The 57,671-nt window shown below is 69.3% G+C and carries 37 protein-coding genes and 1 pseudogene (1 of these 38 only partly in view); 19 read left to right on the top strand and 19 right to left on the bottom strand.

The genetic code is table 11. The annotated features are described in order from the left end of the window. Positions 1 to 920: 920 nt before the first annotated feature. Entirely contained in the window at positions 921 to 2,942 is a 2,022-nt protein-coding gene (locus tag ACZ6BB_RS03420) for an ATP-dependent DNA helicase (protein WP_471613635.1), read from the bottom strand. Next, positions 2,896 to 4,626: a hypothetical protein gene (locus ACZ6BB_RS03425; RefSeq protein ID WP_471613636.1), complete on the bottom strand. Its 1,731-nt coding sequence runs from the start codon at positions 4,624 to 4,626 to the stop codon at positions 2,896 to 2,898. Before ACZ6BB_RS03425 ends, ACZ6BB_RS03420 begins: the two co-directional genes overlap by 47 nt. Positions 4,627 to 5,051: 425 nt before the next feature. On the opposite strand from ACZ6BB_RS03425, the gene ACZ6BB_RS03430 reads away from it, so the two are divergent. Further along, positions 5,052 to 5,441: a hypothetical protein gene (locus ACZ6BB_RS03430; RefSeq protein WP_471613637.1), complete on the top strand. Its 390-nt coding sequence runs from the start codon at positions 5,052 to 5,054 to the stop codon at positions 5,439 to 5,441. 651 nt (positions 5,442 to 6,092) lie between these two features. Next, positions 6,093 to 6,605 carry a hypothetical protein gene (locus ACZ6BB_RS03435; protein ID WP_471613638.1) on the top strand — a complete coding sequence of 171 codons (513 nt, stop codon included), beginning with the start codon at positions 6,093 to 6,095 and terminating at the stop codon, positions 6,603 to 6,605. A 73-nt stretch (positions 6,606 to 6,678) separates the two neighbouring features. Here the strand turns inward: ACZ6BB_RS03435 and ACZ6BB_RS03440 are convergent, their stop codons facing one another. Further along, positions 6,679 to 7,968, bottom strand: coding sequence for a PIN domain-containing protein (locus ACZ6BB_RS03440; RefSeq protein ID WP_471613639.1), 1,290 nt, complete (start codon positions 7,966 to 7,968; stop codon positions 6,679 to 6,681). 103 nt (positions 7,969 to 8,071) lie between these two features. Here ACZ6BB_RS03440 and ACZ6BB_RS03445 point away from each other — a divergent pair. Then, positions 8,072 to 8,227: pseudogene (locus ACZ6BB_RS03445) on the top strand (DUF397 domain-containing protein); the annotation flags it as partial. A gap of 261 nt (positions 8,228 to 8,488) precedes the next feature. Here ACZ6BB_RS03445 and ACZ6BB_RS03450 read toward each other — a convergent pair. The 9 genes from ACZ6BB_RS03450 to ACZ6BB_RS03490 all read right to left on the bottom strand — a co-directional run bounded on the left by ACZ6BB_RS03450 (position 8,489) and on the right by ACZ6BB_RS03490 (position 22,803). Then, the gene (locus ACZ6BB_RS03450) at positions 8,489 to 11,587 is read right to left on the bottom strand and encodes a restriction endonuclease (protein ID WP_471613640.1); all 3,099 of its coding nucleotides are present in this window, start codon (positions 11,585 to 11,587) and stop codon (positions 8,489 to 8,491) included. After that, complete coding sequence (locus ACZ6BB_RS03455; protein ID WP_471613641.1) at positions 11,588 to 13,582, bottom strand: site-specific DNA-methyltransferase; 1,995 nt, start codon at positions 13,580 to 13,582, stop codon at positions 11,588 to 11,590. A gap of 45 nt (positions 13,583 to 13,627) precedes the next feature. Then, complete coding sequence (locus ACZ6BB_RS03460; RefSeq protein WP_471614112.1) at positions 13,628 to 14,389, bottom strand: DUF4391 domain-containing protein; 762 nt, start codon at positions 14,387 to 14,389, stop codon at positions 13,628 to 13,630. Between the two features lie 5 nt (positions 14,390 to 14,394). Then, positions 14,395 to 17,571, bottom strand: a complete 3,177-nt coding sequence (locus tag ACZ6BB_RS03465; RefSeq protein ID WP_471613642.1) for a helicase-related protein — start codon at positions 17,569 to 17,571, stop codon at positions 14,395 to 14,397. A gap of 50 nt (positions 17,572 to 17,621) precedes the next feature. Next, a complete protein-coding gene (locus ACZ6BB_RS03470; RefSeq protein ID WP_471613643.1) occupies positions 17,622 to 17,771 on the bottom strand; it encodes a hypothetical protein in 150 nt (49 codons plus the stop codon). A 78-nt stretch (positions 17,772 to 17,849) separates the two neighbouring features. After that, the gene (locus ACZ6BB_RS03475; protein WP_471613644.1) at positions 17,850 to 19,214 is read right to left on the bottom strand and encodes an AAA family ATPase; all 1,365 of its coding nucleotides are present in this window, start codon (positions 19,212 to 19,214) and stop codon (positions 17,850 to 17,852) included. Then, positions 19,211 to 20,722 carry a hypothetical protein gene (locus ACZ6BB_RS03480; RefSeq protein WP_471613645.1) on the bottom strand — a complete coding sequence of 504 codons (1,512 nt, stop codon included), beginning with the start codon at positions 20,720 to 20,722 and terminating at the stop codon, positions 19,211 to 19,213. The genes ACZ6BB_RS03475 and ACZ6BB_RS03480 overlap by 4 nt, the downstream gene beginning before the upstream one ends. Then, a complete protein-coding gene (locus ACZ6BB_RS03485; protein ID WP_471613646.1) occupies positions 20,719 to 21,837 on the bottom strand; it encodes a hypothetical protein in 1,119 nt (372 codons plus the stop codon). The genes ACZ6BB_RS03480 and ACZ6BB_RS03485 overlap by 4 nt, the downstream gene beginning before the upstream one ends. Before the next feature lie 90 nt (positions 21,838 to 21,927). After that, the gene (locus ACZ6BB_RS03490; RefSeq protein WP_471613647.1) at positions 21,928 to 22,803 is read right to left on the bottom strand and encodes a hypothetical protein; all 876 of its coding nucleotides are present in this window, start codon (positions 22,801 to 22,803) and stop codon (positions 21,928 to 21,930) included. 136 nt (positions 22,804 to 22,939) lie between these two features. Between ACZ6BB_RS03490 and ACZ6BB_RS03495 the strand changes: the two genes are divergently transcribed. The 6 genes from ACZ6BB_RS03495 to fusA all read left to right on the top strand — a co-directional run bounded on the left by ACZ6BB_RS03495 (position 22,940) and on the right by fusA (position 37,017). After that, positions 22,940 to 24,580, top strand: a complete 1,641-nt coding sequence (locus tag ACZ6BB_RS03495) for a PD-(D/E)XK nuclease family protein (protein ID WP_471613648.1) — start codon at positions 22,940 to 22,942, stop codon at positions 24,578 to 24,580. Next, positions 24,577 to 25,752 (top strand): pPIWI_RE_Y domain-containing protein, encoded by a 1,176-nt coding sequence (locus tag ACZ6BB_RS03500; RefSeq protein WP_471613649.1) that lies wholly within the window; start codon positions 24,577 to 24,579, stop codon positions 25,750 to 25,752. Before ACZ6BB_RS03495 ends, ACZ6BB_RS03500 begins: the two co-directional genes overlap by 4 nt. Then, entirely contained in the window at positions 25,745 to 29,182 is a 3,438-nt protein-coding gene (locus tag ACZ6BB_RS03505) for a pPIWI_RE_Z domain-containing protein (RefSeq protein ID WP_471613650.1), read from the top strand. The genes ACZ6BB_RS03500 and ACZ6BB_RS03505 overlap by 8 nt, the downstream gene beginning before the upstream one ends. 105 nt (positions 29,183 to 29,287) lie before the next feature. Further along, on the top strand, positions 29,288 to 32,158 hold the full coding sequence (locus ACZ6BB_RS03510) for a pPIWI_RE module domain-containing protein (RefSeq protein WP_471613651.1): 2,871 nt from the start codon (positions 29,288 to 29,290) through the stop codon (positions 32,156 to 32,158). A 463-nt stretch (positions 32,159 to 32,621) separates the two neighbouring features. Next, on the top strand, positions 32,622 to 34,625 hold the full coding sequence (locus ACZ6BB_RS03515) for a glycosyl hydrolase (RefSeq protein WP_471613652.1): 2,004 nt from the start codon (positions 32,622 to 32,624) through the stop codon (positions 34,623 to 34,625). A 322-nt stretch (positions 34,626 to 34,947) separates the two neighbouring features. Beyond that, on the top strand, positions 34,948 to 37,017 hold the full coding sequence (gene fusA, locus ACZ6BB_RS03520) for an elongation factor G (protein ID WP_471613653.1): 2,070 nt from the start codon (positions 34,948 to 34,950) through the stop codon (positions 37,015 to 37,017). Between the two features lie 188 nt (positions 37,018 to 37,205). Here the strand turns inward: fusA and ACZ6BB_RS03525 are convergent, their stop codons facing one another. Continuing rightward, positions 37,206 to 38,576: a glycoside hydrolase family 43 protein gene (locus ACZ6BB_RS03525; RefSeq protein ID WP_471613654.1), complete on the bottom strand. Its 1,371-nt coding sequence runs from the start codon at positions 38,574 to 38,576 to the stop codon at positions 37,206 to 37,208. A gap of 443 nt (positions 38,577 to 39,019) precedes the next feature. Here ACZ6BB_RS03525 and ACZ6BB_RS03530 point away from each other — a divergent pair, with 443 nt between their 5' ends. From ACZ6BB_RS03530 to ACZ6BB_RS03560, 7 genes are all read left to right on the top strand, one after another. Next, positions 39,020 to 39,388: a hypothetical protein gene (locus ACZ6BB_RS03530; protein ID WP_471613655.1), complete on the top strand. Its 369-nt coding sequence runs from the start codon at positions 39,020 to 39,022 to the stop codon at positions 39,386 to 39,388. A 149-nt stretch (positions 39,389 to 39,537) separates the two neighbouring features. Continuing rightward, positions 39,538 to 43,446, top strand: coding sequence for an nSTAND1 domain-containing NTPase (locus tag ACZ6BB_RS03535; RefSeq protein WP_471613656.1), 3,909 nt, complete (start codon positions 39,538 to 39,540; stop codon positions 43,444 to 43,446). Positions 43,447 to 43,633: 187 nt separating this feature from the next. Next, the gene (locus tag ACZ6BB_RS03540) at positions 43,634 to 44,512 is read left to right on the top strand and encodes a C40 family peptidase (RefSeq protein ID WP_471613657.1); all 879 of its coding nucleotides are present in this window, start codon (positions 43,634 to 43,636) and stop codon (positions 44,510 to 44,512) included. 173 nt (positions 44,513 to 44,685) lie between these two features. After that, on the top strand, positions 44,686 to 45,576 hold the full coding sequence (locus ACZ6BB_RS03545) for a helix-turn-helix domain-containing protein (RefSeq protein ID WP_471613658.1): 891 nt from the start codon (positions 44,686 to 44,688) through the stop codon (positions 45,574 to 45,576). Then, positions 45,573 to 45,794, top strand: coding sequence for a DUF397 domain-containing protein (locus ACZ6BB_RS03550; protein ID WP_471613659.1), 222 nt, complete (start codon positions 45,573 to 45,575; stop codon positions 45,792 to 45,794). The genes ACZ6BB_RS03545 and ACZ6BB_RS03550 overlap by 4 nt, the downstream gene beginning before the upstream one ends. A gap of 131 nt (positions 45,795 to 45,925) precedes the next feature. Beyond that, on the top strand, positions 45,926 to 46,744 hold the full coding sequence (locus tag ACZ6BB_RS03555; RefSeq protein ID WP_471613660.1) for a phytanoyl-CoA dioxygenase family protein: 819 nt from the start codon (positions 45,926 to 45,928) through the stop codon (positions 46,742 to 46,744). Then, positions 46,741 to 47,016, top strand: a complete 276-nt coding sequence (locus ACZ6BB_RS03560) for a hypothetical protein (protein WP_471613661.1) — start codon at positions 46,741 to 46,743, stop codon at positions 47,014 to 47,016. The genes ACZ6BB_RS03555 and ACZ6BB_RS03560 overlap by 4 nt, the downstream gene beginning before the upstream one ends. Before the next feature lie 99 nt (positions 47,017 to 47,115). Here ACZ6BB_RS03560 and ACZ6BB_RS03565 read toward each other — a convergent pair whose 3' ends face one another. Continuing rightward, positions 47,116 to 48,081, bottom strand: coding sequence for a glycoside hydrolase family 6 protein (locus ACZ6BB_RS03565; RefSeq protein WP_471613662.1), 966 nt, complete (start codon positions 48,079 to 48,081; stop codon positions 47,116 to 47,118). Between the two features lie 296 nt (positions 48,082 to 48,377). Between ACZ6BB_RS03565 and ACZ6BB_RS03570 the strand changes: the two genes are divergently transcribed. Further along, a complete protein-coding gene (locus ACZ6BB_RS03570) occupies positions 48,378 to 49,391 on the top strand; it encodes a LacI family DNA-binding transcriptional regulator (protein WP_471613663.1) in 1,014 nt (337 codons plus the stop codon). A 94-nt stretch (positions 49,392 to 49,485) separates the two neighbouring features. Here the strand turns inward: ACZ6BB_RS03570 and ACZ6BB_RS03575 are convergent, their stop codons facing one another. The 3 genes from ACZ6BB_RS03575 to ACZ6BB_RS03585 all read right to left on the bottom strand — a co-directional run bounded on the left by ACZ6BB_RS03575 (position 49,486) and on the right by ACZ6BB_RS03585 (position 54,202). Next, a complete protein-coding gene (locus ACZ6BB_RS03575) occupies positions 49,486 to 51,939 on the bottom strand; it encodes a SpoIIE family protein phosphatase (protein ID WP_471613664.1) in 2,454 nt (817 codons plus the stop codon). A 441-nt stretch (positions 51,940 to 52,380) separates the two neighbouring features. Continuing rightward, the gene (locus tag ACZ6BB_RS03580; RefSeq protein WP_471613665.1) at positions 52,381 to 53,382 is read right to left on the bottom strand and encodes a Gfo/Idh/MocA family protein; all 1,002 of its coding nucleotides are present in this window, start codon (positions 53,380 to 53,382) and stop codon (positions 52,381 to 52,383) included. Between the two features lie 58 nt (positions 53,383 to 53,440). Beyond that, positions 53,441 to 54,202 (bottom strand): SDR family oxidoreductase, encoded by a 762-nt coding sequence (locus ACZ6BB_RS03585; protein ID WP_471613666.1) that lies wholly within the window; start codon positions 54,200 to 54,202, stop codon positions 53,441 to 53,443. Between the two features lie 246 nt (positions 54,203 to 54,448). On the opposite strand from ACZ6BB_RS03585, the gene ACZ6BB_RS03590 reads away from it, so the two are divergent. Beyond that, positions 54,449 to 55,492, top strand: a complete 1,044-nt coding sequence (locus ACZ6BB_RS03590) for a LacI family DNA-binding transcriptional regulator (RefSeq protein ID WP_471613667.1) — start codon at positions 54,449 to 54,451, stop codon at positions 55,490 to 55,492. 78 nt (positions 55,493 to 55,570) lie between these two features. Here the strand turns inward: ACZ6BB_RS03590 and ACZ6BB_RS03595 are convergent, their stop codons facing one another. Then, positions 55,571 to 56,443, bottom strand: a complete 873-nt coding sequence (locus ACZ6BB_RS03595) for an alpha/beta fold hydrolase (protein WP_471613668.1) — start codon at positions 56,441 to 56,443, stop codon at positions 55,571 to 55,573. A 124-nt stretch (positions 56,444 to 56,567) separates the two neighbouring features. Between ACZ6BB_RS03595 and ACZ6BB_RS03600 the strand changes: the two genes are divergently transcribed. After that, positions 56,568 to 56,987: a MarR family transcriptional regulator gene (locus ACZ6BB_RS03600; protein ID WP_471614113.1), complete on the top strand. Its 420-nt coding sequence runs from the start codon at positions 56,568 to 56,570 to the stop codon at positions 56,985 to 56,987. Positions 56,988 to 57,005: 18 nt separating this feature from the next. Here ACZ6BB_RS03600 and ACZ6BB_RS03605 read toward each other — a convergent pair whose 3' ends face one another. Next, positions 57,006 to 57,671: the 3' portion of an IS5 family transposase gene (locus ACZ6BB_RS03605; protein ID WP_471613669.1), read on the bottom strand. It continues 210 nt past the right edge of the window; the window shows 666 of its 876 coding nt (coding positions 211-876); the start codon falls outside the window, past its right edge; it ends in the stop codon at positions 57,006 to 57,008.

Consider the following 57,671-nt stretch of genomic DNA (forward strand, 5'->3'; position numbering starts at 1 on the left):
GAGGCGGCACGGCAGGGAGCCCCGAACTCTCGGCAGCGTGCAGGAAAACAGGCACGGTCCGATCCTGACATGCGGCCGCTTAACCGGCCACTCGTGTCCCGGATCGACGCGAGTTTCATCTCTGAGCTCAATGCGGTGAGTGTGATCCGCGCCTGGGCAGCCCACAAGCCGTACGGATACTGCAATGACCGCTGCCTGAGAATTGGGCAGCCGGCGTTCTTCTCCAGACGCTGGGCCCTGTCCCGCCGCACAGACCATTCCGATGCGGTGACTCTCGTACAGAGACGAACGAAGCCGCACTATCCGGGAAAGGTCTGCGCGGGCGAGCAACGCCGACTCGGATCGGTCTTGTGTCCCGGAATGCCGTTGAGGTGGGCAGGGGCGGCGAAGGTCGGATGGGGAAGACACTACGAGCCGACGTGATCACGAGCAGGGGCCTACTCGCCTGCCGGGTGCCGCGCGGCACCCGGCAGGGCGCGGCGGCTACGGCATGCGTGCGGTCCACTCCTCGGTGGCGAACTTCGTTAGCACCAGTTCCTCCGCGCGGGCCATCTCTTCCGCCGTGACTTCGCCGGCCAGTGGCGGGGCGGAAGCCCATGAGCAGCCTCACCGAGGCAAGCCTCAGAGCGCTGACCTTCACTCGGTCCTTCGAGCTTGAAATCCTCGTCTCCGTCATCCGACCAGCTATGGCGGCAGCCGTCGGCATGTTGACGAGAGGGATTATTTCTGGCTGAAGCGCGGAATTGTTTCCAGAGGAGCTCTTGTGGGCCATTGCGACAATGGAAATGCGTCGCGCGGGATCTCTACTGTCTGGTCATGATCAGAACAGAAGTCTGTAACAGCGACCCCACCCACCAGATGCCCCGATGAGAACTGCCCGGGTTCCGTGGAACCTGGGCAGTTCATGATGGGCCAGCAAGTCAAGGACGCTCGGGATTGCGGGGACGCGCGGCCGTCTTCTTCGAGGGAGCAGGCCGGGCTCGACGGATAGCTGCGGCACCGATGACACGTTGGGCGAGTGCCCGCCACTCCGGTTCGTCCACGCCGTGCTCGTCGCTCGTCCAGACCAGGATGCCGTTGGGGCCACCACCGTCTTCTTCGGGGAGCACGCCCTGCTGCGCGTACCACTTCAGGCGCCGCTGCCACCTGGCGGCGTACTCGGGGTTGTCGAGCATGCCGAGGTGTTCCCAGTAGATGGGAGGCCCGGACAGCGGCGTGATGGTGAAGTCCGGTAGCACTGTGCGGCCGTCGTTTCCCTTGAAGGGTTGCTCGTACGCCCAGGCTCCAGGGGCGAGTTGTTCGAGGATGCCGGCGACGATGACTTCGTTCTTGCTTCGGACCATGACGCCGTTGACTGCTACGTGGACGAGTCGCGCATCGACCCGCCCGCAGTCAGTACCGCTCGGTGTCATCACTGCGCGTGGGTCCGGTGTGTCGATGAGGTCGGTGAACCGGCGGGCGGTGTCGGATCCGGTGGCCCGCGTCAGTTCGATGAGGTCGTCGAGCGGCCCTTCATGGCAGAGGACCACTCTCTTGGTCTGGCGGGTGAGGGCGGTGTACAGCAGTTCCCGCGAGATGCTGCGGGCCGTGGCGGGCAGAACAACGATGACGGTGTCGAACTCGCTGCCCTGACTTTTGTGCACGGTAAGGGCCCACGCCAGCTCCAGGGGCGCGTCGTCTTCGCCGCCGATGCGCCCGTACTTGTAACGCAATCCGAGCTGGGACGAGAATTCGACCTCTGTAATCCAAGGCGGCCTCTTCATGCGCGGGGTCTTCACCTGACCGGTGACCACACCGAGTTCGCCGTTGGCGACATAGCCCTTCGCTGCCCGGCTGTCGGTCTGCGACCAGGCGGAGAGCGTGCCGTTGCGGGTATGGACGACCTTGTCGCCGAGCACGATCTGCTCCGCCCCCAGCGGCTTGGGCACCTTGCGATCCCAGCCCTTCTTCAGGGCATTCTCGAGGGAGGCTCCGCGGTAGCGCCGCTTGAGGTGGCGATTGAGTTCCACGGTTCCGTGAGCAGTCCCGCGGACAGGGCTGAGGATCTGCCAAGTGCCGCACTGAGCGGCGGCCTTGGAGAATTCAGGGTACGTTCTGGCTCCGCGCTGCGTGCTCCCCGCGCCGTAGGAGATCGCGAAGCTCAGGCCGTAGGCGTCGTCCACCACGCCGAACTCTTCTCGCAGCACGTCATCGACCACTTGCGCGGCCGTCCGGCCGTTCCAAGGAACTGCGCGGAGCGTCGGCATATTCTCGCCTTGGCGGAGACGTTGCCAGATTTCGTCGCTGCCCGGCCCGCGCTCGTCACCGCTGTACCAGCGCGCCAGCATCAGGTCGTGACGGACATCGCCCAGCTCGCGCTGTCGGCGCAGCACCGTGAGTTCGGCCCATCCCGGAGCGACGCGCGGCCATGAACCGCTATGGCCCTGCCGTGCAGAGCGTTCGAGGTCAACGAAAGGACGGCCCGCGCCGATGGGCGGGAGCTGGCGCGGATCACCGACCAAGATCAGGCGCTGCCGAGGCTCCAAGGCGTCGAGCAATGCGGCGAGCATGTTCTCCGTGAGCATCGAGGCCTCGTCGACGACCACTGTGCCGTACTGCCGCTCGCGGGGCAGTTGGCCGGTGATCAGATACCGGGCGGTGTCGCCCTCGTAGCGGCCCGACTTGCTCAGGAACTGCGCCAGCGTCTGGGCCTGATGGCCGACCTTGTTCTGCAACTGGACCCGTGCCTTGCCCGTCGGAGCGAGCAGCAGCACTCCCTCCGACATCACCTCCGGCCGTCGTACCAGTGCCTTGACCAGCATGGTCTTGCCTGTGCCCGCCGGACCGTTGAGCACGGTGAACCGGCTCTCGTACATCTCACGCAAGGCCGCGGCCTTCTCCTGTCGAGCCCGGGCCTCATCGAAACGGTCGGCCTCGGCGATCTTGCCCTGCTCGTCGAGCACGGAATCCAGGGTGACCGCGAGATCCTTCGGTGCCGTGTGCCGTGTGCCGGGCCGCGGAGCGGAGCTGATCGATGACCTCTCGAATTGCGTGCTTGCGCCATAGCGCGGAACGCAGCTTGTAGGCGGCCGTACCATCGGCGACGTGCGTCCGGCACAACTGCGGCCAGTTGAAGTCCAAGTCGTCGTCCAGGTCCTCGGCGCGCAACTGGTGAGCTGACAAAACCGCTTGGCTGGGGCGCAATGGCCTGACGGAGCTCAGCCTCTCCAGACCCTCCAGCATCTCTTCGAGCGGCAGCAGAGTGTGCCCCTCTGCCTGGGCGCGCAGCAGCACGGTCGCCATTGCGGCTTCGAGGCGCCGCTTGTCGTCGGGATCCGTGAGTGGCTCCGTGATCGGCAGCGGGTGCCGGTCCGTCAGCTGCAGGTCGGGGAAACAGCCCCGGTCCACGGCTTCGAAGCGGATCGGATCCGCGTCGTCCACGGTGCAGGTCACCAGGGTGTACGGGTCCGCGAGTAGCTCCTCCACGGACAATGGCATGGCGCTCTTCTGCTCACATACCAGGCGCACTTGGTCCGCAGTCAGGTCGAAGCGGGCCAGCAGTCGCAGAGCCTGGCGTTGATCGTGTCCAAGTGCCGCCCATACCTTCTGGCGGGTGGGCGTGGCCAGTGCGGTGACCGAGGCTGGACCGCCGCGTCCTTGCATGGCCCGTTCCAATACGGGCCAGGGGTCCTCCCTGTCGCTGACGGCAGATGTCACCTCCCGGGCCGCGAACGTGGGGTGAGACACGCCGAGGAGGCTCAGCACCGCGGGCAGACCAGGGGCGGTACCGCGGCGGCGCCAGGCATGGTGCAGCTGCTCGTCGAGCCAGTCGAAGGACCGCTGCGGCAGCTCGCAGCCCAGGGCGATGGCAGCTTCGGCGGCACGCTTGAGCTCCATCAGCGAGGCGACGGCTGTGTCTGACGGCACGTGCTCGGTTCCGTAGGAGAACTCCCAGCCCGTCTCCGGGGCTTGCGCCAGGGCGCGCGAGACATCAGTACCGTCGGCGGCGAGTCGCGCCAGGGCCTGCATCGGCAGCAGGATGCCTCCATTGCCGTCCGGCCGCAGCGTGTGCCGTACCACCGTCTCCCACATGTGATTGGGGAACGGGGTGGGACCCTCAGCCGGCCACCGGCCGGGCGGCGTGACCGAGGCGATCAACGCGGCACCGACGAGGATTCGACGGGGATGGTCCTCGAACGGAGCGTGCTTGAGATAGAAGAAGACCAGCGACTGCCCCTCGACGACGTCCTGGAAGAACGTGTCGATGACAGCCTTCTGGTTGTCCCCGTGAAGGACCCACGGAGGTTCGAAGCCCAGCGCGGAAATCGCATGCTCCTCCGCCTCCGAGCTGTAGCCGTCCACCGGCTGCTGCTCCATGACACCGTCCAGAAGCATCGCCCGATTGAGCCAGCGAAACGGGATGCCGTGGACAGACCACGCGGGCAACGGAACGGACGCACCCTTGAGCTTCTTGAGGGCATGGTTGTAGGGGTGGGACGTCCGCAGCACATGATCCCTGCTGCTCAGAAACCCGCCCCGCTCACCGGCACACGCGGGCAAGCTGTCCGGCAACGCGCTGAAGGCCTGGCCCGCATACTCGACCTCCAGCTCGTCCTTTCGCCGCCGCCCGATGTTCTCCAGTAGCACGCACGACGCATTGCCTAGTGGATCGGCGCAGATTCGGCCCTCCCAGCCTGTGTCGTGCCAAGGCACCCGGACCGAAAGATGCTGCACGTATACCACTGGGATCCCCTCCACCACTTCCAGTACTCGCTCGTCACCTTACGGTGAAGCACTGACACCCCACCGAGGCAAGCAACGATTCCCGATGTGCCACGTGACCGTGCCGGCGCACATCTGCCCAAGAGACGTGGGCGAGGGTCGTGGCAGGAGAGCTGAGTCCAGGACGGTCATTTGGCTTCAGGCGTTGCGTGAACTGCTCGAAATTGGTCCAAGCCCGGTGCCCGGTTCCGCCCCAAGGGTGTACTGGGGGTGGGTTCAGCCGGGTCGCTGGCCATGTACGTCCAGGCCCTGCGCACCGCCCTGCACACCAACACCCCGTCAAACAGCCCTTGTACGACGCGAAGGCGCTCGCCAGGACGCGTGACCTGCCCGGGGACGTCGTCGCCCGGGTCCTGCCCGGCCTGTGCCGCACCGCACTGGAGGCCGCTCTCCTCGAACCGGCCCGGCGCCGGCTCCTCGGCACGGGCCTGCCGCATGCCGAGATCGAGCAGCGCATCGCGAAGGCCCACAAGCTCACCGAACTGGCCTTTCTCGCCCTCTACGGGGAGATTGACCGGGTGGGCGAGGCCATGACCGACCTCACCCGGGGCTACGGCCAGCAGGCCACCGACCACATTCGGTGGTGCAACAAGGGCACCCACGAAGCCGTGCCCGTCGACGACGCGGAGGAGATCATCCGCCGCACCGCGGACCTCGCGAAGGCGGTGCAATCCCTGTGACCACGATCCCCCGGCCACGATCCCCCGGCCACGCCCATCCCGCCCGCGCGCCCGCCCCGGCTCCCCGCGGCGCTCCCGCCTGCGCCGCCGTTCACCTCACACCCCGAGGAACTGCTCGCGGGCGCGGACCGATTGCTCGGCACCGCACCGCCTCCACCACGGGAGTCTGGCCGCGCGCCGTGGCACTCCTGCTGCGCCACGCCCTCGAAGAGGCCCTGTGCCGCTACTGGCAGGGCCGCAAACCGAGCTGGCCCGCTGCCCGCCGCACGCCCAAGCCCTGTGCCTGGAGTCCTACGCCGACCCCGACACGCGCGCCGCTGTTCGGCGACCTGGGCCGGCCTCAGCCGGGCCTGCCACTACCACGGGTACGAGCTGGCACCCACGCAGGGGGAGTTGTGTGCGTGGCGGGACGACGTCGAGCGGTGATCGGGGCCTTGCGCTCCGGACGCGGTGACGAGCTGCCGCCCCACTCGGCTGCCGTGTGGGGCGGAGCGGCAGTCAATGGTCGGCAGGTGCCGCACGTACTGGGGCGCCGTCGACGTGGTCACCATTCGTGCCACCGGAAGCGGGCGCTCGCGACAGCCTGGGCGCCGAGTCCGTATGCGCCACGACCAAGGAGACCGTAAGTCCTCCGAAAGGTGTAGAAGTGGAGTGACCGGTGCGCCGGGCTGCCGTCTGGGTATCGTGATCGGCATGCCGTCGACACACCTCCTGATCATCAGTGACCGTGCCGCACTGAGCTGGGTGGTGACCGCCCAACGGATGGCCTTCCCCGCGGGGCGTTCCAAGGCGGCTCAGGTCCTGGAGCAGGGCGACGAGGTCTTCCTCTACACCACGCGGGGCTGCTTCAGGAACCCGACACGCGATATCGGGCGCGTCATCGGCCGGGCCCGAGTCGCCGGCCCCGTGGGAGTTCTGCAGGATCCGGTCGTTTTCGGGGAGCGCACCTTCACCGAAGGTTGCCGCCTGGAGGTGTCCGACCTGGCTCGGTTCCGCGATGGGCTGGTTCTGCGTGACCTTGTGCCGCAGCTTTCCGTGTTCCCTGATCCGGCCACCTGGAGCGTCCGCATGCGCAGGGCGTCGCTGACTCTGCCGCCAGAGCGACGCCGACCTGCTGCGTACAGAGTTGGAACCGCTGTTGGTTCCCTACGGAGAGGCAGCTGAGGGCTACCGTTGGGAGCCGGCGTCGGCCTGACCCGGCGGGCCCGGAGCGCCGTGATCCTCTTCAGGGTCGAGCCTAAGGCTCGTCGTTGTCCGCCAAGTCGTTGACCAACGGGACGAGGAGAGGGGGAACCTTGAAGCCGGAAGCACGGCCGGGACCGTTCTCATACTCCGCGGTGAGAACCGGCACCGCCGAGTCCGGGATGACCCCCTGCTCCATCAAATTCCCGCTGATTCGCTTGATGGGTCTGGTGAAGCCTCTCAGGCTGCGTTCGTCGCCGTAATCACAGATCTCGTACACGGACGACGCCTCGATGCGGCCGTCCATCTCGGCCGCGTAGCGGATGACGTCCACGCGATTGCCGTAACCCTCGTATGAGAGGCCGTTGAAGAGCGCCTCGATCGCAGCGACGGTCCAACCGCCGTGGGAGGGCTCGGCCTCAATGCGTTCCACCCGCTCGATGTCCTCGACGGAGCCGGCTTGGAGACTGAGTTGCAGGATGGGGGCGGCTACTTCCAGGAACTGTCTCGGCGACAGCAGGAACAGTCGGCCTCCGCCCCGCCTCCGGAGTTCCGCGGTCAGCTCCGGGCGGGGACCCCGGTTGTAACCGTGCTCCTTCCGCCACCAGTCTTCCTTGGCATCCGCCGTCACGAAAAGGACATCGCTCCGGCGCTCGGACGCCGCACGAAGGAGCTCTTCCCACACGAAGAAGTCGCCGACCGCTCCATCGCCGTCTTTCTTGGCATCCATGTAACCGGGCGGAACGCGCTTCTTGACGCGCTCCTTGCCCTCTTCGGTGAGTTCGGCACGTTCCTCGGGGCTGAAGGGCGTGCCGACACGGCCGGCCAGTGCACGCTCCAGCCCGGCGATCACCGGATCGGCGCTAGTGTCATGAGTGATGTTCTGCCATTCACCTTCACCGACCTCGGTGATCTTCTTTTGCACCTCGCCGAAGGCATCCGTCAGCCGATCGCGAAGGTCTGCCAAGTCCTCGTCGCTCAGGGCCACTCGGTTGGCCCAGGTGCGCAGGGTCTGCACCGCCGTCCCGGCGTGGCTGCTCATCTCCTGGGAAGCGTTCTTGCTTGTCGATCGCGCTTCGCTGATGACACTTTCCCTGTTCCGCCAGAACTCGTCGACGACCTGGTGCGGAACCCACAGCCGGTCTCCGAGAGCGCCGAGTGCCCCGAGAAGGTCGGTTCGTGCCTGCTCCGTGTACCGGTAGAGATTCAGCAGCACGTTCGCGTCGGGGGCGACCAAGCCGTCCGTTAGCACGGCGGTGAAGTCCGCTGTCGTCGGGGTCCGATAGGCGCCGAAGTCCTCGAAGATTCCACGACCGCTCTCGCCGGTCGTCGTGTCACTCGCCACAGCCACCCCGCCTACGTCGCGCGCCGGGTCCCCTGTGCCAGCGCATCCGACGTGACCTTAGCGTTTTCAACAGCGCGGCGTCGCGAACAACTGAGATTCCCCGTCAACATCCGTTGGTACCCAGGGCGACAGCTGCGGCGAGGTGGCCATCACTGGACAGGAGGTCTGCGTACGGGACTCCAAGGATGTGACGCGCCCTTATTTCGCGGTGGGGCATGAGGGGTGGTCGCGGTTCGTGGGGTTCGTGGCGGAGGTTTGAGCGGTGTAGGCGTCGACGGGTGGTGATCGGAGTGGTGCGGGAGCGGTGCAATCCGCCCCCGCACCACACCGTCGGCATGGCTACACTCCGAACTCCATATGCCCAGCTGTGCCGAGGCGTCATGGGCAGCGTTCCCGGATTCGCTTCCCGGATGATCGGAAGACGGCATGCGCGGAGCTGGGTCTCGCGGTTGATGAACCGGCCAGTGGAGTCGTGACTTCCAGCTCTCTTCGCCGACGGGCCAGCACGCTGGTGGCGTGCCTATTGCGGATCGTCCCGTTCCATTATGGCGGTCGCCGCCTCAATGCCGTTGACTACCGCGTACTCGAGGTCACTGATCCCGGCCCCATGGATCACGGCTTCGAAGTGCTTGCGGGCCGAAGCGATCTTGTTTTGCTCCATGGGCCGCAGCAGTTCGAGCTCGTTGACATCCTTGGTCTCAAAGACGATGTAGCGGCTGCCATCGGTTCGCTCAACGGCAAGCGCCCAGTCGGGGTTGTAACTACCCAAAGGGGTTGGGATCTTGAAAGACGCCGGAAGTTTCACGAAGGTCTTGACCTCGGGGCGCTGCAGGAGCGCGAGCGCGAAGTCCTTCTCCGGAGCCGAGTCGATGACCAGGTACCGGTATACCGACTTCTCTTCGAACGAGACCGCGTTGCCGTCCGTGTCGGTGACGATGTTCCCTCCGGGGCCGGTGTACCCGGCGAGGTCGGCTTTGCGGAAAAGGCTGAGCGCATACCTGCGGTCTGCTTCGGGCCGGGATGAGTCCACCAGCTCGTAGCGCACTCCCTTGACCAGGAAGTCGGCCTTGGTGATGTTGAGTTGGCGGCTCACCTGGTCGATGTATGCCTGCGGATTGTTTCGGAACTGCCCGAGCGTGCCGGACTCGGTGAGGACGTGGGCGAGCGTGGCACGGGTCAGTTGGGTGCGGTCTGCCAGCACGGAAAGAATGTCGGGCAGGTCCTCGCTGTCCGCGTAGGTGACGTCCGCGCGTCGCGCCGCTGCTGCCTCCGCGGTCAGACCACTCTGGTCGATGCGCTGCACGCGGTGTGTGCGCCACTCGCCCCGACGCTTTGGCACAGGAGGCATGTCCCGCAGCGCCTTGACCATCGCCTTACGCAGGCTCTCTTCGTCGACCTCGACGCGGTACTCCGTGCGATGTCGGATGCGGTTCCACAACTCCTGGAACTCGGGGCTCTCCAAGCGTTGCTGGACGAGAGGCACCGCGACGCGTTCGCCGGCCTTCTTGACCTCGATCGGCTTGGCCAGGCGCTTGATGAGTCCGAGCACCGCCTTGACCGCGGCCTGGGACTCCACGGAGTCGCCGACAATCTTGGTGAGGTTCTCGTCGCCGGTCCTCACGGCCTGACGCAGGCTGTCCTGGACCTTTCCCTTGGCGTCGATGTACCCCTCGGTGAACAGAGCCTGATACAGGGTCTGCGCGGCGGTAGAGCCGACCGGAACGACATTTCCGTCCTCCGCCTTGAAGGGCAGGCGTGCGAAGCCGTCCACGGTGACGATGCCGAACTGGATGCCCAGGTCCTCAGCCAACTCGTGCTGGAGCCGATCGGCGAACTCCTCGTAGGACTCGTTCGCGATCACGGTGAGGCGGTTGGTGTCGAAGCCGTGCACACGGTTGCCGGACCCGTCCACGCACAGACGCAGGCCACGACCGATGGACTGTCGCCTCCACCGTTCGGTGCCCATGTTCCTCAGCACACAGATCTGGAAGACGTTGGGATTGTCCCAGCCCTCCTGCAACGCGGAGTGGCTGAAGATGAACCGGATGGAGGTGCCCGGTGTGGTGAGACCGACCTTGTCCCGCATGATCTGCTCGTAGGCGAGACCTGCCTGTTGACGTCCCTTGTCGGTGGTCTCCTTGGTGTCCACCAGTACTTCGGTGCCACCCTTGCGGCGGTCCACGGAGAAGTACCCCTGGTGGGCCTCCCTCGCGACATGGTCTGCGGCGCTGCCGCCCAGCAGGGTGTTGAACTCCGGCTCGGAGGCGATACGCGTGTACTCCTCCTCGAAGATCCGCTGGTACTCGCCGGGAAGAGCCTCTCCATCGGGGCCGTACTCGCGGTACTTGGCCACGGAGTCGACGAAGAAGAGGCTGAGCACCTTTATGTCGCGTCCGTGGATCGCGAACTCCTGCTCCTTGCGCAGGTGCTGCCGGATGGTCTGAGCGATCATCTGGCGGGCTCGCTCACCGATACTGACCTCGGCGCCGATGCTGTCGCCCGCTCGCAGCGGCTGCGCGACGGTGTCGAAGGAGATGCTCTGCTGCCCCTGAGCCGCGTTGATGGCGACCACCGTGAGGTCCTTGTACAGGTCGCGACCCGTGACGTCCGCGAGGTTGCTGCGGGACGTGGTGTCCACGGTGACAGCCTTGCGTTTGATCTCGTTGCCCTGTTCGACGTCTGCCTCGACGCGTGCCGTGATCGCTCCGTTGCCGCGCTTCACGTCGAGCAGTCTGACGTACGGCGTTGTCCCGCTGGCGGAGGTGACCAAGGAGTCGACTTCGATCTGTTTGACCAGCTGATTCTCGTAGGCGGCGATGGCGTCCAGTCGATAGACGAGGTTGGCCTTGTCGCCCTTCGGGTGGGTGGCCGAGTAGCGCAGGGTGGCCAGGGCGTTGAAGTCCTCGAGCGCGCTGCGACCCGCGCCCTTCTTCTTGCCGGTACCGGTGTCGCCGTACACGCTCTGCGGCTCGTCGACGATGATGATCGGGTTCGTGGCCCGGATCAGGTCGGCGGGTACCTCGAAGTCGAGTTCCTCAGCTGGCTGGTAGATCTTGTTGGTCTTCTTGTTGATCGCCCCGACGGTGACGATCATGATCTCGATGCTCGGCGAGGTGGCGAACGAACGTACGCGAGAGGGATTGTTGCCGTCGAACTGGAAGGGGGTCATCGGCGGGTTGCCGTACAGGGCTCCGAAGTGCTCGCGCAGCATCCGGATGGACGTCTCGACGCCCTCCTTGATAGCCACCGACGGCACCACCACCATGAACTTGGTGAACCCGTAGAACTGGTTGAGCTCGTAGATGGTGCGCAGGTAGACGTATGTCTTGCCGGTGCCGGTCTCCATCTCGATGGTGAAGTTCATCGAATCCAACGACGGCTCCGGAGTAAGACCGGTGCGCTTCTGCACTTCGTGCAGATTGTCCAGGATCGTCTTTCGATCCAGGTGCAGCATGTTTCCGTAGCCCAGGTCAGTCAGCCCGTCGAGCCCGGCGCGCGCTGATGGGTGCGCGTGCACGGTGAACTGGGATTCCATCCTTTCCTGGCCCTTGAAAAGCCCCGTGACCGCGTCGATGGCTTCGCGCTGGTAGTCGAGGTCCGCGTCGAAGGAAAACTTCATTCAGATGCTCCGCAGCGTGGTGAAGCCGGCCTGCTCGACAGCGGCGGCGAAATTGAGCTTGGCGGAAGAGTCGACGAAGCCCGTGTCACGGACGACGACCGTGGTGTCGGCGTCACCCGGATCCTCATCGCGCCAGGCCACCAGAGCCTTCGCGACCTCGCTCGCACGCTCCACCGTGATGTCCGTGCCGAAGTACGCGAACAGCGTTCCGGCTAGGTTGTACAGGGTGCTGCCGGCGACCTCGCGCGTCTCCAGCGGCGTGGTCAGGTCCACGCCCAGGCGCAGCATCATCTCGACCAGCAGATCGTCCGTGGTGCGGCCGGCGACGAGGTTGTCCACGGATTCGAGAAGGTTGAGCTGGTCGGGGGTTCCGTCCCAGGGTTTTACGTTGCTGGAGGCTAGGTGATACGACCGGAAGCCGGTGTCGATGCGCGCGGCGTCGGGGGTTCGCTTGGAGGCGATCTGTTTGCCCGCGCGGCGCAGCCGCTCTCGCGTGATGTCCGCGATCGTGTCGTAGCCATCCTTGTCGACGGGCTCGTCGAGCTGGACCAGGATATGCCGGCGGTTGCCGCCGTCGGCGGCGTTGAGTTCCATGACAGCGTGACCGGTGGAACCGGAGCCCGCGAAGAAGTCAAGAACTACAGCGTCGGAATTTGATTCCGTCACGGCATTGATCCACTTGGCGAGTACGGTGTGATCCTTTGGGTACTCGAATACATCGCTCTCGAGGAGGCGGCGAAGATACAGTCCCGCAGCTGCGCGATCTTGCTCGAAAACGGGTCGGATTGGCTGGTCCTCGAGCTCGTCGAGGAAGCGTTTGTATCGAGGACTCACGGTCTCATCTTGACCGAAAAGGATTCGACCTTCGGCAATTTTTCGGGTCATGGTTTCTCGTGAGTAAACCCAGCCGTTCGGGTGCATTCGCACCGGAATGCCTGTCGCAGGATGAGGGAGGTCGTACATGAGATTTTCTCGAGGGTTAGGGGATCGCAAATCGCCTCTTGCAAAAACGCGTCCGTTCTCGTCAATCTCTTTGTATCCGCGGGAACCGCCAAGGCCCTTAGCGATATCCGACGGGGCGCTCCTCCACCAGTTCTTCAAGGCCTCAGTTGCCGTCAGCGGGTCATGGCCGCTCTCCTCCCAAGCCTTCCGTGCCGCCTCGGTAACCTCCGTCCCTCCCGCCTTTTTCTCTGTCCAGCGGACATCCTCCTGAACCAATTTCATCCTCGACTTCGCGTAAATCAGCATGTAGTCGATTCCCGCGGAAGTGAACCTGGCGTCATTTCGCCCTGACCCCTGCCATACGACGTTTGCCGCGAAGTTCTCCGCCCCGAACACCCGATCCATCAAAAGCTTGAGACGTGCATGCTCGGTGTCATCAATCGCAACGATGATGACACCGGTCTCCTTGAGCAAATGGTTTGCCACAAGCAACCGCGGATACATCATGGATAGCCACGCCGAGTGCCTGGACGCACCGGCCCTGCGATCCTGCGCCCGGTCGGATCCGGTACCGATCTGGAGCACGCCCTTTCCGTCACGCTGCCCGGCCGCCGCTTCGTGCTCGGCCCGGGAGGTAGTGCGCTTGTCGTCGTAGATGAAGTCGTTGCCCGTGTTGTAGGGCGGATCGATGTAGATCACGTCGACCTTGTTGGTGTATCCGCGCCGCAACAAGCGCAGAACCTCAAGATTGTCCCCCTCGACCACGATGTTGCGAGTGTTGTCCCAGTCCACGGATTCTTCGGGCTTGGGCAGAAGCGTGCCTGTCGCCGGGACGGTGGACAGGCGGCGGGCCTCGGCCATGCCGGGCCAGCGCAGGCCGAATGCCTCGGCAGTGTTCGGGGAGGCGTTGTCACCCAGCAAGTCCCGGAGGGCCTCGATATCGACGGTGCCGTCGACGACGGCATCGGGGAAGAGGCGGGCCAGAAGGTCGAGGTTCGACTTGGCCTCGCCGGGGCCGTTCAGGTCGTCGACTGGTTCGAAGTCCAGGGTCACGGGTGGTGTCTTCCTGTGTGGGGCGGGAGTGGGCTTGGGAGCCGTTCAGGCGCTGCCGTGGTGGTCGTCGGCACTGTATAGGTTGCCTCTGACATGTCCGATCTGCGCACGTAGAGTCCGCGCTTCAATGTTGAGCTCGATGCGGCGTTGCTGGTTCTTCGCTCGTTTCGCGCCACCCACGACGGTGATCAGTTCGCTTTCCAGATCGGTCAGTCGTCGGCGCAGCGCGATGGCATCCACCGCTTGCAGAGCAGTGCCGGCGGGGCGCCCATCAGCCGCGGCGGTACGCACAAGGTCGCGGTACAGCGCCCACATGTCGGTGCGGTCGAGCCGATCAAGGTGGAGGGCGCCTGGCTCGATCCCTCCGGCCGGCACCATGACGTGCGCGTCGATCACGGAGGTCGACCGGGTGGGATCCGTGCGGCTGACATGGCTGAGTGCTAGGGAGAGTGTCGTATGCCCGTCCGGCATGTGGGCGAGTAGCACTACGGGCTTGGCCATGCTGCGGTGAACGAGCTCGGTCACGCGGGTATGGTCAGCCGCCGACGTCTTCTCCGCCACGAGAACTTCCAAGACCGGAACGTCGACGACAGTACGTTCGGCGTCCTGGTACTTGGGCACCTTGATGGTCTCCGGGCGCAGTATCCCGACCAGCTGCGCCGAGGCCACCGCCTTGGTTATCAGGCGGGCATCGACGGGTGCCTGATCCTCGAATTGCGCGGCGAGCATCTTCTTCGTGATGCGGTGCTGGTGGCGTGCCACATCAGGTAGAGCAAGCAGGTCGGCGCCGTTGTGCTCGGGGAGCATATCGGTCACGGGATCACCGGCATCCAAGCGACGACGTCCACGGCGTCCAGGCCAGGGGCGGTGGCGTCTGTGCCGAGCTGGGAAGGGCCTGCGGAGAACAGGGAAGCGACCATGCTTTCCTCGGCCTTGCCGGAAGCGGCTCGGACCGCCGCGTCCAGAAGGTCGCGGTAGTGCTTCATGGACTTGCCCGATCTGGTCGCTCTGTCGAAGTCCGCGAGGACGGTGGCGTCAGGGGCGGTGTTGCCCAGGCAGTGGTGGCGCAGCACGTCGAGGGCCAGCTTGGGTTCCTCGATCTCGTGGGCGAGCCTACCGTCGTCGGTCACGTAGGCGAGCACGTAAGGGGCCAGCGGGTACGCCTTGGAGAAGGTGAACGCGTCGTCCCGCACTCTCAGGAGGAAGACCGCTCCAGGTGCGAGTCCGTCGTCGGCCAGGGCCTTTTCGAAGCGGGTGACTCCGAAGAGGGCCAGGGGCCAGCTGGTGATCTCCTGAATTTCTCCACGCTTGCGTGCGGCGGCGTCCATGCGGAAGTCGGAGAGGGTCAGGTCGGTGATGCTCAGACCGCCGGCGAGGTCCTCCATGGTGGGGGCGGCCTGCTGCATCTGCTGCAGCTGCTTGCGTCGGTAGTCGAGGTCGTTCATGTCACCGGACGTGCCGTCCAGGACGTTCTCCTCGCCGGTCGCGGAGACGTCCAGCAGGGTCATGCGGCTGGACACGCGCGTTTCGAGGTTGATGTAGGCGTCCAGGTCCATGTTGGGCCAGAAGCTGACGAGTTGGACGCTGGTGTTGGTCGTGCCGAGGCGATCTACTCGGCCGAAGCGCTGGACAATGCGCACGGGGTTCCAGTGGATGTCGTAGTTGATCACCGTGTCGCAGTCCTGAAGGTTCTGGCCTTCGGAAATGGTGTCGGTGGCGATCACGATGTCGATCTGCGGGTCCTCCAGGTCGCCGCCCTTGGAGCGCGGTGAGAAGGCGGTGAGAACGTCGATCATGTGGACGCGCTTCATCGGGAGGGTGGTTCGTGTGCTCTGCCCCGTGATCAGGGCTACGTGCACGCCCAACTCGTCGGCGGCCCACCGCGCCACATGCTCATAGAGGTACTCGGCCGTGTCGCTGAAGGCGGTGAACACCAGAGCCTTGCGGTTGCCGTCGTTCGTGGGGTGCTCGACCTTGTCGCGCAGGAAGTCCTTGAGCTCGGCCAGCTTGGCGTCGCGACTGGCGTCGACTGCCGTCACTTCGGTAAGCAGGGTGGCCACGGTGTCGCGGTCCTGTTGGAGTTCCTGCCTCCACCGAATCCGGTCGATGTCGGCGAGGAAGACCTTGACGCTGCCGCCGACGGTGTCCTCGAACTGAGGGTCGTCCAGGTCGATCTTCTCCAGGTCGGCGAAGCTGTCGATGGAGGTTCCCGCGGTCCCGTTCGCTTCGTAGGCGTCGATGCTGGCGATCGCCCTGTCTATGGTGGCGAGGATCTTGCTGAGCGTCTTGCCCAGGGAGTTGACCGAGGACTCCAGGCGCTTGAGCAGACCCACGCGCAGCAGGTGGACGACGTTGTTCTCACGGTCGGTCTGCTTCCACACCCGCTGGCCGCCCGTGCGCACCTGCTGGTCGTACAGGGCGGCGTACTTGTTCTCGTATTTCGCGCTGACGTAGGAGGTTGGCTTGTAGGCCGCCAGGTTCAGGAGCAGGATCGACCGGTTGATCTCTTCCAGCGGGATCATCGTGTCGGTCGTGTCGATAGGCGGGGTGAGGTTGATTGGAGCCAGACGATCGGGGAACTTCCCAACGTCCTTGGTCCCGTAGTACTTCTGGATGTGCTTACGCGATCGGGCGATCGTGACCAGGTCCAGCAGGCGGATGTAGTCCATGCCGAGTGTGCCGACCAAGGACTTCGTGCTCCGAGTGGCCGCGGGCATGTGCTGCCATTCCCTGAAGAGTTTCTGTGCCTTGGCCAGGGTCGCCTCGATGCTCTTGATTCCCTCTGCGGCCAGAGCCTGATCGTCTCCCTCGGTGGCGAACAGAACCTGGTTCTTCAGGTCGGCCAACCGGGTGTTCACAGGCGTGGCGCTGAGCATCAGGACTTTGGTCTTGACCCCGGACCTGAAGACCTCGTTCATGAGGCGCTCGTATCGGGTTGTTCGGCCCTTGACCTGAGGGTTGTTGCGGAAGTTATGCGATTCGTCGATCACGACGAGGTCGTAGTTGCCCCAGTTGATGTTGGCCAGGTCGGTGTCTCCTGACAGGCCGCTGGTTCGGCTGAGATCGGTGTGGTTAAGGACGTCGTAGTGGAAGCGATCCGCGGCCAGCGGGTTGCGCCTGTCGTTGCCGCGGTAGACGGTCCAGTTCTCCCGCAGCCGCTTGGGTGCGAGGACGAGGACACGGTCGTTGCGCAGCTCGTAGTACTTGATGACGGCGAGGGCTTCGAAGGTCTTCCCCAAGCCCACGCTGTCAGCGATGATGCAGCCGTTGTGGCGCTCAAGCTTCTCGATCGCGCCGAGCACGCCATCACGCTGGAACTTGTAGAGCTTCTTCCATACGACGGAGTCGTAGAAGCCGGTTCTGCCGCGTTCGGCGGTCTCCTCGCCCGCTTCTTCGACGAAGTCCTTGAACAGGGAAGTCAGGATACGCAGGTAGACGGACTCGGGGGCCCTGTCCTCGAAGAGGGCTCGGGCAGCGGCGAGGAACTCCTCCTGGACGGCGCGGGTGGTCGCGTCGTCGTGCCACATCCGCTCGAAGTTGACGACGGTCTGCGCCACCTTGTCCGCGTCCGTGGTCTCCAGGGGGAAGTACAGGTTCGGGGAGGCCACCAGGCCGAGGCTCTCGGCCTCAAGTCCCGCGCCGTCGACTACATAGGGGAACGGGCCGTCGACGCTCGCCCAGGTGTCGCGCGTCCGTCGCTTGAGCGCTCTTGCCTCGAGGTGTTCTTCGGCCCAGGCCACGAACGCGTGGGCGATGCGGTGCTGGTCCAGGCGGGCACGCTTGAGGTTCTCCTCGTCAAGCCCGTTGAGGGGGAATTCCTCAAGGCTGTGGCCGTGCAGGAGCAGACGCAGGTCGACGTTGGTGAGCTCACTCTGGAGCGCTTCATAGACGAACAGTGAGAACGACTCCGACAGCGAGTCCAGGCGGGTGGCGCCAGTCAGGTGCTTGCGCAACTGGTCGATGGCGCGCCCTGCGTCGCTGGGGACCATGTGAGTGGAACCTCCGGGTGTGCACTTGGACATGGTGGGCGTAAGTCACATCAGCCGATGGGCCGTTGGCGTGACGTCTCACTCGGGCCGCGGCCGGGTACTCGCTCACCGGTCGGCCGGCCCCGCTGGTCCAGCTCCCGGCGCCAGGCTGGCTCCGCGTACGGCGAATTGATGATCGGGTTCTCGATCACTGCTGCCATGCTCTAGATATCTCCCTCACGCGACATCTGCGTGGACCGTACAGCTTGCCACTGACAATGACCCCATTCGTCCCATGATCACGTCGCCCGCACCCGGTGCTCCCCCCGCTCCAGCCACCCCATGACCACCTGATGCGCCCGCCACCCATCCGGAAACTTAGGCGGCACATCCAGGTACACGGGGCTGCTCCGCGGATGCCGGTCCAGCAGGTCGCGGATGCCGGCGCGGGTTACCACGATGCAGGCGAAGCGGTGCCGGGACAGCAGGACGCACAGGCGGCCCGTCTCCAGGTGGAAGTCGGAGGCGTCCTGGCGGCCGGACAGCGGGTGCCAGACCAGGGTGACGTCGAACTCGCGGCCCTGGAGGCGGTTGGCGGTGTCCACCGTGATGTCGGTCAGGCCGCGGGCGGCGAGGCGGGAGCGGACCGCGTCCGCCTGCACGGTGCGTGCCGTCCCGATCGCGATGCGGTCCGCGGTCAGTGGCTTCCCGTTGACCAGCGCACCGCGCTCCAGCAGTCGGGCCGCCGTCGCCGCGAGGGCATCCGCCACCTCCGGGTCCTCGTCGAGGGTGTGGCGGGCGGGGAGTTCCAGGTGGCCCCAGCCGGAGTCGGCGGCCCGGGCGAGGACGTCGTCCAGTGAGGTGGAGCCATGGGACAGGCTGGCGTACGACAGTACGCGCTCCGGTGCCGTCGTACCGGGGATGAACCGGTAGAAGGGGTAGAAGGCCTCCTCGACCAGGGGTGCCGCCGTCTCCGGGAGGCGCCAGGAGACGGGGAGTTGGTGGCGGACGAGGTCGGGGTTGTGGGCGAGGGTGACGTCGACCGCGTTGCGCAGGGGGTCCCAGGTCAGGCCGTGCCAGCGATCGGACTCCACGGTGGCGAAGGGGTCGAGCTGGCCGGGGTCGCCGACGAAGAGGACCTGCGAGTGGTCCTGGGCGAACAGCGGTGCCGTCGCCAGGAGTCCGTCCGAGCGCATCTGGTACGCCTCGTCGACGATGGCCCACCGCCACGGCACGCACTTTTCCGGGGAGACGAACGACCACTTCTTCGCGGTGGACACCACGACGGGCAGGTCGCGCAGGTCCGTCACCTGGCTGCTCCCGGTGACGTTGGGGTGTCGGGTGACGCGGGGCGGGAGGACGTGGCCGCCGGCGTGGAGGCGGCCGAGCGCCAGGCCGGGATGCTCCCGAGCGATGCGGTCCACCAGGTCGTCGACCTGCTCGTTGGTCTGCGCGACGATCATGAGCTGGTGGCCCGCAGACGTCAGGTGCCCGGTGGCCTTCACCACCAGCGTGGACTTCCCGGCTCCGGGAGGCGAGTCCACGACGACGCCCCGGCCGGGCGCGGTGTCGAGGCTGGTCAGGATCCCCGCGACCGCCCGGTCTGCGCGTTCGCCGGGGGTGAGGGCTTCGGGCTCCCCGGAGTCGGGAAAGAGGGCGGTCACTCCCAGGTCTCCTCTGCGTCCTCGTCGGTGGGCTCGTACGGGTGCGGTGGACCGCCGTGGGTCCAGGGGGTGTTCTCTTCGTCGGGCAGGGCAGACGGCATGGCCGTGGGGTTGAGCGTGGTGTATGTCAGCTCCTCGCCGGCCTCCGCGAGTGTGCCGGCCGGTGCGGGCGGTGTGCGCTTCCTCGCGAAGCCGCCCTTGAGCTGGAGCACCACGGTGTGGCCGCCATCGTCCTCCTGCCTGACTTCGAGGATGCGGGCTTCCTGGCCGGGCCGGGCGGGGGACTTCACCTCCGTGCCGACCGCGAGGCCGACGCGGGTGTCGGTGCGGAGGACGATCGTCGGGCGCCACACCTGGGAGCCGGGACGGTCGCCGGGGACGAAGCGGTCCTCGACCCTGGCCGTGACCGTGCCCGTGAACGCCGCGCCGGTAAGCTCGTACTCCGCCATCACCAGCGGGTCGTCGTACGCGCGTTGCGCTTCATAGCGGGTGACCGCGTCCTCCAGCCGGGCCAGGCGGCGGGCGGCTCGGACGGCCTGGTCGCGGCGGGCCTGCGGGCGCCCGTCGGCGTCCAGGTACTCGGCGTACTCGGAGAACCAGCGCCGGTCGAGGGCCCAGCGGCCGGGGACGTGGGCGCCCTCCGGCAGCTCGCGGAGCAGCTCCACGCCGCGCCACATCAGCCGCCAGGTGGGCAGCATCTGGCCGTGCAGCTCACGGTCGATCTGGCGGCCGACCGCCTGGCGTCCGCGGTCGTCGGACGCCTCGTCGTAGCGCGTCATCAACTCGTGCAGGGTCCGGTCGAAGACCGGGTCGGTGGACGGACCGGCCGGCGGCCACACGGCGGGGTCCTCCGCCTCCCGTGCCGCCCGCGCGCCGTCACTGTCCTCCGGTGGATCGATCCAGGCGAGCAGGGACGCGAGGTGGGAGTCCTCGGAAGAGCTCTGGCCCGTGGCCCAGTTGGCGGCGAGCAGTCGGGTCATCGCGAGGAGCACACCGGAGTTCGGGAACTCGGCCAGGTCCGCGAACCAGGTCAGCCACTTGCCGAGGGCGGGCACGGACGGGGCGACCGCATACGGCCCCTCGGTGGCGCGCAGTCTGGTCAGCCGGCCGAGCAGGCGCACGTACGCGATACCCTCGCCGTTCGGTACGAGGAGCTGCGGGGCCCGCTGGAAGCGCAGGCGTTCCGCTTTCTCCTTGCCGCGGCCGACGGTGTAGGGCTCCGTCTCCGTCCGGCACTCGTCGATGTACGCGAGGAGGAGGGCGGCGAGGCGCTCGGCGAAGCGGAAGCGTTCGGCGCGGTTGCGCGGCTGGCGGACGGTGAGGAGGGTCGGGTGCTCGGGGTCCGTACCCGCGAGCGCGGCCAGGGGCGCGCACGCCTCGCCGGCGAGGGTGAGCGGCACCAGGACGAACGGCTTGTCGTCCAGGTGCTGGTGGCGGACGGTCGTCAGCGGTTCGGCACGGCCGGTGCGGGACGCCGTGAGCGTCGCGACGGTGGACAGGACGCTCATGCGGCCCGCCGGCGGAGTCGGCGCAGCCGGGCGGCGGCGCGCAGCAGGTCGGCGGCTTCCGCCTCGGCCTCTCCCGGGGCGGCGACGCCGTCCAGGTAGTCGAGCGCGGTCCGGGTGGAGTCGATGCCCGGCAGGTCGTTGCGCACGCCGCTGCCGAGGCGGGCCGGCGAGGCGCATCCATCGGCCTCGTCGCGGCAGTAGCGCGCCATTTCGCAGAAAGACAGGCAGGAGGGCGTGTACGACGCGTCCAACGCATCTATGGAAGAGGAGAGTTCGTCCGTGCTTCGGGTCGTGTCCAGGGTCGCCGTCTCGGGGAGCTGGGCCGCGAGGTCCTCGGCGCGCCGCAGCCGCGAGAGCTGGAACTGGAGGGCGTCGAGTTCCTGCCGGAGGTCGATCAGGCGGCCGTAGGGGCGGTTGGAGAAGTCCTTGGGGCAGACGAGCAGGAACTCGTGGGAGATCTGCTCGGTGGGCTGGCCGGCCGTCTCGAAGGCGCGGTGCAGCGCGAGGACGTACACCGCGGCCTGCTTGGCCGCCTCGGCGACGGAGATCGGATTGGCCTGGCCGTCGAGCGCCGCGAACGAGCGGATGAGGACCACGTGGAACTTCCCCCCGATGCGGTGGGTGAGCGCGTCCGGCTCCAAGTACGCGGTCTGACCGGCGACTTCGAGGGTGAGCACGGGACGGTCGAGGATGAGCCGTATGTCCTGGCCGGAGGCCACGTGCGCGATGAGGCGGCGGGTCTCCCGCTCGCGCAGGTGCAGGGCCGTGTTGCCCCCTACCTCATTGAGGTCGGTGACATGGGCCTCCGCCACGGGGACGGAGAGCTGCTCGCGCAGCAGCCGGATGAGCTCGGCGTAGCTGCCCCACTTCACAAGGCCGTGAAACGCCTGTTCGCGAGCGAGGGCGAAGGGTGACTGGCCGAAGCGCGGCTCGTATCCGACCCGCTGGGCGAGCAGCGCCTTGTCCACCCCGGCGGCGTCGAGAACGGCGCGGCGGGCGCAGGCGGGATTGGCGGTCAGGGCGGTGATCTTGCGGGCGGTGTACGGCTGAGGAGGCTGCGGTCCACGCAGCCGTGCGAGTCGGTCGTCGGGAGGTTCGAACTGCTGCGAGGGCATCGTCTCTACTTCGGGAACGTCTTTGGGGACATCTTCGGGAACTCACCGACGTGCGAGGCGTCTGACGTCATCGCCGTAGGGAAGGGAGCGTCAGGACAGGGTCCCACTCGCGTCGCGCAGGGCGTCACGCATCGGCGCCGCACCGAACAGCTGCTGTGCGTCCGCGAGTTGGGTACGAGCGCGCTGTGCGGCCGCTTGCCGCTGTTGATGGTCCTCCTGCTGGTGGACGGCCGCTTCGGCGTGGGCGGCCGCGATCACGCGGGCGGGGTCGGGTTCAGGGGCCGCGGCGTCGTAGGCGCCCGGGATCGTGAGGGCGAAACGGCGCAGCAGCCGCCAGGCCGCGTCGGGGGCCGGATGCCCCGCGGTGGTGAGTCGCTGGATCTGCTCGGCGGTTCCCACCGCGTGGGTGAGGAAGTCGGCGCGCGGGCTGAGCGGGCCAATGATCCGCCGCTCCACGGGCCAGGTGGACAGGGCCAGGAGTCCGCGTGCGGGGACCAGGCGGTCGTGGGTCAATGCCGCGCAGATGTAGTACGGGCGGGCAAAGCCCTGTGCCGTGAAGGAGCGCTCCTCGTCGCGGCGGAGGGACGCGAGTTTGGTCGCGACCAGGGACTCGGTGAAGAACGCGTCGTACGTGGACGAGATGAGTTTCGGGGAGGCAGGGGCGCCCAGCAGGGTGAGCGCCTGGTGGACCTGTTCGCGGATCGGGATGGAGCCGTGCGTTGGGCGCTCCGTGCGGCGTGGTGCGCCTGTGGTTGCCGACGTCTGCGGGACCGGGGGCTCGGCCGAGAGTGCCTCGCCGTCCGATTCGGCCTCGGATTCGAGGGCGTGCTCCCAGGCGGCCTCGGCCTCGCGCAGCGCGCGACGGATGCGCGCGGTTTCGGCCTTGTCCCGTGCGCGCACGGCACCGCGCAGCTCGGTGCGCAGGTGGGACAGGCGCTGCTCGAGTTCCTCCAGTGATGCCGCCATGCGGGGCAGCTTAGCGCAGCAACCAACCTATGCCAAGAATTTCCAATGAGTTCCAAGATTGCCTGCTACGGTCGAATGCGGCGGCGCACCCGGCCGGACCGAAGGGTGCCGTCTGTTCCGAGACAAGGGGGAGGCAATGAGTCACGACACGACGGCATGGCACAAGCCGCACTGGCTGACGGGGGACGACGGCCTCGTGCGCGTGGGGCCGGGTACGGGCGGGAGCGAGGAGCACACCTGCCCCTCGCACGCCGCTGCCAAGGCCCGGCCCGGTCTGTGGTCGGCCCGGCGTCTCCGGCTTCCGAAGCCGGAGCTCGAGACGTTCACCCTCGGGCCGGTGATGGACGCCGTCGACCGGGTCGAGTTCCACGGCGAGACACCCGACCAGGCCCTGGCGGGGCTGCGCTCCCGCAGCCCCGCCCTCCACCCCGGTCACATGACGTATGCCGAGCACGCCCTTCGCACGTACGTGGGAGCGTGCGCTGGCGACGGTGAGCAGTGGCTGCGGCCGGTCCGTCCGTACTGGGTGGCCCAGCGGGAGAACGGCAAGTTCTGGGAGATGTACGCCTGGTGGCGCAGGTACGAGTCGGCCGATGGACGACTGCGCGAGTACCGACGGCTGCGGCACGGCGAGGCCAAGGACTCCGAGCCCGGCGAGATCGCCATCGCCGTGTACGTGGCCGTTCACGGGCGCCAGGCGGCCTGGCCGCGGAAGTGGGCGCGCGCGTTCCAGCCCTACGGACCCACCGCCCGGCCCGAGCGGGTGCGTGTTGTCGAAGTCGGGCTCGCCGACGGACAGCCGCGCGTGCAGTTCGACGGGACGGCCGAGGAGGCCGAGGCGTACTACGCCGAGTACGGGCACGCGCACGTGGCCCGTGTCGTGGCGGGCGGCAGGCCGGTACCCGGCTCATCCTGCGTCGACTGCAAGCAGTTCACGGGCTGCGAGGCCGTGCCCCGCAGGCCCGGTGTCCTCGGACTCTCCTCGCAGGTGGCACCGCTGAGGAAGGTGTCGGTCAGCGATCTGCGCTATCACGCGGCCTGCCCCGCACAGGGATTCCTCCGTTCCCTGCACCTGCCGAAGTCCGACGAGTACGGCAGCGCGGCCAGGCTCGGCCAGGCGGTGCACGGCTGGATCGAGAAGCTGCACCGCCGCCCGGGACGGCCGCCGTGTGCGGCCAGGGACATGCCCCCGGAGGGCGAGAACTGGACAGAGGGACGCTGGCGGGTCTCCGACGAGGACGCCGCGACCGGTCGGGACATGCTGCTCCACCACGTCGATGCCTGTCCCTTCCAGGACGCCGCCCTCATCCAGCGGGTCGAGCCCGAAGCCCTCCGAGTCGTCCACGACACCGCGGCGCAGGCCGTCGTCATCGCCAAACCCGACCTGCTGTACCAGGAGGACGGCTCGTGGGTGTGGCGGGAGCTCAAGACGACACGGAAGCGGCGCCGCCACCACGAGGACCTTCTCGACACCTACCCCCAACTCGCCCTGGCCGTCACTCTCCTGGCGCAGGGAGCACTGGGCGGCGATCCGGACGGCTCGCGCGTCGAGGTGGAGATCCTCCGGCCGGACGGTTCCGATCCTCACGTGATCGACCCGACGGACCCCGGCCGACAGCGGAAGGCGCTGTCGGTGCTGCGGCGGTACGCCGGTCCGTGGCGGGAGGACGAGAGGTGGGACGCCCGCCCCGGACCGCATTGCCGGTCCTGCCCGGTGTCCCGGTGGTGTCCGAGTGCCGCGCCCGTCGGCACCCTCGCGGGAGAGGGGGAGGCGTGACCACGACCGACATGAGGGACGCAGGGCCTGAGGACGCTGTTGGCACGGACGAGGGGCTGCTTCGCCAGATCGCCAGCGCCCTGGCGTGCCTGTCCCGGCAGAGGACCGTGCCCAACCCGGTCTACCCGGCGAAGGTGCAGAACGCGTACAACCGCCTCGTCCTGCACTGCCTGCGCGGGGGCGAGGAACCGCCGGACAGTGTGCCGCAGATGGTCCGCTGGGCTTGTGAACGGCCTCTGATTGAGTGGCCCTTGAAGCTGCCGCCCGACAACTTTCCCGGAACGGCGCTGCTCGTCGATCCGGAGACCCGGCTGCCGCACCAGCTGTGCCTGGAGTGGGAGGTGAGCGCGGCCGACCCGGCCGCCGAGCTCTTCGAGAACGAACGCATCCGGGAAGCACTCGCCGTGTGCCGCGCAGCCAAGGCCCCGCAGGCGTACACCGCGTTCCGGGCCCTGCTCACCTCCAGGCCCGTGCTGACCGGCGCCGAGCTGGCGCTGCTCGGCGGCGATCCCGACTGCGGGATGCTGCTGCACGACGTGATCAAGCGCTGCTACGAGCCCGTACCCGCCTCCTACCTGCGGCGGGGCACGTACCGGCAGTGCGCTCGCTGCCGCTGCCTGATGGTGCCGCTGCTGCACGGCGGTCACCGATGCGAACTGGACCGGTGCCGCCGCGACGGCACCTCGGACGTAGGCACACCGCTCCGTGCCGACAAAGGCGGGGTCTTCCAACTCAGCCGCCCCCTACGGATGTTCATCACCAGCCCTGGGCTCGCGGAGACCGATCTGCAAGCCGCCCTGGAGGAGAAGTTCGGGATCATCGCCGAGATGTGGCCCAACTACGACGCGTACGACCTGCGCGTCCCCCTGCCTGGGCGACGGCACTGGGCGGTGGACGTCAAGGACCGGGTGAACCCCGTTCTCCTGGCGCGCTCCCTCACGCCGTTCAGGAACGAGCCGCCGTACGACCGGGCGTTCCTCGTCGTGCCCCGCTACCGCTTCCGCGACAACGAGGCGTATGGGCGGCAGTTCCGCCGAAACCTGCCGGAGGACCTGGCCGATCGGGTCACCCTGCTGGACGACCAGGCCTTCCTGCGGCTGGTCGCCGATGAGATCTCCACCCCACGTGACAAGGCGGGGGACCCGCGTACCGAAGGAGGACGCCGTGCGTGACCGCAGAGGATGGCACCGGCGCTGCTCACCGCAGCAGCTCACCGAGGTGTGGCCGGCGAACCTCGGCAGCTTCCGCCCCGGCGACCTTCTCGACGTGGAGCTGGGCCTGTATCTCCTGCAGGACGTGACGCCCACCCGCACGGCCGCCGATGTCTGGCCGCTGCTAGGCGGTTACCCGTACAGCGAGGTGTTCGGAGACGTCCGCACCGACGAACAGCGGCTGCGCGTTCTGCGCGCCCGCCACTACCTGTGGGACATGCGGCGACGGCACGCCTGGTCGGAGGCGCTGACCGACTACCTTGAGGTCCCCCAGCACCTGCGCGGATATGACATCGACGGACCCGGCTCCGTGCCGCGACGCCGCGAGCCGTCGCGCGCCGCACGCCGTTTCGAGATCTTCGAAGAACTGCTCAGCACCCCTCCGCGGTTCGCGACGCGGTCCATTCCGTTCGCCGAGGAGGGGGAGCACACCTTCCGGGTTCAGGACCGCACCCACTCCGTGGTGTTCGACGAGGAACTGCTGACGGACACCCTGCCGCGCGCCCACGCGCTCGACGCACCACCCGCCGGGCATGGAGAGCCCGTCGACGTCACCTGGGCAGAGCTCGAGAAGGCCGCCGAAGAGATGGACGCCGTCGAGGCGACGGCGCCGGAGGGGCCGCGCAATGGCTGGGCCGGGCGGCTCCGGCGGGTGAAACTGCTCGTGCGCGACGCGGAACTCGGCCGCTTTACCGAACAGGGACGGCTGAGGATCGACCGGCTGCTGCACCTCGTGGGAATGGTGGGAGCCGGCAAGTCCACACTCCGGGACATCCTGACCTACCACCTGGTGAGCCGGACACCCCGCCGGGTCACCATCGTCGTTGGTGACGTGGCCGAGACGCTCGCGGTGGTGGAACAGTTCAACCGGCTCGGTGTGCGGGCGGCGCCGGTCCTCGGGCACTCCACCAGGGAGCGAAACATCAACCGGCTGCACCGCCGCACCGCCACGGCCGGCGCCGCCACCATGCTCGGGCACGACCACGCGGGCTTCGCCTACCTCAGCAGCGCCTGCCCTGTCGACGTGCTGCGGGGCCTGGAAGCCCGCCGCCCGCTCGGCGTCCGTGAAGCACCGTGTATCACGCTGTACACCGCTCCCGAGCAGGAGGCCACGGACGGCGATCCCCACCTCGACGACGAGAACAGCACGCAGCGCGACGCACGAGGTCCGAAGCCGCAGCGGAGACTGTGCCCGTTGTGGAACCGCTGTCCGCGCCACCGCGGGGCTCGTGATCTGGTCGACGCGCAGGTGTGGGTCGCCACCCCGGCAGGCCTGGTGCACAGCTCCGTCCCACTGCACCAGCACCAGGAACAGCTCCGGTACCTCGAACTCGCGTGCCGGCTCAGCGACCTGATCATCGTCGACGAGGCGGACCGGGTGCAGATGCAGCTCGACACAGCCTTCGCGCCGGCCAGCACTCTGGTGGGCAAGGCCCCGAACTCCTGGTTCGACGAGGTCGCCGTCCACAAGTTCCAGCAGATGGCCCGGGACGGCCGGCTCCAGCTGTCCGCCCGTGACGTCGACGACTGGACCAACGCCGTCAACACGGTCAGCGCCGCCACCGACCGCCTCTTCGCCCTGCTCGTCAAGGACGACAAGCTTAGGCGGTGGATCAGCGTCGACTACTTCAGTGCCTTCACCCTCCACAACCTGCTGCTGGACAGCTGGTTCCCGGGGCGGAAGGAGGGCGAACGCCCGCCTGCGGCGGCCCGGACGCTGGACGGTGCGCTCGGCCGGTTCCGCGACGACCCGCTGCACGAGCAGCAGAGCACGGGAGATGACGACGAAGTGACACCCTTGGTGAACACCTTCGTCCACCTCGCCCTGGAACTCCTGCACGCGCCCCAGGGAGCACGGACGCGTGAGAGATTGCGCGACACCCTCACCGACATCGTCGGAGACGACAGCACGGTGCTCGCGGACGCTGATCTCCAGGCCCGGCGCTTCGAGTTCACCCTGCTCCTTTCCGCTCTGCACAGCCGTCTCGACTTCATGACCACGCTGTGGCCGCGCGTCGAGGCCGCCCTCAATCTCGAGAGCGCCTCAAATGTGCTCTCCCGCAGGCCCCCCAAGGACTACGAGGCGGTCATCCCCGAGTCGCCTATGGGCAACGTGCTCGGCTTCCAGTTCCGCCACGACGACCGTGAGCGCGATGGTGACCGCAGTGGTGAACTCCGCTTCTTCCACTGCAACGGTGTGGGCCGCGAACTGCTCATGCGGCTCGGCGACCTGTGCGCCGTGGACGGCCGCCCGGGCCCGCACGTCCTGCTCATGTCCGCAACGAGCTGGGCGGGCACGTCGAGCAGATACCACGTGCACGCCGATGTCGGGGCTGTACTGCGTCCTCACGATGAGGAAGTCGAAGCCGTACTGGGCAGCGAGTTCCGCAAGGAGTTCCTGTACTGGCCCGGAAACGACCGGCCCAAGCCGCTGCGCCTGTCCGGCTGCGACCCCGAAGAAAGGCCACAGGCCCTTCTGCACATGCTGCACCAGCTCGCGGTGCCCGACCGGAGTCTGCCCGACGCCGAGAGCATGCTGGACGCCGAGCTGAAGGAGATCGACGACCCGGACCGCCGCCGCATCCTGTTGCTCGTCGGCAGCTACGACGAGGCACGCCGGGCCGCCGAGTACCTCAACCAGATCCCCGAGTGGAACGGCCGCGTCACCCGACTCGTGTCCGACGACGCGGACTCCGACACCGCCTGGACCCGGCTGCCGGAGGACGCCGCCGCACGGACGCTGCCCCGCGGTGACGTGAAGACATTCCCCTCGGTCGGCGGCGACATCCTGGTCGCGCCGCTTCTCGCCGTGGAGCGAGGACACAACATCGTCCTGCGCGATGGCAAGGCGGCCATCGGCACGGTCTACTTCCTGGCACGCCCACACCCTCGGCCCGATGACATCGCACTCGCCATCCAGTCCATCAACGACTGGGCCGTACGCCAACTCCGGGATGCTGACGGATCCTTCCGGCAGAACGCGCTCGCCGCCGCCACCCCCGACCAGGCGGCCGTGGCGTTTCGCAGCCGCGCACGCCGTCAGTGGAACCGCTTCCTCACCCGGCGGCTGGCCTGGTCCAGCCTGCGGGACGAGGAGAAGGCGGCGTTCACCTGGGACCAGCTCGTCGTCATGTGGCAGGTCATCGGTCGCCTGGTGCGCGGCGGCGTGCCGGCCCGGGTGGTCTTTGTCGACGCGGCCTTCTCCCCCCGAGAAGCCGGATTCCAGGACGCGGACACCCCCGACACCAGCCTGCTGGCGAGTATGCGTGAGGTGCTCGCCCCCTACTTCGAGGACGGGAACGCCGCGGAACGGGATCCCGCCCCGATCGACAAATCCCTCGTACGTGAGCTGTACGAACCGCTCTACCGAGCCCTGGTGGACATGGGCTGACGGCATCCGCCACCAGGCCACACCACACCACACCACAGCGCAACTTGCGACGTGTCCGCGTCGCGTCCGAACACTTCACGCCCTGCCCCGAGGAGAACCGGCACCATGGCCTACCAGTACAACCGCCTGGCGGCGTACCTGCCCGACCCGGCACAGGGCCCCTTCGTCGTTCCGATCCACACGCTCTCCCTGCCCGCCCGCTGGGAGGAACCACTCCTGCGCCTCTACCACGGCGGAATGACCGAGGGGCAGGTTGAGCGACGGCGCCGCGTACCCACAGCGGCGGTCAACCAGCTGGTGCGCGCCACCGCGCCGGACATCGTCACGATCGACTCCACGGCACGATTCGGCTCGCAGAACCCCTGGTTGTACTGCCAGGACGCGTACCCGATGGCGGTGACGAACCTCTACATCGCCACCTGGCTCAAGAGCCTCCCTCGCGATGCCGACGATCCCGAGACCACGGCCCTGCTGATGAACTGCTTCCGTGACCTCGACACCGCGGCTCTCAGCTGGCGGCCCGGCAGGGTCGATCTCCTCGAGCAGAAGGTGTCACCCGGGGGGACCGCTCTGCCCGCACCCCACGTGTACCGGTTGCTTCCCGACGTCCTCGCCGAACGGATCGCGCGCCAGCAACCGTACGAACACCACGGGCAGCAGCTGTGGTTCCGGCAGGTCGCCGGCCGCACGGGGGCCAGGGGGCAGGGAAGCGGGGGCGCCGAGCTGATGTCGAACGTGATCGAGTACGTACCCGGGCGGCGCGGTGGCGGCGACGGCAAGCCGGCCTACTACGCGGCGACCCTCCGCATCACCGTGCGCACCGTTCCCTTCTCACCCGTCCCGCGCGTCCATGTGGCCGCCGGTGTGCGTCGGTTCGTCACCGGCAAGGTCTACATGCCGTACGGCAAGGGCGTGTCCGCGTACCTGCTCCCGCACGACTCCCTCGTCCACGACGGCCCGCAGCCGCAGCGTTTCGCCGTCGCCATGCTGGAGTGGAAGAACGGCACCACGGACTGGCGTCAGGGCGGAGCAGAAGGAATGCTCGCCGGGATCAGCGCACTCGACGCACTGCCGTCCCCGGACCGGCTGGTGAAGGAGGCCGATCACTGGATCCACGGCCGGGACGGCATCCGGATCGCGATCGGACACCAGGCGGCCATGGGCAGGCACACGATCGGCACCGGACTGATGCCCAGTGAACGCCGACGGCTGATCGAGTGGGCGGAGCAGGCGATCGCTCCCGAGTTCGTCTCCGTTCCGAAGCTCGAGCGCAGTGCGTACGCGCGGCCGCCCAAAAAGCAGCTCAAGAAGCTGCCGTCCATTCCCAAGAACATGGAAGAGAAGGATCCCGAAGAGCGCGCGGTCATCCTGGACCAGCGTGAGCTGAACGCGGCCCACAACGCTCAGGTTCTGCGGGCACGCCTGGCCGAAGCTCTCGAAGGGGAAGATCTCACCGCGGTCGTGCTCCATCAGAGCGACGCCATTCGCGATCAGATGATCGCAGCGGCGGAGACGGGACTGGGGCTGGCCGGGCACCCGCGTGAGCAGGGTCCCGATACCTGGGTGTGGGAGACGGAGGAGCTGACCGTCCGGCTGCACGCGCGGCCACTGGGCGCTCTCGGTGCACCGCTGGGAGGCGACGGCGTGCCGCGCCGGGGGCAGGAACACGACAAGGCCATCGAGGAGCGCCGTCTCGGTGTCGCGCGGGCCATTGCCGCCCTGCAGGAAGCCGTCCCCGGGGTCCGGCTCGCCTTCGTGGAGCTCGACGGGCAGGATGCCTTCCGCCACGCCAAGCGACGGAGCGACCCAAAGCACGCGATCCGCCTGGGCTGCGCGGACGCGGGCCTGGTGACCCAGTTCATCCGTCCACCGGACCCGGATGCGGAGACAAAGGAGGCTCTCACTGATGCAGGGCTGCGTGCCGCCGCGGCCTGGTCGGACGGCCTGCGCCAGACCGGTATGCGGCTGGTTCCTCAGCACACGCTCGGTGACACGCGCATCCCCGCGAACCTGAACCAGGTGGCCTTCCACCTGGTGGAACGCCGCCTTGACGGGCCTACTGGCAAGCAGCAGTTCACGCCGATCGCGGTGCTAATCCGGCCGGGCGCGAAGTGCGTGCTTGGCAAGTCGGCCGATATGCACGAATGGGCGCCGTACCCCGAACTCCTCAAGTCGTTGACGGGACGGGTCCAAGGCAGGAAGAACAGTGCGGAGCAGTGGGCCCTCATGGCGGCCTTCGTCAAGAAGACCCTCGCGCAGCTGCGCAGTACCCCGACGCTCGTTCTGGCCCACGCCCAGGACGTCCGGAAGCGCTGGCCATGGCTGAGGAACGACGGGCTGGAACGGGACAGGCTCGGCCTCGACGGGGGTCCCGTTCAGCGGATCGGTCTGTACGGCAAGCAGCTTCGTATCGTTCGGATCGCCGATGGCAGCCGGGACGAAACGGCACAGTGCTGGGCCGAGGCGGAGGAACTCTCTCCCGAGTTGGAGGGCCAGCAGCGTGGGGGCATCGCGATGGGGCTGTGGCGGCCCGGAGTGCGGGGTGACTCGGACCGCGTCTTCTACAGCACGACCGGCAAGTCCGGCTCGCAGCCAAATCTCACCAACGACGACGCCAAACTCACTCCGCACACCAACGCCTCGGGCAACAACGCCTACCGGCCGACGGCGAACGCCTGGAATCCGGACCTCCTCGAACTGACCGTTGCGTGCCTTCAGCCCGGTGACGATGCGGAGGCATGGGCCGCATTCGTCCACCAGCAGCGTTTCAGCGAGGACTACCGTGCTGGTCGCGAGGGGTTGGCTCTGCCCTTGATCCTCCATCTCGCGCGACTCGCGGACGATTACGCTCTGCCTCACGAGATCGAGGAGGCTTTGGACCCGACGGAGCCCCAGGCTGCGGCCGCGCCGGACGACGCTCTGTCGGGCCAGCTGGCCTTCGACTTCGACCTCGATGACGGGGATGACGACGAATGAAGCTTCCCGCTGAGGAGTCGAGGGAGTCTCACCCCTCGTCTCCTCAGCGGGTAAGGCCCCTACTACCTCAGGGGCGTAGGTGCGGGTTCAATAAATGCATATGCATGCTCTCGGGGAGTGATCTTGCGGGCCGCGGGAACCTCAACATCAATTAGTCCTGTTGTGCCTGGTCAAGGGAACTCGTGAACGTCCCACTCGCTACGGCGACACACGTGAGAGGGGCCCCGACCGTCCGGTCGGGGCCCTTCGCGTGTCCATGGCCGCGCTCCGCGCCCCGCCGACGACCTCCGGGCGGATCGAGCCAGCCTCTTTCGTTTCTTCTCAACCTCTAGTCAAATAGCGTCACTTGAACCACACGCCTCCCATGCGACGCACGCGGCCGACGGACTCCGCGCGTGCAGGACATCGGCGTCGCCGTCCCCACCGCTGCCGAGGGCAGCCGAGCACGTCACAGGAGACATGCATGCCCAGCTCTCCCCTGAATCGCCGCACGTTCGTCCTCCTGGGCGCCGCGGTCGCCGCGGCCGCCGGCACCCGGACGTCGGTGGCCGCCCCTGCGGCGGTCCCCGGCACGCCGACGCCGGTCCGGCTCGTCGACGACAGGGCGACCCCCGCCACACGCGCCCTGTTCGCGTACCTGAAGCGGCAGCAGGGCAGAGGCGTCCTGTTCGGCCACCAGCACGACCTGACCTACGGCTTCACCTTCACCGCACCCGACGGCAGGGCGTCCGACACCAGAGCGGCGGTGGGCGACTACCCCGCGGTCTTCGGCTGGGACACCCTCGTCCTCGACGGCGACGAGCGCCCCGGCACCGAGGACGGCACCGTCGCCGAGAACATCGCCGCGCTCAGCCGGTGCATCCGGCAGGGCGACGCACGCGGCGGGATCAACACCCTCAGCGCCCACATGCCGAACTTCGTCACTGGCAAGGACTTCTACGACACCACGGGCCGGGTCGTCAGCCAGATCCTCCCCGGAGGAGCGAAGCACGCGCGCTTCAACCGCTTCCTCGACCGCGTCGCGAAGGCGGTCAAGGGCGCGCGGCGTCCGGACGGCACGGCCGTCCCGGTCATCTTCCGCCCCTTCCACGAGAACAACGGCGGCTGGTTCTGGTGGGGCGCCGGCCACACCACCTCGGGCGAGTTCATCGAGCTGTTCCGCTACACCGTGGAGTACCTGCGCGACGTCAGGGGCGTCCACAACCTGCTCTACGCCTACTCGCCCAACGCGAGCCTCGGCGGCGACCCGGCCGGGTACCTGCGGACCTACCCGGGCGACCGGTTCGTCGACGTCCTCGGCTACGACTCCTACGACGAGGGCGCCGGACCGACCCCCTGGCTGGAGGGGCTGGTGAGGGATCTGGCGATGGTGGTCCGGCTCGCGAACGAGCGGGGCAAGGTGCCCGCCTTCACCGAGTTCGGGGAGAGCGGTACCGAGATCCGCGACCCGCAGTGGTTCACGCGGCTGCTGCGGGCCGTCGAGGCGGACCCGCTGGCCCGTCAGGTGACGTACATGGCCACGTGGGCCAACTTCGGTGGCACCAAGCGCGCCTATGTGCCGTACCCGGGCCACGCCCTGCTGCCGGACTTCGTCCGGTTCCACAAAGATCCCTACACCCTCTTCGCCGCCGATCTGCGAGGGGTGTTCGCCGCCCGCACCACCGCCGTCAGGAACGGCCCGACCGCGCACCTGGTGACCCCGACCGACCGGCAGCGCGTGACGGGCGCCAGGACCACCGTCCGGGTGCGGGTCACCCCCGCGCGGGCGAGCCGGGTCACCTACTCCGTGAACGGCGGACCCGCCAGACGCCTGCGCCTGGACGCCGACGGCTACCACTCGGGCGTCTGGTCGATCGATCCGGCCCTGCGGAGGAAGGGCTCGGCGACCCTCACCGTGCGCGCGCGGGCGGGCGGCCAGACGCTCACCGACTCCGCCGTCGTCCTCCTCGGCGAGGTCGCCCCCCTGCCCGTCGGCTGGATCGACGACTTCGAGGGGTACGCCGGGGACGATGTCGCCCTCGGCGAGGCGTACACCCACCTCAACACCCACACCCTCACCCTGTCGACCGACCACAGGTCCTCGGGCTCCTACGGACTGGCCTACGCCTACGACTTCACCGGCGCCGAGTTCACCGGGATCGGCAGGCGGGTCGACGCCGACTGGTCCGCCTTCACCTCCCTGCGGCTGTGGCTGCGGGGCGACGGTTCGCAGAACGCGGGTGCGCTGGAGATCGTCGCCGACGGGATCGCGTTCCAGTACCGCTTCCCTCTGAACGACACGAGCGGGCAGGAGCTCAGGGCCCCCTTCGACGAGTTCCGGCCCGCCCCCTGGGACACCGGCAACGCCACCGCCGTGCTCGACGCGGCCCGTCTGGCCGAGGTCACGACGTTCAACCTGTACCTCGGCCGGGCGAGCGAGGTGGAGACCGAGGGCGTCGTGTACGTGGACGACATCCGGGCCGAATGACACCCGGCGGAAAATGCGGTGACCCGGCCCGGCCACCGTCCCTAGACTCGCCCCGACAGACCGACGAGAGAGGGGAGCCCGGCCGTGTGTGACCGTACCGCCGTCGTCGTTCCCCGTTCCCTGTACGAGGTGATCCTCGTGTCCTCGTCGGTCCGGTGCCCGCTGCGCGGCCGGTACCGGATGCCCGTGACGAACGTCTGACGTCGAACCCCTGTGCGCGTGACGGAGCGACAGCTCCGTCCGCGCGCACGTCCGTGCCGTCCGCCGTACCCGTACGGGAATCGCGCTGCCCCGAAACAGCTCAGCTGAAAGGCCACGGGCCATGCGCAGCACCCTCACCAACCCTCTGACCGCCGTCCGCAACCTGGGCATCCTCGCCCACGTCGACGCCGGCAAGACCACCGTCACCGAGCGGTTCCTGTACGCCACCGGGACCACGCACAAGCGCGGTGAGGTCCACGACGGCACCACCGTCACCGACTTCGATCCGCAGGAGCGCGATCGCGGGATCACCATCTTCGCGGCGGCCGTGAGCTGCGCCTGGGACGGGCATCGGATCAACCTCATCGACACCCCCGGCCACGTCGACTTCGCCGACGAGGTGGAGCGTTCGCTCCGGGTGCTCGACGGCGCGATCGCCGTGTTCGACGCGGTCGCCGGGGTCGAGCCGCAGAGCGAGTCGGTGTGGCGGCAGGCCGACCGGCACGGCGTCCCGCGTATCGCCTTCGTCAACAAGCTGGACCGCGCGGGCGCCGACCTCGACACGGCCGTCGAGTCGATCCGGCGGCGCCTGCATCCGGCGCCGCTGGTGGCGCAGTTGCCGATCGGCCGGGAGGACGGGTTCTCCGGCGTGGTGGATCTGGTCCGGATGCGAGCGCTGGTCTGGACGGACGACGGCGACACGGCCGGGGAGGGCCCGGTGCCCCAGTCCCTGCGGGACGAGGCGGAACTGCGCCGACGGCGGCTGGAGGAGGCCGTGGCGGAACTGCATCCGACGGCGCTGGAGGAGTTCTGCGCGCACGGCACGCTCTCCGCGCGGACGCTGGCCGGCGCGCTGCGCGACCTGACCCGCACGGGCGAGGGCGTGGTCGTGCTGTGCGGCTCCGCCTACCGCAACCGCGGCATCGAGCCGCTGCTCGACGCGGTCGTGGCGTACCTGCCCTCGCCGCTGGACGTACCGCCCGTACGCGGCACGCACGACGGTACGGAGCGGGAGCGTGCCGCCGACGCGACCGAGCCGCTCGCGGCGCTGGCGTTCAAGGTGAGCGCCACGGCCACCGGACGGCTGACCTATCTGCGGCTGTACTCGGGAACGATCAGGAAGGGGGACACCGTGCTGGACGCGGGCACGCGGCGCACCGAGCGGATCGGGCGGATCCTGCGGGTGCGGGCCGACCGGCACGCCGAACTGGACCACGCGACGGCCGGGGACATCGTCGCGGTCGTCGGGCTGAAGTCGGCCCGCGCCGGAACCACCCTGTGCGCGCCGGCGGCGCCGCTGCTCCTCGAACCCCCGTCCGTCGCCGACCCGGTGGTGTCGGTGGCCGTCGAGGCACGCAGGAGCACCGACACCGACCGGCTCGCGACGGCTCTCGCGCGGCTGGCCGAGGAGGACCCCTCGCTGGTCGTCCGGAGCGACCCCGAGACCGGGCAGACCCTGCTGTCCGGCATGGGCGAACTGCATCTGGAGGTGGCGGTGGAGAAGGTCCGGCAGAGCCACGGGCTCGACGTCGCCGTCGGCCGGCCTCGCGTCGCCCATCGCGAGACGGTCGTGCGCGGGGTGTCCGGGCTGGTCTACCGGCACGTCAAACAGGACGGCGGGGCGGGGCAGTTCGCCCATGTCGTCCTCGACGTGGCACCCCTGGAGGCGGAGGGCGACCGTGCCGCGACGGGCTTCGTGTTCCGCTCGACCGTCGTCGGCGGCCGGGTGCCGCAGGAATACGTCCGCGCGGTCGAGGCCGGCTGCCGGGACGCCCTGGCCGAGGGGCCGCTCGGCGGTCACCCGGTGACCGGGCTGAGCGTCACCCTGACGGACGGGGCGACCCACTCCAAGGACTCCTCGGAGATGGCGTTCCGTACGGCCGGGCGGTTCGCGCTGCGGGAGGCGATGCGCGTCGGCGTGATGGGCCTGCTCGAACCCGTCGCCGACGTCACCGTCACCGTGCCCGCGGACGCGGTGGGCGGGGTGCTCGGGGACCTCGCCGCGCGACGGGGGCGGGTGTCGGACTCCGTGGCCCGGGGCGGGTCGGTGGTCGTCACCGCGACCGTGCCCTTGGCCGAACTGTTCGGGTACGCGACGCGGTTGCGCAGCCGTACGCAGGGGCGGGGGACGTTCACGGCGAGGCCGGCGGGGTACCTCCGGGCGCCGGGTGCGGTGGTGAGTGAGCGGTGAGGTAGAGGCTGCCGCCGGGTGGGGATGCGCGTGGGGTTCTTCGCCCCCGCCACCCCTGTCCGTCCCCTCCCCCGGGGGGGACCGCACCGCCCCTTCGACCCCGTACCCCTGGTTCCTCGGGTACGGGGACGTCGGGCTTCTCGCGCGGTTCCCCGCGCCCCGTGACGGGGCGCGGGTTCGCTCCGCTGCTAGGCCCAGGGGCCCGCCGCCGTGAAGGAGCTGTCGGCGCGGAAGGTGTCCGTGGCCTGGTAGGTGTCCAGGCGCAGTTCGTAGTTGTAGTGGCGGATGTAGCGGCCGGGGTAGTTGTACGACTCCAGTCGGACCGAGCCGGAGGCCGTGCCCGGGCGGGCGCAGTACGTGGCGTCCTTGTCGAACACGGTCGTGCCGTCGTCCGCGTCGGAGCGGATGCGGTAGTCCCAGTGGCGCAGATAGCGGCCGGTGGAGGTGCGGAAGGAGTAGCAGTTGGCGTCCGCGAGGCCGGGCACGACCGTGAACGTGGCGCTCTGCTTGACCGCCGTGGTGCTGGAGGACGTCACCGGGTCGACGTAGCCGAGGTTGTCGGAGCGCGCCACGGCGTAGCGGCCGGTGTAGTTGACGGACTGCAGGGACCGGGTGGTGTTGACCGGCAGGGTGACGCCACCGGAGACGGTCTCCTTGAGGACCGTCAGATGGCGGACGAAGCCGGTGAGGCCCGGGAGCTGCGTCGGGGCCGACCAGGTGGCGAAGGTGTCGTAGCTGTCGCTGTACCAGTACTGCCCCGCGCCGTAGGCGTCGTAGTAGATCCGCCAGCCCCCGTTGTCGAGCCGGACGAGCGCCGGGCCCTCCATCCCGGAGCCGAAGCCGGCCCAGTTGCCCGTCCTCTGGATGGTGTACGGGCCGGTGAGGCTGGAGGCGGTGGCGTACTCGATGTACTTCGTCGTCTCGTTCTTGGTGAACGCGTGGTAGGTGGAGCCGATCTTGACGACGAAGGTGTCGATGTAGTTCGGGCCGATGCCGGACAGGACGGTCGGGGCGGACCACGCGGTGAGCGCGGAGTTCGTCGCGGTCAGTTTGTACGGCTTGAAGATGTACTCGCCGTCGGCCGCGACGGACGCCGAGAGGATGATGTTGACGCTGCCGTTGGTGTCGACGAACCACTCGGGTGCCCAGGCGCGCTGCAGACCGCTGATCGGCACCGTGTAGTCGTACAGGAAGGTCCAGTTGAGGCGGTCGGTGGAGCGGGCGAAGCCGATGGTGGTGGAGAGCGCCGACCAGGTGCGGGTGGTGTAGGTCAGGTAGTAGTAGCCGTCCGTGTGCCGGAAGATGCTGGGGTCGCGGATCAGGCCGGAGGGCGGGGTGTACGCGGGGCCCTTCCGGAGGGTGAAGCCGGTCGCGTCCGGCGAGTCGTAGACGTACATGTTCGACTCGCTGCTGTTCGTGAACGCGGTCATCGTGTAGCGCGTCGCCTGCCCGGCGGCCGGGTGGGCGGCTCCGGCCGGGGAGGCGACGGCGGTGGTGAGGCCCAGCAGGGCGGCCACCGAGGTGAGAAGGGCGATGACCGCCCTGCGGGTTCTGTTCAACGCTGGTCCCGTCTGTGCGCGAACTGCCCTGAGGCGTGGGATGTTGTTCGAAATGTCGGCTCTTGTGCGGAAGTTCGATCAGAAGATAAGAGGGGGCCATGTTCGCGTCAATGGATTGAGCCAGGCTTTCTGCGAGGCGATATTCCGCTTTGCGTCGGCCAAGGCTCCGCCGTGCTGCCGCGGTGCATGGCCCGCTCGTCCTCCCGCCCGTACTCCTGCGGTGTTGCCCCTGCTTCCGCGTTTGCGCAGGTCGATCCTCGTTTCCCGGTCGCCGTACAGGCGGGCAACAGGAAACCCGTCGACCCCGGTGCGCGGGAGGGCGAACCTGAGTCCGGCAGCACCGGACCGGACCCCGCGAGACCAGGCGGGAGGCCGGCGAGAACAGCCCCACATGAGAGCAGCCCCAAATGAGAACAGCCAGTGGGAACCAGCAAGGGGGAAACATGCGCAACCTGATCCGCGGCGCCGCCGCGTTCCTGACCTCGGCGGCCGTCGTGATGGCGCTCAGCGGCACGGCCGAGGCCAAGCCGGCGGACACCTGGGACGGCTGCCCGTACGGCGCGGTCTGCATCTACGGCCAGGGTGTCGAACCGCGCGACAACCCGCACCCGACCAACGTCTACTACAGCTACCAGGCCCACAACCTGAGCAACCAGGTCGGCTACCACTGGGTCTACAACAACCAGTACGGCGGCGCCCTCGCGGACCTGTGCAAGCAGTACAACGGCGGGGACTGCATCGAGACCATCCCGGCGGGGCACGCCTTCTACCGCAACCTCACGCCCATCAACTCGATCGTCCTCCGTCCGTAGCACCACGGAGCGCGTCCTGCTGACGCCGTCCGGAACCGGCTGCCCGCGGTTCCGGGCGGCGGCGTTTTCGCCACTCCGGGTGAAAGACTTGGCTGCCCCCGCCGACCCGGCAGTAACCTGGGTTTCCGCCGTCTCACGGCCGCACTGCCTTGGGGGACACCTTGGGGGACCCGCTGCACGGACAGCAGACAGACCCTCACCACGGACGGGACCGGGACGCGCCGACCACGCCGACCTTCCCGGCACAACTGCGCCGACTGCGGCAGGAACGCGGACTGTCGCTCACCGATCTCGCCCGCCGTACCCACTACAGCAAGGGCTACCTCAGCAAGATCGAGACCGGTGCGAAGCGCCCGACCGTCGATGTCGCCCGGCTCTGCGACCAAGTGCTGGGCGCTGAAGGGGAGTTGTTGCGGCTGGTGCGGCAGGCGCAGCCCCGTCACGGTGACCTCGGATCCGACGCCGACGTCGCCGGGCGGCAGGCCGCCGAGACCTGTCCCTACCGCGGCCTGTCGGCGTTCACCCCCGAGGACGCGGAGTGGTTCTTCGGCCGCGAGCGCGCCACGGCCGCACTCGTGGAGCGGATCTTCGAACGGGTGGGCGGCGGACCGCTGATGCTCGTCGCCCCGTCCGGCGCCGGCAAGTCGTCGCTCCTCAACGCCGGTCTCGTCCCCGCGCTCGGCCGCGGCGACCTCCCCATGCCGGGTGCCGACCGCTGGCCGGTGGTCCAACTCACCCCCACCGCGCGCCCCTTGGACGAACTGCTGGAACGCACCGCCAAAGCGCTGGGCAGCGACCTCGGCCTGACCGCCCAGGAGGTGCGGGACGACCCGGGCACCCTGCTCGGCGCCGTACGGGCCGGAGCCGGCGCCCAGCCGGAGACACCCGGAGAGCGGCGGCCCCCACCGCCCCGACCGGTCCTGATCGTCGACCAGTTCGAGGAACTGTTCACCCTCTGCACGGACGAGGACGAACGCCGCTCCTTCGTCCGCGTGCTGTGCGCCCTGGCCACCGCCCGGCCGGCCGCGTCCGCGCACCCGCCCGCCGTCGTGGTGCTCGGCGTCCGCGCCGACTTCACCGGCAGCTGTCTGGGCCTGCCCGAACTGGCCCCCGTCTTCACCGGCGGACTGTTCGTGCTGTCCCCGATGACCGTGGCGGAACTGCGCGAGTCCATCACCCGCCCGGCGGAACTCGCGGGGCTCACCCTCGAACCCGGCCTGGTCCCGCTGCTGTTGCGGGACGCGGGACTCCGCGACGACCCCGCCACCGGCCCCGGGGGTTCCGCGGCCGGCTCCGACGAGACACCCTCCGGCGCGCTCCCGCTGGTCTCCCACGCCCTGCTCGCCACCTGGCAGCGGCGCCGGGACTCCGCGCTGACCGTCGACGGGTACGAACGGGCGGGCGGCATCCAGGGGGCGGTCGCCCGCACCGCCGAGAACGTGTTCGCCCGGCTGTACCCCGCCGAACAGAAGACCATCCGCCGCATCCTGTCCCGGCTGGTGCTCGTCGTCGACGGAGCCGGGGCGACCCGCCGCCGGATGAGCCGGGACGCCCTGATGGCCCGGCTCGGCGACGCCGACGGGGCCGCCGCCGCACTCGACGCGTTCGTCCGGGCCCGGCTCATCACCATGGACAGCGACACCGTCGAGATCACCCACGAGGCGCTGCTGCACGCCTGGCCCCGGCTGCGCGGCTGGATCCACGCCGACCGGGCCGGCCTCCTGCTCCACCAGCAGCTCTCCCACGCGGCCGGCGAATGGGAGCGAGAGCGGCGCGACCCCTCCGCCCTCTACCGGGGCACCCGCCTCGACACCGTACGGGCGTGGGCCGACGAGTCGGACGGCTGGAGCAGGCTCGCGCCCGACGAGGAGGCGTTCCTGAGGGCCAGTCAGGCCGAGGAGGACGGGCGCCGCAGACAGGCCAGACGACAGGTGCGGCTGCGGCAGTCCATGCTCGCCACGCTCGCCGTGCTGCTCGGCCTCGCCGTCACCGCCGGAGGGCTCGCCTACCAGCAGCGCGCGGGCGCCCTCGGCCAGGAGCGCGTCGCCCGCTCCCAGGCCCTCGCCGCGCGCTCCGCGTCCCTCGCCGGGGGCCGGCCGGAGGCGTCGATGCTCCTCGCGGAGGAGGCCTACCGCACCGCGCCCACCGCCGAGGCCCGCGGCGCCCTGCTCAGCACCCAGTCACAGCCCTTCTCCGCCCGGCTCGCCGGACACCGCGGCCCGGTCAACCAGGTCGCCTTCGCGCCCGACGACCGCAGCCTTGCGACGGCCAGCTCCGACGGCACGGTCGTCCTGCGCGACACGGCCGACGGCCACCGCGTCCTCGCCCGGTTCACCGTGCCGGGGCGCGTGCGCTCGGTCGCCTTCAGCGCCGACGGCCGTACGCTCGCGGTCACGTCCACCGACGGGCCCGTGACCCTGTGGAGCACCACCGGCCATCGGCGGACCGGGGTGCTCTCGAAGGCCACGAAGGGCGCGCGGGCGGTCGCCTTCGACCCGCGCGGGGGGACGCTCGCCGTCGCCGCCGCCGACGGGACCGTCCAGCTGTGGGACGCCGGGCCCCGGCCCCGGCGCACCGCCACCCTCCCCGGCCACGAGGGCGACGTCAACGCACTGGCCTACGCCCCCGACGGGCGGACGCTCGCCTCCGCCGGCACCGACCGCGTCGTACGGCTGTGGGACACCGACCGGGCGCGGTTCGCCGACGTGCTCAAGGGACACGCCGACGAGGTACTGGGCGTGGCGTTCTCGCCGGACGGCAGGACGGTGGCCTCCGCCGGCGTCGACCGGACGGTACGGCTGTGGGACGTCGACGACGGACGGCTGACCGACACGTTCACGGGAAGCAGCGACGACATCAACGACGTCGCCTACACCCCGGACGGGACGACGGTCGTCGGCGCGGTCGGCGACGGCACGACCCGGCTGTGGGACGTGCGCAGCGGCCGGCAGACCCTGGTCCTCGCCGGACACACCGACTACGTCCTCGGGGTGGCCGTCACCTCCGACGGCGCCCTGCTGGCCACGGCCGGTTTCGACCAGTCCGTCGTCCTGTGGGACCTGAGCGGGGCGGTCCTGACGTCGCGTCCGTTCACGGAGGTCTGGCAGACCGCCTACAGCCCCGACGGGAAACTGCTGGCCACCGCCGACGCCGACCACACCGTACGGCTGTGGGACGCGCGGACGCACGCCCTGGTGGCAGCGCTGCGAGGGCACACCGAGACCGTGTTCTCGGTGGCCTTCTCGCCCGACGGGCGGACCCTGGCGTCGGCCGGCTCCGACGGCACGGTCCGGCTGTGGGACGTCGCGGAGCACGAGGCGCTGAAGAAGCTCACCGGGCACGGCGGACAGGTCTTCTCCGTCGCCTTCTCGCCCGACGGGCGGACGCTCGCCTCGGCGGGAGCCGACCACACGGTGCGTCTGTGGGACGTGGCGAAGCGCCGGCAACTCGACGTGCTCCGCGGCCACAAGGACTTCGTCAACGATGTCGCGTTCAGCCCCGACGGCCGCACCCTGGCCGGCGCCGGCGACGATCTGACCGTACGACTGTGGGACGTCGCCTCACGCCGCGAACTCGCCACCCTGACCGGCCACTCGGGCGCGGTGCGGGGGGTGGCCTTCAGCCCGGACGGCCGCACCCTCGCCAGCAGCGGCAACGACGGGACCGTACGCCTGTGGGACGTCCGGCACCGGCGCTTCGAGTCCGCCCTGACCGGCCACTCGGGCTCGGTACGCGGTGTCGACTTCAGCCCGGACGGCCGCACCCTCGCCAGCAGCGGCAACGACCGCACGGTACGCCTGTGGGACGTCGCCGGACGGCGGCCGTGGGCGACCCTCACCGGTCATACGAACGCGGTGTGGGGCGTCGACTTCGCCCCCGACGGGCGGACCGTGGCCAGCAGCAGCACCGACGGCACCGTACGGCTGTGGGACCTCGACCCCGGCGCCCGGCTGGCGGACATCTGCCGGCTGCGCCTCGGTATCGGACCCGAGGAGCGCGCGACCCTGCTGCCCGGAGTGCCCGTACGGGCGGAGCCGTCGGAGTGCGGGGGCCGCTGAGCAACACATGGGGACGAGGCGGGCGTTCGGCGACCGCCCTGCTCACAGGGGGTTTCCCAGGTGTTTCCCGTTGCCCGCCCGGATGGGGCGACACCCGGCTCTCGACGCGCGGGGTGGTGGTCGGCCAGGCTGCTGCCCGACCACCACCACCAGTTCATCGAGACCAACAGGAAACGGGGGTTCCGGCATGGTGAGCCGGACCAATGTCATCCGCACACTGATCACACTCATGGCGCTGCTCCTGTGGGCGCCGGTCTCCACGGCCTCCGCCGCTCCGGCCGCTCCCGCCGCCGGCTGCGGCGTCCTCGCGCCGGGCGCCTCGGCCGCCGCCGAGCGGGCGATCGCCGCGGCCTGCGCCGAGGTCGCCGCCGGTACCTGGTACACCTGGGGCGGTGGCCACGGAGCCAAGCCCGGGGCCACCTACGGGCAGGTCGACCCCACCGACCCGGCCAGCGAACACGACCCCGAGCGGCGCGGCTTCGACTGCTCCGGCCTCGTCCGGTACGCCTACGCCCAGGCCACCGGCGGCACGGACATCCTCGACGGCGTCGCCAGCCAGCAGTACTACACGCACCGCGCCGCCGCCCGCTTCACCGCCGCCCAGGGTCTCGCCCCGCTGCTGCCCGGCGATCTCCTCGCCTACGGCAAGGACTCGACGGACATGCAGCACATCGCCATCTACCTCGGTGCCGGCAAGATGGTCGAGGCCAGGCAGTCCGGCACCAAGCTGATGGTGAGCGACGTCCGCCTGGGCAGCACCTACTTCGGAGCCGTCCGCGTCAACACCGGCGCGCCCACCGGCAACATCCACCAGACCTGGGGCACCGGGGTCTGGACCAAGGAGGAGCCCCGCACCGGGTCCCGCCGCGTGTACGCCTTCCCGTACTCGACCACCATCCGCGTGTACTGCCAGAAGCACGCGGAGCTGGTGAAGGCGGAGGGCTACGAGAACGACGCCTGGTCCTACCTGCCGGACTACAGGGCGTGGGTCACCAACATCTACATCAAGGGCCCGGCCTGGCTGGCGGGCGTCCCCGACTGCAAGGACGTGCCACCTATCACCTGACAGCCTCGCGCCGGTGACCGTCGGGGGGCGGCCACCTGCGTGAGCGTCACCTGTGCCCGTACGCTGCGTCAGCGTACGGGCACATTGTGTGGACAGTACGCACGTCCTCCCGTCACGCTGGGTGCCGTCGGGGCATGGGGGCCACAGCGCACGAAGACCGGAGGTGGCCGCGGATGACGGGCGGCGGCATGGGCAACGACTACGACGCGGCAGTGGCCGACGAGGGGACGGCGGTGGACCGCGAACCCGACCCCTCGGACAGTCTGCGGACGTGGGGCGCCGTGACACAGGCGCTGCGCGAGCACGCGGGCTACAGCCGGGCCGAGTTCGCGGATCTCGTCCGCTTCTCCCGGCACACGGTGGAATCGGTGGAGCAGGGGCGCCGGATGCCGGACGCGAACTACGTACGGCGGGCCGACGAACTGCTGGGGAACACCGGGGCATTGCGCAAGTCGTCACAGTATGTGACGCGGGGGCGGGGGGACGTGGGCCTGGCGGCCTGGTTCCGCCAGTGGGCCCGGCTGGAGCGGGTCGCGGTGAGTCTGTGCACGTACGAATGCCGGCTGGTCCCCGGGCTGTTGCAGTCGTGGGACTACGCGCGGGCGGTCTTCGAGGGGACCCTCCCGGTGACACCGGACGACCAGCTGGACAGCTTCATGGACCGCCGGATGGAGCGTCAGCGGATGCTGTTCGAGAGGCCGACGACACCGTTCAGCTTCATCGTCGAGGAGCATGTGTTCCGGCGGCGGTTCGGGGACGACGCGCGGATGCGGGGGATGCTCGACCATGCGCTGGAGCTGAGCGCGCCCCGCAATGTGACGCTCCAGATCGTGCCGTTGGAGGCCGGGTTGCACGCGTGCCTCGACGGGCCCGTGCGGCTGTTGGAGACGCCGCAGGGGCAGCGGCTCGCGTACTCCGAGGGGCAGCAGAACGGCCGTCTGATCTCCGACTCGAAAGAGGTGAGCCTGCTCCATCAGCGCTATGACACACTGCGCTCGCAGGCCCTGAATGCCAAGGATTCCCGGGCGCTGCTGGAGCGACTCCGAGGGGAACTGGACCTATGAGCACGACGGAACTGGCGTGGTTCAAGTCAAGCTACAGCGGCAGCCAGGGCGACGATTGCGTCGAAGTCGCCGTCACCGGACAGGCCGTGTGCGTACGTGACTCCAAGGACGTGACCCAGCCGTACTTCGCGGTCGGACGGGCGGGATGGTCGTGGTTCGTGGGGTTCGTGGGACACGAGAGCCACCAGGGACACCGACAGGCGCACCTCACCGCGTAGTCCGCGTAGTCCATGCCGGTGGGCGCCTCCCGATCGGGAGGCGCCCACCGGCCGCACCGGTCACGGAAATGGACCACCACAGGAAGATTTCAGCCCACTGCAGGGCGGGGCTCGGTCCGTAGGTTCGTCGTATGCCTACCAGCAAGAACCTCCTGACCTCGGTTCAGGTGGCCCGCTTCGTCGCGCAGGGATTTCTGCGCCTGGACGGGGTGGTGCCGCCGGACATCAACGAACGGGCCGTCGCCGCGCTGGCCGAGGGCCTGCCGGGAGTGCCGTACGGCACCCCGCTGAGCGCGGCGTACCCGCCCGACACCTTCGTCCACGCGCTGCTCGAACTGCCGGTCGTCGCCGGTGCCGTGGAGAGTCTGGTCGGACCCGGACCGACCGTCGACCACCATGCCGTGCACGTCCGCGAGCCCCACGAGGGCCACGCGCAGGACCTCCACGCGGACGCGATCATCGACGTACGGCCGGACGCGTTCGACATCCAGCTCATGTACTACCCGCACGAGGTGACCGCCGAGATGGGCGGCACCCTCAGCGTGCCCGGCAGCCATCTGCGCCGGATCAACGAGACGGACATCGGCCGCGTCCAGAACCTGCGGGGGCAGACCCGGCTGACCTGCCCGGCCGGCACCATCGTCCTGGTGCACCACGGCATCTGGCACGGCGGCCGCCGCAACGACACCGCCCGCCGCCGCTTCATGTACAAACTGCGCCTCAACCCGACCGTGCCGCAGGTCCGCCTGTGGGACACCAGCGACCTGCACGACCCGGCCGTCACGGCGGAGCTGAACACCCCCTTCCCGTGGTACGAACAGGCCACCGGCCGACTGGAGATCTACAACCGGGTCCTGCTGTGGCGGGCCCTGACCGGTGACGAGTCGTTCGACGTCGAGTACTGGGTCACGCGCGTCAGCAACCGGCCCGCCCTGAGGAGCCACGCATGAGGCAACAGGTCCTGGTCCTGTATCTGTCGACCTCGGCCCTCGACTCCCCGGTCGTCGGCTGGTCCCGGTACGACGGGACCGGCAGGACCCGTCCGACGGCGGGAGACAGCGACGAGCCGCCCTACTCCACGGGGCTCGACGCGCTGCTCGACGGATGGCGTCTCTTCCAGGCGTCGCAGCTCCTGCCGCCCCGGTCCGGTCACGAGTACGACGTCTCCTTCCTGAAGCACGAGTTCTTCTTCGAGAAGCTGGAGGAGACCTTTCCCGGCTGACGTCGAGGCATCTTCCGGCTGATGCCGAGCCCGTGGCCCGGTCGCGGGGCGAGTGGACCGGGCCACGGGGGTCCTGGAGCGGTGGGCCGGCGGCCGTGGTCAGTAGCCGTAGATCATCTTGTAGGCGACCTCGGGCAGGAACTGACCGGCCGAGGAGCCGGATCCCACACCGCAGTTGCCGTCCGACTCGCCCGGCACCTTGATCCACAGCAGCATCTCCGCGCCGCCGCCCATCTGGGTGGCGGGGCCGATGCGGCGGCCCGAGGGGTTGCACCACTGGCCGTTGGAGCCGTTGCCGTTGCGGCTGGTGTCCACGACGAACGGCTTGGTGTAGCCGTAGCGGGCACTGAGCTCCCTGTTCACCGCGTTGCCGTAGGCGGTGTTCTCGCCCGTGGTGAGGTAGTTGGAGATGTTCAGCGAGAAGCCGTGGGCCTGCCGCACGCCCGCCTCGTGCAGCCGCTTGGCCATGGTCGCGGCGTCCGTCCAGGCGGGGTTGCCGGCGTCCATGTAGACCCAGGTGTTGGGGGCCTGGCGGCTGAACTGGGAGACGGCGCCGCTGAGCATGCTCTGGCGCTCGGCTATCTGCGCCTGGTTCATGCAGCCGTAGTCCCCGAGGGAGTCCGGCTCCAGGATCACCAGGGCCGGACGGTTGCCGATACCGCCGGCGAACTGGGAGATCCAGCTCGCGTAGGCGGACGGCGAGGAGGCCCCGCCCGCGGAGTGCCCGCCGCAGTAGTCGCGGTTGTAGACGTTGTACGCGACGAGAATGGGCAGCTTGTCCCGGCTGTCCGCAGCGCCCGTGAACGAGCCCGTGGCCGTGCCGATCGAGCCGCTCCACGAGCCGAACCAGCGGGCCATCGGGGTGTTCGCGATGGAGGCGTTGATCGCGGACGCCCGGCCGTCACCGGGGTTGGCGGCGGTCCACCGCTTGGCGCTGTTGTCGGGGTCCACATAGAACCCGCTGGTCATGCCGGTCGGGTCGGCGGCATGGGCGGACGGAGCGGCGGCGAACGCGAGCGGTAGCGAGCAGAGCGCTGCCATCAGGGCGCGGAGCCTGCGGCGCATGACATCACCTCGGAATTCCTGGCAGGGATGCGTCGCACGCTCTCGTCCAGAGCGTGCGACGCGCTGAGGAAGTGCGGTGGTTCGACGTGCCTGGAGCGGTGGGAGCGCTCCCATTGGAAGCGCTTCCAATTGAGCTGAGGACCTTTGGGGTGTGGTCGGTATCGTGTGGCTGGCTGGTAGAACTGTCAAGAGTCGAGGGGTGAAACTCCCTCTGTACAGGGTGAGTCCGAGGCTCTACGGTCCCAATGACCGGAAGCGCTCCCAGTTTTCGGCCAGGGGGAGGGGTCCATATGGTCATGGCAGGGGATCCGCCGCGTCGCCATCCCACACTCGACGCCGTGGCCGCGCTCGCGGGTGTCTCCCGCTCCGTGGCCTCCCGCGCCCTCAACAACGCGCCGCACGTCAGCCGGGGGAAACGCGAGGCGGTCGAGCGAGCCGTCCGGCAGCTCGGCTATGTGCCCAATCCGACCGCCCGCGCGCTGGCCACCCGGCAGACGGGAGCGGCCGCTCTGGTCGTCTCGGGCGAGGATCCGTCGATCTTCGCGGACCCGTTCTTCGCCCAGGTGATCGTGGGGGCGTCGGCCGCGCTGGAGGAGGCCGACCTGCATCTGATGCTGTGCCTGGCCGCGACCGACCGGGGCCGCCGACGGGTGGAGGAACTGCTGCGCGGCAAGGGCGCCGACGGCGTCATGCTGATGGCACTGCGCGAGAACGATCCGCTGACGCGGACGGCCGAGGAGGCGGAGATGCCGGTGGTGTTCGGCGGCCGCCCCGTCGGTTCGGCCCCGCGCTGGTACGTGGACGTCGACAACACGGGCGGAGCGCGCGAGGCCACCGAGTACCTGCTCTCCCGTGGCCGCTCCCGGGTGGCCGCGATCTGCGGCCCGCTGGACACCGAGGTGGGCCGCGCGCGGTACCGCGGCTACCGGGACGCGATGCTGGCCGCCGGGCGCGAACCGTTCCCGCCTTACGAGGGTGACTTCACGGAGCCCGGCGGGGCCGCCGTCATGGCCGCGCTGCTGGCGGAACACCCGGACGTGGACGCGGTGTTCGCCGCCAACGACAACATGGGGGCGGGGGCGCTGCGCACCCTGCGGGGGGCGGGGCGGCCGGTCCCCGACGACGTCGCCGTGGTCGGGTACGACGACCTGGCCGTGGCCCGGATCGCCGATCCGCCCCTCACCACCGTCCACCAGCCGATAGAGGCCCTCGGCCGCGAGATGGCCCGCATGCTCGTCGCGCTCGTCAACGGGCAGGACCCCACCCCGCTGATCCTGCCCACGCGCCTGGTCGTCCGCTCCAGCGCCTGAGACGGCGATGGCCGGCCGAGGCCGGTCGGACTCGTGCTCATCGCGGCTCGTGCTCATGGCGGCTCGGACTCGCGCTCGTCGCGGCTCGGACTCGTCAAGGCTCCGGACGGGTGAGGGTCTGCGCGCACCAGATCGTCTTTCCGTCGGTGGTGTGCCGGGTGCCCCAACCCTGCGTGAGCTGGGCGACGAGCAACAGGCCCCGGCCGCCCTCGTCGAAGGCGCGGGCCCGGCGCAGATGCGGGGCCGTGTTACTGGAGTCGGAGACCTCGCAGATCAGAGCGGTGTCACGGATCAGCCGCAGCCTGATCGGCGGCTCGCCGTACCTGATGGCGTTGGTCACCAGCTCGCTGACGACGAGTTCGGTGACGAACGCCGCCTCGGCCAGACCCCACGCCTCCACCTGGTCGACGGCCGCCTGCCGGGCCTGCTGCACCTGCGCGAAGTCGGCCTCGACGTCCCAGTCGGCGACATGGTGGGGATCCAGCGCGTGCGTGCGAGCGAGCAGGAGGGCCGCGTCGTCGGTCCGGCGATCGGGCAGGAGCATGGCGTCCATCACCGTGTCGCAGAGAGTCTCCAGTGACGTCGCGGAAGGTCTCAGGACCCTCAGCAGTTCGGCGATCCGCAGGTCGACGTCGCGTTCGCGGCTCTCCACCAGGCCGTCGGTGTACAGGGCAAGCAGACTGCCCTCGGGGAGATCCACCTCGGTCGCCTCGAAGGGCAGCCCGCCGATGCCGAGCGGCGGCCCCGGCTGCGCGGGCACGGGCCTGCTGGTGCCGTCCGGGAGGACGACCAGCGGCAGCGGATGGCCGGCGCTCGCCACCGTGAAACGGCGCGAGACCGGGTCGTAGACGGCGTACAGGCAGGTGGCCCCGGACTCGCCGGTCGGCTGGAAGTGCCCGCCGGGATGGTGGTCGCTGGCGAGGTGCAGGACCAGATCGTCCAGATGGGTGAGCAGCTCGTCCGGCGGCAGGTCCACGTCGGCGAGGGTGCGCACCGCCGTGCGCAGCCGGCCCATGCTTGCCGACGCGTGCAGGCCGTGCCCGACGACATCGCCGACGACCAGGGCGACACGGGCGCCGGACAGCGGAATGACGTCGAACCAGTCACCGCCCACCTCCGAGCCGGTCCCGGCGGGCAGATAGCGGGAGGCCACCTCGACCGCCTCCTGGCTCGGCAGCCGCTGCGGCAGCAGGCTGCGCTGCAGGGTCAGCGCGGTCGTGCGCTCGCGTGAGTACCGGCGGGCGTTGTCGATGGCCACGGCCGCCTTGGCTGTCAGCTCCTCGGCGAGGATCAGGTCGTCGGCGGTGAAGGCCTCGGGCCGGTCCCGGCGGGAGAACACGACGACACCGAGCAGCGCGCCGCGCGCCCGCAGCGGCACGGTGATCCGGCCGGTCAGTCCGTCCTCGGCGAGCGACTCGTCGACCACCGGGTTGCCCGGCGGCCAGTGCGCCGGGTCGGCGGCGAGCCCCGGCCCGAACGCCCATTCGCCGCCCTGCCCGGACGGCGCGGTGAGCTCGACCGTGGACCTGCCGGTGGCCATGCAGCGTGCGGCCACGGAGCCGGCGGCGTGGCTGACCGGCTTGGGGGGCTCGGGGAGGGAGGAGTCGTCGTCCCTCACGCTGTGCTGTGCGGCGCGGCTGAGCGTGAGGTCCTCGCGGGGGCCGAGCGCGGGTGGCGAGGGCGGCTCCTCCCCGCGCAGCACCTCGTCGAAGAGGTCCACGGTGACGAGATCGACGAATCCCGGTACGGGGGTCCTGGCCAGCTCCTCGGCCGTGCCGATCACGTCGAGTGTCCGGCCGATTCCGCCGCTGGCGTCGTTGAGGAGGAGCAGGCGCTGCCGGGCCCAGTACTCGGCGCTCATGTCGAATCCCCAGTTGGCGACCGCGCGGACCGTGCCCTCGGCGTCCCGGACGGGCCAGATGCTGGTGGCCCAGGCATTGGCGTAGTCACTGCCGCGCGGGCGGAAGACGGTGATGAGACGCGTGGCCTCGCCCGTCCTCGCCACTTCGGCGAGCGCGTCGGTGTAGGGCTTGTCGTCCCGTTCGGGGAACAGCGAGCGGTCGAACTCCGGAAGCACCTCGCGGTACTTCTTGCCGAGCACCTGCTCCTCGGTGTGCGCGATCACCCGGCCGGAGGAGGCGTTGATCCACAGGAACCGCAGCTCGGGGTCGTAGACACCCAGCGCGAAGGGGCACTGCTCGAAGGCCCGGTCGGCGATCACCGGGCGGCGCCCCCAGCGTTGCACGGTCAGGACGTGGCCCAGCGCCCGGCTGCCGGTGCCGTGCAGGGGGTGGACCGCCACCACGGCGTCCAGCGTGGAACCGTCGCTGTGGCGGAGGGGGACGAACCCCGTGGGGTCGGGGCCGACGCCATGGCCCTGCGGGAAGCCGGGCGGTACGGGATCGGCCAGCAGCTCGGCCACAGGGCGCCCGACGGTGTCCGCCGCCGTCCAGCCCAGCAGCAGTGTGGCTCCCTCGCTCCAGCCGCTCACCACGCCGTCCGCGTCGACCATCACGGCGGCAGTGGGGGCATCCTGCTGGTCGGCCATGTCCACGCAACACGCCTCCGTCCGGGCAGCGGGTCCCGTCAGGGCTGGATTCCAGCGGCTGCTTCCCAGCGTAGGCCCGCCCCCGCACTCCGGCGCTCCGACCGGTGGGGTCGGGATCGCCGGAACGCGGTAGGGCACCGTACGCAGATCCGCGAGACCCTCGGGTTCCGCCCGGCAACCCGCGCCGACGAAGAACGGCTGACCGGCCGGCTCGCCGACGAGGTCTGCCCTGTCGAGACAGTGGGGGCGAGGTGTACGCATTACTGCGGCACTATCGGCTGGCGTTCCTTGAGGTACTCGACCAACAGGTCCCGGATGGGCTTGGACTGCGGCTGGTACCGGTCGACGATTGCTCGACGGAGACGCGCACTGGCGAGGCGGATAAGGCCCCGGGGCCGGGGCCTTATCCGCCTCGTGGCTGTCGTGGGAAACCTGGGAAGCCTAAGCGCGTACCTCGTCCAGCCGCACCGGGCGGCGCTCGGCCACCGACAGGGTCGCCGCCTCGGCGATCCAGCTGGCCTCCAGGGCGTCCGCGACCGTGCAGGGCGAGGTGCGGGTGCCGGCGACGACCTCGGTGAACGCGGTGAGTTCGGCGCGGTACGCACCGGCGAAGCGGTCCATGAAGAAGGTGTGCGGGACGCCGGAGGGGAAGGTCACCCCGGGCTCGGCGGAGCGCAGCGGAAGCTGGGTGTCGAGGCCGGCGGCGATGCTGTCCTGCATGCCGTGGACCTCCAGGCGGACGTCGTAACCCCGCGCGTTGTGACGGGTGTTGGAGATGACGCCGATGGTGCCGTCGTCGAAGGTCAGGAGCGCGGACGCCGTGTCGACGTCACCCGCCTCCTTGATGTACTCCGCTCCCTTGTTGGCGCCCGTCGCGTACACCTCGACGACCTCCCGGCCGGTCACCCAGCGCACCACGTCGAAGTCGTGCACCGCGCAGTCGCGGAAGATGCCGCCCGACACCGCGACATAGGCCGCCGGCGGAGGGGCGGGGTCGAGGGTGGTCGACCGTACGGTGTGCAGCGCGCCCAGCTCACCGCTGAGGACGGCCTCGCGGGCGGCCACACAGCCCGCGTCGAAGCGGCGGTTGAAGCCGATCTGCGCCTCGATGCCGCCCTCGCGCACCGCGCGCAGCACGGTCAGGCTCTCCTCGACCGTCTTCGCCACCGGCTTCTCGCAGAACACCGGGACGCCCGCCTCGACGGCGGCCAGGATCAGCCCCGGGTGTGCGTCGGTGGCGGCGGTGATCACGACACCGTCGATCCCCGAGGCGAACACCGCCTCGGGCGAATCGACCACGGTGGCGCCGAACTTCTCGCCGGCCGCCAGCGCCGCGGCGGCCACCGGGTCGGAGACCACCAGCTCTTCCACGACGTCCAGTCCGGCGAGAGTCCCGGCGTGGAAGGCGCCGATGCGGCCCAGCCCCAGGATGCCAATGCGCATGACGAGTGTCCCTTTCGAAAGTGCAGATGAAACAGGTGGGAAGCAGGTGGGAAGCAGGTCAGTCCGAGGCGCCCGGGACGTTCTGGTCCCAGTCGATCACCGAGCCGGTCACCACGCCGCTGCGGTCGGACAGGAGGAAGACCACGAAGTCGGCGATCTCGTCGACCTGGCCGAGCTTGCCCATCGGCAGGCGCTCGGCGGCCCGTTCCCGCCAGTCGTCGCCGGCGTCGTGGAACTCGCGCTGGATCGCGTCCTCGCCCTCGGTCTCCGTCCAGCCGATGTTCAGGTCGTTGATCCGGACGCGGTCCCAGCGGTGGGCGTGGGCGGCGTTGCGGGTGAGGCCCGCGAGACCGGCCTTCGCGGCGGAGTACGGGGCCAGGAACGGCGGGCCGCCGTGCGCGCAGTTCGAGCCGATGTTGACGATCGTGCCGGGCGCCGAGCGGGCCACCAGGTGCTGGACCACGGCCTGCATGGCGAAGAACGGGGCGCGCAGGTTGATCGCGATGTGGGCGTCGAAGAGGTCGGGCGAGGTGTCGAGGAGCGAGCCCCGGGAGGTCAGGCCGGCCGCGTTGACGAGGCTGTCCACCCGGCCGTGGGCGGCGATCACCCGGTCCACGGCACCGCGCACCTGCGCCGGGTCCGTCAGGTCGGCCCGCAGGAAACCGGCGCCGGTGTCCGCCGCGAGCTTCTCCCCGACCTCGGCGCGGCGGCCGGTGAACATCACGGTCGCGCCCTCGCGCAGGGCCGCCCGGACGATGCCCGCGCCGACGCCCTGGCTGCCGCCGTTGACGAGGACGACCTTGTCCTCCAGTAGTCCCATGGGGAGTTTCCTTTCGCTCGGCGCCGGCGGGCCCTGCCGGGTTCTGTCACGGGCACGGGCACGGGCACGGTCACGGGCCGGGTCGTCCCGGCCTTTCCCGGCGCCTTCGCCTCTGTCAGTCTTGAGGGGCGAAGGCCCTCGTACAACCCGCAGAGAGCCATCAAAAACCCATCATCCGGATGCTCCGCGACCACCGGCGGGACCGAGGCCGGTCCGCCCCGCCGCCGACCCCCAGGACGCCCCGTCATGACACACCCCTACACGATCCGGGAGATCGCCCGTCAGGCCGGGCTGAGCCAGGCCACGGTCGACCGGGTCCTCAACGGCCGGGGCGGGGTGCGGGAGAGCACCGCCCGCGAGGTGCACCAGGCCGTCAAGGACCTGGACCGGCAGCGGACCCAGGTGCGCATCGGCGGCCGTACGTTCATGGTCGACATCGTGATGCAGACCCCGGACCGGTTCTCCACGGCGGTCCGGGAGGCGCTGGAGGCGGAGCTGCCGTCCCTGCACCCCGCCGTCGTGCGGTCCCGGTTCCACTTCCGGGAGACGGGCTCCGCGACGGAGATGGTCAGGGTGCTCGACCGGATCGGCCGGCGCGGCTCGCAGGGGGTGATCCTCAAGGCACCCGACGTCCCGGAGGTGACCGCCGCCGTCGAACGGCTGGTGGCGGCCGGGGTTCCGGTGGTCACCTTCGTGACGGACCTGCCGGGCAGCGCGCGCGGCGCCTACGTCGGCATAGACAACCGGGCCGCCGGGGCGACCGCCGCGTATCTGCTGCGGCAGTGGCTCGGCGACCGGCCGGGTGCCGTGCTGGTGACGATCAGCCGCAGCTTCTACCGCAACGAGGAGGAGCGCGAGATGGGCTTCCGCGGGGTGATGCGGGCCGTCGACCCGCGGCGGACCCTCGTCGAGGTCACCGACAGCGACGGCCTCGACGCCACCCAGCGCGACCTCGTCCTCGACGCGCTGGAGCGCGAGCCGGGCATCGCCGCCGTCTACTCCATCGGCGGCGGCAACACCGCCACGCTCGACGCCTTCGCCGCGCTCGGCCGGGAGCCGCACGTCTTCGTCGCCCACGACCTCGACCACGACAACACCCGGCTGCTGCGCGAGCACCGGCTCTCCGCCGTGCTCCACCACGACCTCCGCCAGGACGTCCGCCGCGCCTGCCAGATGATCATGCGTGCCCACCAGGCCCTCCCCGACGAGGGCCCCTTCCTCCCGTCGGCGATCCAGGTGGTGACGCCCTACAACATGCCGCCGGGGGCCGGAGCCGCAGTCACCGGCTAGGCCGTGTATCGGAAGTGCTATTAGCGCAGCTAAACGAGGGTTGATTTTCAGGGTGCGGTGCCCGGGGCGGGCTGAGACTCAGTCACCGGACCGTTCCAGGAAGCCGGCGAGGCTACGGTTCGCCTCGGGCGGGATGGCGTGCGGAAGCGCGTGATGGGACACATCCGGCAGCACGGTCGTTGCGACGCGTGGCAGCAGCGCCTCGGCGCGGGCGGCCACCTTGGAGGGGTCATGGGTCCTGCTGCTTCCGGCGAGGAGCAACAGGACCGGCAGGTCCAGGCCGCGCAGGGCGTCCGGTGCCGGGCGCGGCCCGGTTACGGGTCGGAGAGAGGGGAAACCGGCGGCCGCCTCTTGGAGGGCGAGCCAGTCGGGATCGAGGGCGGAGCCTTTGGTCTCCCACTTCAGGAAGGCGCGGACCCGGCGGGGTGTGTTCCGCAGCAGCATGGGCAGTGCGTGCAGCAGGTAGGCCGGGCTGAACCCGGCGAAGCACTGGGTCGGGTCCAGAAGGGCCAGGCGGCGTATCCGGTCGGGCGCGCGCATGGCGTGATGCAGCGCGATCCAGGCGCCGTACGAGTGTCCGCCCAGGTCGGTCTCGGCCACTCCGAGGCCGTCGAGGAGCGCGTCCAGCCAGGCCGACAGGTCGGCGACCGTACGGGGGCGGCGGTCGCCGTCGGGAGTGCTGCGTCCGGGGGCGCCGATCAAGTCGACGGCGAACACCCGGTGGGTGCAGGACAGTTCGGCCGCCTGCGCGTACCAGGACGCGGAGGTTGCGCCCCCTCCGCCGGGCAGGAGGACGAGCGAGGGCCTGTCGGCCGGGCCGCATACGTTGACGTGTGTCGTGCCGAAGGGCGTGGGAACGGTCGCCGTCTCGCGAGCGGCAGGCCACTTGGTCATGACCTTGTCGTAGGCCATGAGGAAGTTGTCGGCGTCGTACGTATCGCGAGCGTTCATGAACGGCGACTCCTCTATTATCTCGCTCAGCAAGATACTTGTTGGGCGAGATGATACGTGGAGGTGGTCCGTGCCCGATCAGGAGGGTGAGGAACTCGTCGAACGAGCCGAGCCGGGGCCCGAGATGGAGATCGTCCACCTGCTGCGCGCGGTGGCCGTCGACCTGGGCAGGCACAGCACCCGGTTCGCACAGCGCAACGGCATGCACCCCACCGACGTGCGTGCGCTGATCGCCCTGATGGACGCCGCCCGCGCCGGCGAGGAGACCACAGCAGGGCACCTGGGCACCGCTCTCGGGCTCAACTCGGCAGGAACCACAGCACTGGTCGACCGCCTGGAACGGGCCGGGCATGTGCGGCGGGTGCGCGATGCGCGGGACCGCCGCAAGGTCATCATCGAAGTGGACGAGCGGACGGTCGCCCTCGGCTGGTCCCACTTCGGACCGCTCATCGATCGGGCGGTGGACCTGCTGCGGGGATACGACGAGCAGGAACTGGCCGCGGTCAGGGGCTTTCTGACTGGGATGCGGAAGGCAGCGGTCTAGGTATCGCGAATATGCTGGTCACAGCCACTCGTTGAGGGCCGCGACGAGAACGGTTGCCTCGTAACGAACCGCGAGTTTGTCGTATCTCGTGGCCACGGCGCGATGCCTTGTGAGGCGATTAATGCCGCACTCGACCGCGTGGCGCTCGCGATAGTCGACCGGTTCGAACTTCGGCGGCCGACCGCCGCGGGAGCCGCGCTGCTTGCGGTGACGCGCCTGGTCGGCCTTGTCCGGGATGGTGCAGCGGATGCCTCGTCTACGCAGGTAGGCGCGGTTCTTGCGGGAGGCGTAAGCCCTGTCAGCGCGCACGCGGTCCGGGCGAATGCGTGGCCGGCCCACCCCGACGCGGGGTACGCGAATCTTCTCCAGCACGGCCTCGAACTGTGGCGAGTCGCCGCGCTGCCCGGCCGTCACCACGATCGATAGAGGCTTCTGGCCCTGCTCGACAACCAAGTGCAGTTGGGTGGTGAACCCGCCGCGCGAGCGTCCCAGTCCGTGATCACGAGGCTCGGTGGCGACACCGCCCGGCGGTTCCTTCTGCAGGTCACCGTGCTTTCGGGCCCCGGCCGCATGCTGATGAGCGCGACACACCGTGGAGTCGACGCTCAGGTCCCACGAGATCGCCCCCTGCGCGTCGGCCAGAGCCTGGAGCCGGGTGAGAACCCGGTGCCAGGTGCCATCCCG

It is taken from the genome of Streptomyces sp. NPDC041108 (genome assembly GCF_055592645.1).

Bases quoted from the DNA above. Each gene is read 5' to 3' on its own strand.
- ACZ6BB_RS03450 (WP_471613640.1), bottom strand. From the start codon at position 11,587: ATGAAGTTTTCCTTCGACGCGGACCTCGACTACCAGCGCGAAGCCATC.
- ACZ6BB_RS03460 (WP_471614112.1), bottom strand. From the start codon at position 14,389: ATGCTCCCCGAGCACAACGGCGCCGACCTGCTTGCTCTACCTGATGTG.
- ACZ6BB_RS03465 (WP_471613642.1), bottom strand. From the start codon at position 17,571: ATGGTCCCCAGCGACGCAGGGCGCGCCATCGACCAGTTGCGCAAGCAC.
- ACZ6BB_RS03470 (WP_471613643.1), bottom strand. From the start codon at position 17,771: ATGGCAGCAGTGATCGAGAACCCGATCATCAATTCGCCGTACGCGGAG.
- ACZ6BB_RS03480 (WP_471613645.1), bottom strand. From the start codon at position 20,722: ATGAGCGTCCTGTCCACCGTCGCGACGCTCACGGCGTCCCGCACCGGC.
- ACZ6BB_RS03485 (WP_471613646.1), bottom strand. From the start codon at position 21,837: ATGCCCTCGCAGCAGTTCGAACCTCCCGACGACCGACTCGCACGGCTG.
- ACZ6BB_RS03490 (WP_471613647.1), bottom strand. From the start codon at position 22,803: ATGGCGGCATCACTGGAGGAACTCGAGCAGCGCCTGTCCCACCTGCGC.
- ACZ6BB_RS03495 (WP_471613648.1), top strand. From the start codon at position 22,940: ATGAGTCACGACACGACGGCATGGCACAAGCCGCACTGGCTGACGGGG.
- ACZ6BB_RS03510 (WP_471613651.1), top strand. From the start codon at position 29,288: ATGGCCTACCAGTACAACCGCCTGGCGGCGTACCTGCCCGACCCGGCA.
- ACZ6BB_RS03515 (WP_471613652.1), top strand. From the start codon at position 32,622: ATGCCCAGCTCTCCCCTGAATCGCCGCACGTTCGTCCTCCTGGGCGCC.
- fusA (WP_471613653.1), top strand. From the start codon at position 34,948: ATGCGCAGCACCCTCACCAACCCTCTGACCGCCGTCCGCAACCTGGGC.
- ACZ6BB_RS03530 (WP_471613655.1), top strand. From the start codon at position 39,020: ATGCGCAACCTGATCCGCGGCGCCGCCGCGTTCCTGACCTCGGCGGCC.
- ACZ6BB_RS03540 (WP_471613657.1), top strand. From the start codon at position 43,634: ATGGTGAGCCGGACCAATGTCATCCGCACACTGATCACACTCATGGCG.
- ACZ6BB_RS03545 (WP_471613658.1), top strand. From the start codon at position 44,686: ATGACGGGCGGCGGCATGGGCAACGACTACGACGCGGCAGTGGCCGAC.
- ACZ6BB_RS03550 (WP_471613659.1), top strand. From the start codon at position 45,573: ATGAGCACGACGGAACTGGCGTGGTTCAAGTCAAGCTACAGCGGCAGC.
- ACZ6BB_RS03555 (WP_471613660.1), top strand. From the start codon at position 45,926: ATGCCTACCAGCAAGAACCTCCTGACCTCGGTTCAGGTGGCCCGCTTC.
- ACZ6BB_RS03560 (WP_471613661.1), top strand. From the start codon at position 46,741: ATGAGGCAACAGGTCCTGGTCCTGTATCTGTCGACCTCGGCCCTCGAC.
- ACZ6BB_RS03565 (WP_471613662.1), bottom strand. From the start codon at position 48,081: ATGCGCCGCAGGCTCCGCGCCCTGATGGCAGCGCTCTGCTCGCTACCG.
- ACZ6BB_RS03570 (WP_471613663.1), top strand. From the start codon at position 48,378: ATGGCAGGGGATCCGCCGCGTCGCCATCCCACACTCGACGCCGTGGCC.
- ACZ6BB_RS03575 (WP_471613664.1), bottom strand. From the start codon at position 51,939: ATGGCCGACCAGCAGGATGCCCCCACTGCCGCCGTGATGGTCGACGCG.
- ACZ6BB_RS03580 (WP_471613665.1), bottom strand. From the start codon at position 53,382: ATGCGCATTGGCATCCTGGGGCTGGGCCGCATCGGCGCCTTCCACGCC.
- ACZ6BB_RS03585 (WP_471613666.1), bottom strand. From the start codon at position 54,202: ATGGGACTACTGGAGGACAAGGTCGTCCTCGTCAACGGCGGCAGCCAG.
- ACZ6BB_RS03590 (WP_471613667.1), top strand. From the start codon at position 54,449: ATGACACACCCCTACACGATCCGGGAGATCGCCCGTCAGGCCGGGCTG.
- ACZ6BB_RS03595 (WP_471613668.1), bottom strand. From the start codon at position 56,443: ATGAACGCTCGCGATACGTACGACGCCGACAACTTCCTCATGGCCTAC.
- ACZ6BB_RS03600 (WP_471614113.1), top strand. From the start codon at position 56,568: ATGGAGATCGTCCACCTGCTGCGCGCGGTGGCCGTCGACCTGGGCAGG.